55 protein-coding genes (2 of these 55 cut by a window edge) are annotated in these 57671 nt (G+C 69.1%); 22 read left to right on the plus strand and 33 right to left on the minus strand.

Annotated elements, in window-relative coordinates; genetic code table 11:
• The 3 genes from manA to FFS52_RS04980 form a co-directional block, all read right to left on the minus strand.
• Window positions 1-653 carry the 5' portion of a mannose-6-phosphate isomerase, class I gene (manA, locus tag FFS52_RS04970; protein ID WP_137809028.1) on the minus strand. 634 nt of this gene lie to the left of the window's left edge, so only the first 653 of its 1287 coding nucleotides appear in the window; its start codon is at window positions 651-653; its stop codon lies off the left edge, out of view.
• Window positions 650-1807, minus strand: a complete 1158-nt coding sequence (locus FFS52_RS04975; RefSeq protein WP_058252542.1) for a hypothetical protein — start codon at window positions 1805-1807, stop codon at window positions 650-652. Before FFS52_RS04975 ends, manA begins: the two co-directional genes overlap by 4 nt.
• 89 nt (window positions 1808-1896) lie before the next feature.
• A complete protein-coding gene (locus tag FFS52_RS04980) occupies window positions 1897-2406 on the minus strand; it encodes a DUF3499 domain-containing protein (RefSeq protein ID WP_171011554.1) in 510 nt (169 codons plus the stop codon).
• A gap of 142 nt (window positions 2407-2548) precedes the next feature.
• Between FFS52_RS04980 and FFS52_RS04985 the strand changes: the two genes are divergently transcribed.
• Window positions 2549-3070 (plus strand): metallopeptidase family protein, encoded by a 522-nt coding sequence (locus FFS52_RS04985; RefSeq protein ID WP_058252540.1) that lies wholly within the window; start codon window positions 2549-2551, stop codon window positions 3068-3070.
• Between the two features lie 64 nt (window positions 3071-3134).
• On the opposite strand, the gene FFS52_RS23625 is transcribed toward FFS52_RS04985, so the two are convergent.
• Entirely contained in the window at window positions 3135-3392 is a 258-nt protein-coding gene (locus FFS52_RS23625; RefSeq protein ID WP_171011557.1) for a WhiB family transcriptional regulator, read from the minus strand.
• Between the two features lie 689 nt (window positions 3393-4081).
• Between FFS52_RS23625 and cofD the strand changes: the two genes are divergently transcribed.
• The 3 genes from cofD to FFS52_RS05005 are packed head-to-tail and all read left to right on the plus strand — an operon-like array spanning window position 4082 to window position 7064.
• Window positions 4082-5119, plus strand: coding sequence for a 2-phospho-L-lactate transferase (gene cofD, locus FFS52_RS04995; protein WP_137809029.1), 1038 nt, complete (start codon window positions 4082-4084; stop codon window positions 5117-5119).
• Window positions 5116-6465, plus strand: a complete 1350-nt coding sequence (locus tag FFS52_RS05000; RefSeq protein WP_065632649.1) for a coenzyme F420-0:L-glutamate ligase — start codon at window positions 5116-5118, stop codon at window positions 6463-6465. Before cofD ends, FFS52_RS05000 begins: the two co-directional genes overlap by 4 nt.
• A complete protein-coding gene (locus FFS52_RS05005) occupies window positions 6462-7064 on the plus strand; it encodes an NUDIX domain-containing protein (RefSeq protein ID WP_065632648.1) in 603 nt (200 codons plus the stop codon). The genes FFS52_RS05000 and FFS52_RS05005 overlap by 4 nt, the downstream gene beginning before the upstream one ends.
• A gap of 33 nt (window positions 7065-7097) precedes the next feature.
• Here FFS52_RS05005 and glgC read toward each other — a convergent pair whose 3' ends face one another.
• A complete protein-coding gene (gene glgC / locus FFS52_RS05010) occupies window positions 7098-8312 on the minus strand; it encodes a glucose-1-phosphate adenylyltransferase (protein ID WP_065632647.1) in 1215 nt (404 codons plus the stop codon).
• 129 nt (window positions 8313-8441) lie between these two features.
• On the opposite strand from glgC, the gene glgA reads away from it, so the two are divergent.
• Window positions 8442-9608: a glycogen synthase gene (gene glgA / locus FFS52_RS05015; RefSeq protein WP_212743638.1), complete on the plus strand. Its 1167-nt coding sequence runs from the start codon at window positions 8442-8444 to the stop codon at window positions 9606-9608.
• On the opposite strand, the gene FFS52_RS05020 is transcribed toward glgA, so the two are convergent.
• The 10 genes from FFS52_RS05020 to FFS52_RS05065 form a co-directional block, all read right to left on the minus strand.
• Window positions 9587-10558 (minus strand): putative RNA methyltransferase, encoded by a 972-nt coding sequence (locus FFS52_RS05020; RefSeq protein ID WP_137809030.1) that lies wholly within the window; start codon window positions 10556-10558, stop codon window positions 9587-9589. The two genes, glgA and FFS52_RS05020, sit on opposite strands and share 22 nt — an antisense overlap.
• Before the next feature lie 2 nt (window positions 10559-10560).
• Window positions 10561-10728, minus strand: a complete 168-nt coding sequence (locus FFS52_RS05025; RefSeq protein ID WP_004019232.1) for a DUF3117 domain-containing protein — start codon at window positions 10726-10728, stop codon at window positions 10561-10563.
• Between the two features lie 105 nt (window positions 10729-10833).
• Window positions 10834-11232, minus strand: coding sequence for a DivIVA domain-containing protein (locus FFS52_RS05030; RefSeq protein ID WP_137809031.1), 399 nt, complete (start codon window positions 11230-11232; stop codon window positions 10834-10836).
• Between the two features lie 138 nt (window positions 11233-11370).
• Window positions 11371-12399, minus strand: coding sequence for a glucosyl-3-phosphoglycerate synthase (locus tag FFS52_RS05035; protein WP_137809032.1), 1029 nt, complete (start codon window positions 12397-12399; stop codon window positions 11371-11373).
• Window positions 12396-13220 (minus strand): dihydropteroate synthase, encoded by an 825-nt coding sequence (gene folP, locus FFS52_RS05040; protein ID WP_137809065.1) that lies wholly within the window; start codon window positions 13218-13220, stop codon window positions 12396-12398. The genes FFS52_RS05035 and folP overlap by 4 nt, the downstream gene beginning before the upstream one ends.
• A 71-nt stretch (window positions 13221-13291) precedes the next feature.
• Window positions 13292-15097, minus strand: a complete 1806-nt coding sequence (locus FFS52_RS05045) for a long-chain-acyl-CoA synthetase (protein WP_137809033.1) — start codon at window positions 15095-15097, stop codon at window positions 13292-13294.
• A gap of 55 nt (window positions 15098-15152) precedes the next feature.
• Window positions 15153-15710: a TIGR00730 family Rossman fold protein gene (locus tag FFS52_RS05050; protein WP_137809034.1), complete on the minus strand. Its 558-nt coding sequence runs from the start codon at window positions 15708-15710 to the stop codon at window positions 15153-15155.
• A gap of 43 nt (window positions 15711-15753) precedes the next feature.
• Window positions 15754-16533: a TIGR00730 family Rossman fold protein gene (locus FFS52_RS05055; RefSeq protein WP_137809035.1), complete on the minus strand. Its 780-nt coding sequence runs from the start codon at window positions 16531-16533 to the stop codon at window positions 15754-15756.
• Window positions 16534-16579: 46 nt separating this feature from the next.
• Complete coding sequence (gene dapE / locus FFS52_RS05060; protein ID WP_137809036.1) at window positions 16580-17677, minus strand: succinyl-diaminopimelate desuccinylase; 1098 nt, start codon at window positions 17675-17677, stop codon at window positions 16580-16582.
• Between the two features lie 4 nt (window positions 17678-17681).
• Window positions 17682-18197 carry a DM13 domain-containing protein gene (locus FFS52_RS05065; RefSeq protein ID WP_137809066.1) on the minus strand — a complete coding sequence of 172 codons (516 nt, stop codon included), beginning with the start codon at window positions 18195-18197 and terminating at the stop codon, window positions 17682-17684.
• Window positions 18198-18375: 178 nt separating this feature from the next.
• Between FFS52_RS05065 and dapD the strand changes: the two genes are divergently transcribed.
• Window positions 18376-19341, plus strand: a complete 966-nt coding sequence (dapD, locus tag FFS52_RS05070) for a 2,3,4,5-tetrahydropyridine-2,6-dicarboxylate N-succinyltransferase (protein WP_137809037.1) — start codon at window positions 18376-18378, stop codon at window positions 19339-19341.
• 48 nt (window positions 19342-19389) lie between these two features.
• Window positions 19390-19632, plus strand: coding sequence for a DUF3072 domain-containing protein (locus tag FFS52_RS05075; protein WP_137809038.1), 243 nt, complete (start codon window positions 19390-19392; stop codon window positions 19630-19632).
• A gap of 12 nt (window positions 19633-19644) precedes the next feature.
• Here the strand turns inward: FFS52_RS05075 and dapC are convergent, their stop codons facing one another.
• A complete protein-coding gene (gene dapC, locus FFS52_RS05080; RefSeq protein WP_137809039.1) occupies window positions 19645-20787 on the minus strand; it encodes a succinyldiaminopimelate transaminase in 1143 nt (380 codons plus the stop codon).
• A gap of 10 nt (window positions 20788-20797) precedes the next feature.
• Window positions 20798-21127: a ferredoxin gene (fdxA, locus tag FFS52_RS05085; protein WP_058252527.1), complete on the minus strand. Its 330-nt coding sequence runs from the start codon at window positions 21125-21127 to the stop codon at window positions 20798-20800.
• Between the two features lie 441 nt (window positions 21128-21568).
• On the opposite strand from fdxA, the gene FFS52_RS05090 reads away from it, so the two are divergent.
• Both FFS52_RS05090 and FFS52_RS05095 read left to right on the plus strand, forming a co-directional pair.
• Entirely contained in the window at window positions 21569-22222 is a 654-nt protein-coding gene (locus FFS52_RS05090; RefSeq protein WP_137809040.1) for a cysteine dioxygenase family protein, read from the plus strand.
• Window positions 22219-22593, plus strand: a complete 375-nt coding sequence (locus tag FFS52_RS05095) for a rhodanese-like domain-containing protein (protein WP_137809041.1) — start codon at window positions 22219-22221, stop codon at window positions 22591-22593. Before FFS52_RS05090 ends, FFS52_RS05095 begins: the two co-directional genes overlap by 4 nt.
• A gap of 30 nt (window positions 22594-22623) precedes the next feature.
• Here the strand turns inward: FFS52_RS05095 and cofG are convergent, their stop codons facing one another.
• From cofG to typA, 7 genes are all read right to left on the minus strand, one after another.
• Window positions 22624-23871, minus strand: coding sequence for a 7,8-didemethyl-8-hydroxy-5-deazariboflavin synthase CofG (gene cofG / locus FFS52_RS05100; protein WP_137809042.1), 1248 nt, complete (start codon window positions 23869-23871; stop codon window positions 22624-22626).
• On the minus strand, window positions 23868-25373 hold the full coding sequence (locus FFS52_RS05105) for an NAD(P)/FAD-dependent oxidoreductase (protein ID WP_137809067.1): 1506 nt from the start codon (window positions 25371-25373) through the stop codon (window positions 23868-23870). Before FFS52_RS05105 ends, cofG begins: the two co-directional genes overlap by 4 nt.
• A 53-nt stretch (window positions 25374-25426) precedes the next feature.
• Window positions 25427-26566, minus strand: coding sequence for an FO synthase (locus FFS52_RS05110; RefSeq protein ID WP_137809043.1), 1140 nt, complete (start codon window positions 26564-26566; stop codon window positions 25427-25429).
• 59 nt (window positions 26567-26625) lie between these two features.
• Window positions 26626-27015: a facilitated glucose transporter gene (locus FFS52_RS05115; RefSeq protein ID WP_137809044.1), complete on the minus strand. Its 390-nt coding sequence runs from the start codon at window positions 27013-27015 to the stop codon at window positions 26626-26628.
• 12 nt (window positions 27016-27027) lie between these two features.
• Window positions 27028-27912, minus strand: a complete 885-nt coding sequence (mshB, locus tag FFS52_RS05120; protein WP_137809045.1) for an N-acetyl-1-D-myo-inositol-2-amino-2-deoxy-alpha-D-glucopyranoside deacetylase — start codon at window positions 27910-27912, stop codon at window positions 27028-27030.
• Window positions 27909-29882, minus strand: coding sequence for an ABC transporter family substrate-binding protein (locus FFS52_RS05125; protein WP_137809068.1), 1974 nt, complete (start codon window positions 29880-29882; stop codon window positions 27909-27911). The genes mshB and FFS52_RS05125 overlap by 4 nt, the downstream gene beginning before the upstream one ends.
• 69 nt (window positions 29883-29951) lie before the next feature.
• Window positions 29952-31862 carry a translational GTPase TypA gene (gene typA / locus FFS52_RS05130; protein WP_058252521.1) on the minus strand — a complete coding sequence of 637 codons (1911 nt, stop codon included), beginning with the start codon at window positions 31860-31862 and terminating at the stop codon, window positions 29952-29954.
• A 209-nt stretch (window positions 31863-32071) separates the two neighbouring features.
• Between typA and FFS52_RS23630 the strand changes: the two genes are divergently transcribed.
• Window positions 32072-32248: a hypothetical protein gene (locus FFS52_RS23630; protein WP_091344396.1), complete on the plus strand. Its 177-nt coding sequence runs from the start codon at window positions 32072-32074 to the stop codon at window positions 32246-32248.
• 7 nt (window positions 32249-32255) lie between these two features.
• On the opposite strand, the gene FFS52_RS05135 is transcribed toward FFS52_RS23630, so the two are convergent.
• From FFS52_RS05135 to FFS52_RS05150, 4 genes are all read right to left on the minus strand, one after another.
• The gene (locus FFS52_RS05135) at window positions 32256-33104 is read right to left on the minus strand and encodes an EamA family transporter (protein WP_137809069.1); all 849 of its coding nucleotides are present in this window, start codon (window positions 33102-33104) and stop codon (window positions 32256-32258) included.
• A 70-nt stretch (window positions 33105-33174) separates the two neighbouring features.
• Window positions 33175-34218, minus strand: a complete 1044-nt coding sequence (locus FFS52_RS05140) for an ABC transporter ATP-binding protein (RefSeq protein WP_137809046.1) — start codon at window positions 34216-34218, stop codon at window positions 33175-33177.
• A complete protein-coding gene (locus tag FFS52_RS05145) occupies window positions 34215-35870 on the minus strand; it encodes an ABC transporter permease subunit (protein ID WP_137809070.1) in 1656 nt (551 codons plus the stop codon). Before FFS52_RS05145 ends, FFS52_RS05140 begins: the two co-directional genes overlap by 4 nt.
• A 7-nt stretch (window positions 35871-35877) precedes the next feature.
• The gene (locus FFS52_RS05150; RefSeq protein WP_137809047.1) at window positions 35878-36945 is read right to left on the minus strand and encodes a thiamine ABC transporter substrate-binding protein; all 1068 of its coding nucleotides are present in this window, start codon (window positions 36943-36945) and stop codon (window positions 35878-35880) included.
• Between the two features lie 299 nt (window positions 36946-37244).
• Here FFS52_RS05150 and FFS52_RS05155 point away from each other — a divergent pair, with 299 nt between their 5' ends.
• The 5 genes from FFS52_RS05155 (at window position 37245) to FFS52_RS05175 (ending at window position 42107) form a co-directional block, all read left to right on the plus strand.
• Window positions 37245-38075: a hypothetical protein gene (locus FFS52_RS05155; RefSeq protein ID WP_058252518.1), complete on the plus strand. Its 831-nt coding sequence runs from the start codon at window positions 37245-37247 to the stop codon at window positions 38073-38075.
• Between the two features lie 243 nt (window positions 38076-38318).
• Window positions 38319-38975: a GAP family protein gene (locus FFS52_RS05160; RefSeq protein ID WP_068971193.1), complete on the plus strand. Its 657-nt coding sequence runs from the start codon at window positions 38319-38321 to the stop codon at window positions 38973-38975.
• A 234-nt stretch (window positions 38976-39209) separates the two neighbouring features.
• Complete coding sequence (locus FFS52_RS05165; protein ID WP_068971190.1) at window positions 39210-40112, plus strand: hypothetical protein; 903 nt, start codon at window positions 39210-39212, stop codon at window positions 40110-40112.
• A gap of 52 nt (window positions 40113-40164) precedes the next feature.
• Window positions 40165-41448: a lipase family protein gene (locus FFS52_RS05170; RefSeq protein WP_068971191.1), complete on the plus strand. Its 1284-nt coding sequence runs from the start codon at window positions 40165-40167 to the stop codon at window positions 41446-41448.
• Entirely contained in the window at window positions 41445-42107 is a 663-nt protein-coding gene (locus tag FFS52_RS05175; protein ID WP_065632625.1) for a lysoplasmalogenase family protein, read from the plus strand. Before FFS52_RS05170 ends, FFS52_RS05175 begins: the two co-directional genes overlap by 4 nt.
• A 1-nt stretch (window position 42108) precedes the next feature.
• On the opposite strand, the gene FFS52_RS05180 is transcribed toward FFS52_RS05175, so the two are convergent.
• Window positions 42109-42654, minus strand: a complete 546-nt coding sequence (locus tag FFS52_RS05180) for a hypothetical protein (protein WP_083207512.1) — start codon at window positions 42652-42654, stop codon at window positions 42109-42111.
• A gap of 49 nt (window positions 42655-42703) precedes the next feature.
• Here FFS52_RS05180 and FFS52_RS05185 point away from each other — a divergent pair, with 49 nt between their 5' ends.
• The gene (locus tag FFS52_RS05185) at window positions 42704-43291 is read left to right on the plus strand and encodes an HhH-GPD-type base excision DNA repair protein (RefSeq protein WP_065632624.1); all 588 of its coding nucleotides are present in this window, start codon (window positions 42704-42706) and stop codon (window positions 43289-43291) included.
• Between the two features lie 162 nt (window positions 43292-43453).
• Window positions 43454-44314: a hypothetical protein gene (locus FFS52_RS05190; protein WP_223258932.1), complete on the plus strand. Its 861-nt coding sequence runs from the start codon at window positions 43454-43456 to the stop codon at window positions 44312-44314.
• 27 nt (window positions 44315-44341) lie between these two features.
• Here FFS52_RS05190 and FFS52_RS05195 read toward each other — a convergent pair whose 3' ends face one another.
• Window positions 44342-46159 carry an HNH endonuclease signature motif containing protein gene (locus FFS52_RS05195; RefSeq protein ID WP_137809048.1) on the minus strand — a complete coding sequence of 606 codons (1818 nt, stop codon included), beginning with the start codon at window positions 46157-46159 and terminating at the stop codon, window positions 44342-44344.
• A 435-nt stretch (window positions 46160-46594) separates the two neighbouring features.
• On the opposite strand from FFS52_RS05195, the gene FFS52_RS05200 reads away from it, so the two are divergent.
• Together FFS52_RS05200 and FFS52_RS05205 are read left to right on the plus strand one after the other, a co-directional pair.
• Window positions 46595-47889, plus strand: a protein-coding gene (locus tag FFS52_RS05200) for an IS3 family transposase (RefSeq protein ID WP_137809049.1) whose coding sequence is annotated in 2 segments (ribosomal slippage) — window positions 46595-46868 and window positions 46868-47889 — 1296 coding nt in all. Because the reading frame shifts where the segments join, the coding sequence is not laid out codon by codon here.
• Between the two features lie 15 nt (window positions 47890-47904).
• Window positions 47905-48420: a DDE-type integrase/transposase/recombinase gene (locus FFS52_RS05205; protein ID WP_137809050.1), complete on the plus strand. Its 516-nt coding sequence runs from the start codon at window positions 47905-47907 to the stop codon at window positions 48418-48420.
• On the opposite strand, the gene FFS52_RS05210 is transcribed toward FFS52_RS05205, so the two are convergent.
• The 3 genes from FFS52_RS05210 to FFS52_RS05220 form a co-directional block, all read right to left on the minus strand.
• On the minus strand, window positions 48417-49799 hold the full coding sequence (locus tag FFS52_RS05210; RefSeq protein WP_249356495.1) for an IS1380 family transposase: 1383 nt from the start codon (window positions 49797-49799) through the stop codon (window positions 48417-48419). The genes FFS52_RS05205 and FFS52_RS05210 overlap by 4 nt on opposite strands.
• Before the next feature lie 342 nt (window positions 49800-50141).
• Window positions 50142-51437 (minus strand): WS/DGAT domain-containing protein, encoded by a 1296-nt coding sequence (locus FFS52_RS05215; RefSeq protein ID WP_137809051.1) that lies wholly within the window; start codon window positions 51435-51437, stop codon window positions 50142-50144.
• Window positions 51438-51463: 26 nt separating this feature from the next.
• Window positions 51464-52705: an acyl-CoA dehydrogenase family protein gene (locus FFS52_RS05220; RefSeq protein ID WP_068970007.1), complete on the minus strand. Its 1242-nt coding sequence runs from the start codon at window positions 52703-52705 to the stop codon at window positions 51464-51466.
• A 184-nt stretch (window positions 52706-52889) separates the two neighbouring features.
• Here FFS52_RS05220 and FFS52_RS05225 point away from each other — a divergent pair, with 184 nt between their 5' ends.
• From FFS52_RS05225 to FFS52_RS05235, 3 genes are all read left to right on the plus strand, one after another.
• Window positions 52890-55286 (plus strand): acetyl-CoA acetyltransferase, encoded by a 2397-nt coding sequence (locus tag FFS52_RS05225; protein ID WP_137809052.1) that lies wholly within the window; start codon window positions 52890-52892, stop codon window positions 55284-55286.
• Between the two features lie 121 nt (window positions 55287-55407).
• Window positions 55408-56649, plus strand: coding sequence for an AI-2E family transporter (locus tag FFS52_RS05230; RefSeq protein WP_058252505.1), 1242 nt, complete (start codon window positions 55408-55410; stop codon window positions 56647-56649).
• A 90-nt stretch (window positions 56650-56739) separates the two neighbouring features.
• On the plus strand, window positions 56740-57671 hold the 5' portion of the coding sequence (locus FFS52_RS05235; RefSeq protein WP_004022519.1) for an acyl-CoA dehydrogenase family protein. The gene runs 301 nt beyond the window's last position; 932 of the gene's 1233 nt are visible here — the first part of the coding sequence; the start codon lies at window positions 56740-56742; its stop codon lies beyond the right edge, outside the window.

Consider the following 57671-nt stretch of genomic DNA (forward strand, 5'->3'; position numbering starts at 1 on the left):
GTCTCACCCGCGCTCAGCACGGTGACCGCGCCGGCGAGTACCGCCGGGACCAGCTGACGGAGCAGCGACTCGGGCAGCGTCAGCCACGTCGTGAAGAGCGCCCGCAGCCCCTCCGAGTCCGGCTGCCCCGCGAGCATCCCCAGATAGGGGTCGAGCTCACTGACCTGCAGTGCGCGGAGCAACCGAATGGTGTCCTCCGGTCGACGGAAGCCGGCCAGGGCGTCGAACTGGGTCGTCGCGACGATCAGTTCGGGCTTGTGCCATGGATCGCGGTAGTTGCGGTCGCGGGCTTCGAGCGCGACACCGCGGGAGTTCTCGCGTTCGAATCCTGCCCGGGCCTGTTCGGCGGACGGATGTGCCTGCAGGGACAGCGGTTCCTCGGCGGCGAGCACCTTCAGGAGGAACGGCAGACGCTCGCCGAAAGCCGCCGTGCTTGCCGCGCCGAGCGTACCGATCGGATCCGCGTCGATCACGTCGACGAGATCCTGCTCGATCCCGGCGACATCGACGCACCGAGCCGACCCCGCGGGATGGGACCCGAACCACAGCTCCGCCTCCGGGTGCGCCGACGGCACGGACCTACCCTGCATGGACGCGATCGCGGTCCGCGACCCCCAGGCGTATGGCCGCACCACTCCGTCGATGATCCTCATTGCAACGCGTTCCCAACCAGGCGGAGGTACACCGCCGCCATCTCGACCCGTAGTGCCACGATCAGGAAATCCAGTACATCCCCCGGGCCGTCGGCCACCGGATCCTCACCCGGCGCCGGACGCCGGTCCTCCCACTCGCGGCCGTCCGCGCCCCCGGCGGCCGAAGTCTCTTGCGCACGATCGATTCCGACGAGGAGATCGACCTCGCCGAGACCGGTGATCCGCTGACGCGTGAACCATTCCCGCCGCCCCGTCGAGACGACCTGGACACGCGGCGCGGGAGCTGCCGGCGGTCCGTCGAAGTCGGGGTCGTAGAAGATCGAGTCCGCACTCGGTGCGACATCCGAGCGCGACCCGAGCAACTGCACCATTCGCGAGACGTCCGTGAGTTCGGCTGCGGCGCTGACGATCCCGGAGAGTCCGACGAGCCCGGCGACGGCATGCCGGGCGATGGCCGCGCCGGCCGGGCTGTCCGCCGTCCAGACGGTGGGGCGGCCCCGGACGCGCAGCGCCAGCGATTTGGCGCGATTGTGGAAGGCGTCGCGGGCCGGGTGTCCGGTCGAGGCCTCGTCGTCGAGTGCGTCGGCGAGGTCGTCGAGTGCGGGCACGCTCCCGGTGAACCGGACCTGGGTCAGCGCACCGAACACCGCGAGCAGCGCGGCGGCGAACCCCACGAAGCGGAAGCGGGGTTCGATGTCGAACCGCGGCGCAAGGTTGATCCCGTTGCCGCCCAGCGCATCTCGAAGAGGCCCGGCCACGGGGGCGACCACCACGACCTCGGCCCGCCGGCGTAACGCCCGCGCGGCGGCGTCGGCGAGCGCCATGTCCCCGGCATCGTCGCCGGCGACGATCACGACGTCGAGCGGGCCGATCCACCCGGGCAACACCGGACCACTGACCACCGGGACGTCCACCCGGGCCCCGAGCGTGGCCACCGCGAAGTCGGTCGCCCGATGGGAGACGCCGCTGGAACCGTGGACCACGATGACGCTACGGGGACGCAGGTCCGCGAGCGGGGCGAGCACGCCTTCGCGTACCGCTTCGGCGACGGCGCGCACCTGTGCGCCGGCGAGCGCGACCGCTCTCAGCAAACCGTCGACATCGGCCGAGATCAGCTCCTCGGCGTCGTCGAGGTCGGGGGAACCGGTTCGCATGTCACCAGGGTAGCCAGGTCGCGGAGTCGGCGCGCACGTACTCGGCACAGTGGCTGTGTGGTCCACGCCCCCCGCGCGGTGGTGACCGGTCAGTCGACCGGGTCCGGCAGTACCCGCAGGTGTCCGCGGCGCCCCGGGCGCGGCCGGGTCTGGTGTCGCGGGGCCCCGGCCGGCTGCGACGGTGCATCGACCGGGCCGGCGCGGTGCCGACCCGTCCGACGGTCGTCCACGGCATCGCGATGGGCCTCGACGAACGCGGTGTCCTCGAAGGCGTCGAGGGCGTCGATCGGACTGCGGTCGACGTACCGCGGGCGTCCACCGCCGGCGACGGCTCCGGCTTCCCGAACCGCCTCGGCGAGCGCGGTCAGCTCTTGATCCTCGGCCGGCGGCGCGGAGAATCCCCGCTCGCTGCGCAGCATCTCCCAGCCGCGCGGGACGGTGATCCGGCGGGCGTGATCGTCGCACAGGTCCCACGAGTGCGGCTCCTGCGACGTCGCGAGCGGACCGATCACCGCGGTCGACTCGGCGTAGACGAAGGTCAGGGTAGCCACCGCGGATCGGGCGCAGCCGGGTCGGCAGCACAGTCGGGGAAGCTTCACGTGACGAGATTAGCCCTCGTCGCTCGCAACCGCGTCGGCGACACGCTCACCGGGCGGGCGGCCGGCGAAGACCCGGACCGCCGGAGCAGACACGCAGTGACCGGAGGAGACACGGACTCGTCCGACCTCCTACACTCTCGCCATGCGTATCGACCCGAAGCCGACTCCACGTGGCTCCTCCGGCCTGCCGGAGGCGCGCCGCGGTCGTCGGCGGACGGGTCGTCACCGCGATCGTCGCGGACGGGGACTGCGCTCGCCGTTGCTGCCACAGGGCGTGCCCGCCCACAACAGCCGGTCCGATGAATTCGACGCGGTCGCCCTGGAGGCGTTCGCCGAGATCGACGCGCAGTGGCATGACCAGATCGCCGGACTCGACATCGCCGTCGACGAGATCCCCCGGCTCCTGCCCCGCGACCCCGAGACAGTCGAGTGGCCCGACGAGGTGACCGCCGACGGTGCGGTGCCGCTCGCACGGCTGATCCCGGCCGGGATGGATGTGAACGGCGCACCGACGCGGGCGCAGATCATCCTGTTCCGCCGGCCACTGGAGTCCCGGGCCAAGAAGGGCACCGAGTTGCTGGATCTGATCCACGAGGTACTCGTGCAACAGGTGGCGACGCATCTGGGCGTCGACGAAGACACGATCGACCGCGGACCAGAGTGATCCGCGGTCGATGATCGGTGGGGACGACTCCGTCGCGAGCCGTCCGCTCAGATGGTGACGCCGGTCAGATGATGCCGCGCTTGAGACGCCGGCGCTCACGCTCCGACAGGCCGCCCCAGATACCGAAGCGTTCGTCGTTGTGCAGTGCGTACTCGAGGCATTCGGACTTGACCTCGCAGCCCTGGCAGATCCGCTTGGCCTCACGTGTCGACCCACCCTTTTCCGGGAAGAACGCCTCGGGGTCGGTCTGCGCACACAGGGCACGGTCCTGCCACTGCTCTTCGACGGCGTCGAAGAGATCGTCGAAGTCGTTGGGCACCAACGAAAGATGACGACGACCCGGGTCGGCATCGTCGGCGACGGGCCCGTGCGGCGACCCGAAGTCGGTCCCGATGCCGATGGCCGACGCGGCAGCGGTGCCGCCGATCATCGAATCATCAACGGGGCCAAGGGTGTTGAATTCGGCGGTGAATTGCGGGCGGTTCTGTGGTTCAAGCGGATTGCCGATCGGGTTTTCCAAAGCCATCGTCGGCGCCTCCTAGCTCGGGATGTTGGTAGTTTCTGCGTCCTCTGCGAACACGGCCTGTGTGCCGCACCCACCACTGTTGCCACACCACTTGTACTACGGATGTGGAAACACCCACATCAGACGTACACAGCGCCCGAGCGACGGCCCGCGAAGTGCCGGAACCGACCCTCTCCCGAGTTCGAACATACGATCGAATCCGTTGAAGTCCAGCGGTTTTCGATCCGAAGGTTCTCGATCTCAAACTCGGAATGACACTGATGTGATTACACACGCCCAAGGCGGTCCCGGTCAAGTTGAAGTCAAAGATTCTCTGTTTACCACCAGGATCCGACAACCCTGTGACTCGACACGACATTGACCTCAACCCGACGTGAATGTCACACCGAACCCGGCACGGGTCGAAACCATCCGCACCGCACCGACAGCGCCTGACCGCCGACTCACACCGCGCACTACAGTGGCGGTGTGAAGGAGTACCTGCTGTGAAGGTGACCGTACTCGTCGGGGGCGTCGGAGGGGCACGATTCCTCCTCGGTGTGCGCGAATTGTTCGGCCCGACGGCGTTCCCGGCCCCCCAGGACGACGCGTCCGGCGCCCCGGCGAACGAGCACGAGATCACCGCCGTCGTGAACGTGGGCGACGACGCCTGGATGCACGGCGTCCGCATCTGCCCCGACCTCGACACCTGTATGTACACCCTCGGGGGCGGGATCGATCCCGAACGCGGGTGGGGTCGGCGCGACGAATCCTGGCGCGCGAAAGAGGAACTCGCCGCCTACGGGGCCGACCCGGATTGGTTCGGACTCGGCGATCGCGATCTCGCGACCCACCTCATCCGGACCCAGATGCTCGACGCCGGGTACCGGCTGTCCGACGTCACGGCCGCCCTGTGCCGGCGCTGGGTCCCCGGGGTGCGGCTCCTGCCCGTCACCGACGATCGTCACGAAACCCACGTCGTGGTCGCCAAACCCGACGGCGAGGACGGCGAACGGGTCGCGATCCACTTCCAGGAATGGTGGGTACGCCATCGCGCGCAGATCCCCACCTTCGGCTTCGCGCAGGTCGGTTCGGACGACACGGCGCCGGCACCCGGCGTCCTCGACGCGATCGCCGACGCCGATGTCATCCTCCTCGCGCCGTCGAACCCGGTCGTGAGCATCGGCGCCATCGTCAGTGTTCCCGGGATGCGCAGCGCGCTGCGCCAGACCAGGGCCCCGGTGGTCGGGATCTCACCGGTCATCGACAACCGTCCCCTGCGCGGCATGGCCGACGAGTGCCTGTCCGTGATCGAGGTCGAGTCCTCGGCACAGGGGATCGCCGGACACTACGGCGCCCGCAGCGGCAACGGGATTCTCGACGGTTGGCTCATCGCCGAGGGTGACCACGCCGCTGTCGACGGCATCGCCGTCGGCGCCGCACCGCTGCTCATGACCGACCCCGCGGCCACCGCGCAGATGGTGCGTGCGGCCTGCGCGCTCGTCGACGTACCGCTGCCCGAGACCAACAAGGGCGTGCGGTGACCGCTCGCCCCGACCACCGCGCACCGGGACATCTCGAGATCCGGCCGGTGACCGGCCTGCCCGAGTTCACCGCCGACTCCGACGTCGCGGGTGAGATCCTCGGCGCCGCACCCTGGCTCGAGTCCGGCGACGTCCTGGTGGTCACCAGCAAGATCATCTCCAAGGCCGAAGGGCGGATGGTCGACGCGCCCAGCGACCCCGAGGAGCGGGACGCGCTGCGTCGTCGCCTCGTCGACGCCGAATCGGTGCGCGTCCTGGCCCGCAAGAACCGAACCCTCATCACCGAGAACCGCCTCGGCCTGGTGCAGGCAGCGGCCGGGATCGACGGCTCGAATGTGCGCAGCGACCAACTGGCACTCCTGCCGGAGAACCCCGACCGCAGTGCGGCGTCACTGCGGCGTGCCATAGCCGACGCCGCCGGCCTCGACGTCGCGGTGATCATCACCGACACGATGGGTCGGGCCTGGCGGACCGGACAGACCGACGTCGCCATCGGCGCGGCCGGCATCGCCGTGACCCATCCCTACGAGGGCGGCGTCGACGACTACGGGAATCCGTTGATCGTCACCGAGATAGCGGTGGCCGACGAACTCGCCGCTGCGGCGGACCTCGTCAAGGGCAAGCTCGCCGCCGTCCCGGTCGCCGTCGTCCGCGGATTCGCTCCGGCCGACGACGGCACCACCGCCGCCGACCTCATCCGTCCCTACGACGAGGACCTGTTCCGTCTCGGGACCGAAGAGGCGATCGCAGAGGGCCGCCGAGAGGCCATCCGCACCCGGCGTTCGGTGCGCACCTTCGCCGACCGGCCCGTCGACCCCGCGGAGATGCGCGACGCCCTCGCCGAGGCGCTCACCGCCCCGGCACCCCACCACACACATCCGGTCCGCTTCGTGTGGCTGCGTTCCGCCTCGCGACGCCGCGAACTGCTCGACGCGATGACGCGCGACTGGCGCACCGACCTCGAATCGGACTCCAAGACAGCCGAATCCATCGAGAAGCGACTTCGACGCGGGCAGATCCTCTACGACGCCCCGGAACTGGTGATCCCGTTCCTCGTACCCGAGGGCGCCCACGACTACCCCGATGATCGTCGCAACGCCGCCGAGCACACGATGTTCACCGTGGCCGCGGGCGGGGCGGTCGCGACCCTGCTCACCGCGCTGGCGGTCCGCGACATCGGCAGCTGCTGGGTCGGGTCGACCATCTTCGCCGCGCCGACGGTGCGCCGCGTTCTCGATCTGGATCCGAGTTGGGAACCGCTGGGGGCCGTCGCCATCGGACATCCGCTCGAACCGGCCGGGTTGCGCGACCCCGCCCCCACCGCGGAGTGGGTCGTCGAACTGTGACCGCCGAGTCGCTGCACGCCTCCGCCGTCGAGGCCCTGACACGGTGGGAGACACCCGATCCCGCCCAGGACTCCCTGCGTCACGCATATCTCGCGTTCCTCGCCGCGTCCCCGGACGGGTGTCTTCGGGCCTGCGCACCAGGACATCTGACGGGTTCGGCGATCGTCTTCGACGCGACGCGCCGACACGTCCTGCTGACCCTGCACCCCCGCGTCGGGAAGTGGATACAGCTCGGCGGTCACTGCGAACCCTCCGACGATTCCCTCGCCGGCGCGGCGCTACGCGAGGCGCGAGAAGAGTCGGGCATGCCCGAACTCGTGCTCGACACCGCCGACCCCACGCTCGCCGGTGACGGGATGGTCCACCTCCACACCCACCCGATCACCTGCTCCTTGGGAGTCCCCACCCGCCACCTCGACGTCCGCTACCGGGTGGTCGCCGCCCCGACGCCCGACGGTGAACTCCCCCGCGTCGTATGCAGTGACGAGTCCGTGGACCTCCGCTGGTGGCCGGTCGACGCGCTTCCGGACGACGCCGGAGACGACATCGCGACGCTCATCGACGCGGCCCTACGCGACGGGCCAACCCCCGCTCCCTGAGGTGCGAGCGAAGCGAGCCACGAAGGGCGGTCGTCAGACCTGGATGTTCTTGCCGACGGTGACCACACCGCCGGCGCTCACCGAGAACCGTTCGCGGTCGGCCTCGAGATCGACACCGAGCTGCTCGCCGTCACCGATCACGACGTTCTTGTCGAGGATGGCCTTGCGGACCACCGCGCCCTTGCCGACGCGCACGCCGGGCATCAGCACGCTGCCCTCGACCACCGCGCCGTCCTCGACGATGACGTTCGACGACAGCACGGAGTTGCGCACCGTGCCGGCGGAGATGATGCATCCGGAACCGACCACGGAGTCCTCCGCGACCCCGCCCTGGACGAACTTGGCGGGCGGCAGGTTGTGGGTCTCGCCGCGGATGGGCCAGCGGCCGTTGTAGAGGTTGAAGATCGGGTGGACCGACACCAGGTCCATGTGCGCCTCGTAGAACGCATCCAGGGTTCCGACGTCGCGCCAGTAACCGGTGTCGCGTTCGGTGGCACCGGGTACCTGATTGTCCTTGAAGTCGTAGACGAAGGCGGTGTCCCGGCGCACGAAGGCCGGGATGATGTCACCGCCCATGTCGTGGTCGGAGTCCGAGTCGGCGGCGTCGGCGCGCAGCGCGTCGACCAGCGCCTCGGTGGTGAACACATAGTTGCCCATCGACGCGAACGTCACGTCGGGATCGTCCGGCGTGCCGGGCGGATCGGCCGGCTTCTCCAGGAAGCGGGTGATCTTCCCGCTCTCGTCGGAGTCGATGCAGCCGAAGGCCACCGCCTCCGCTCGGGGCACGCGGATCCCGGCCACCGTGACGTCGGCGCCGGATTCGATGTGCGCGGCCACCATCTGCGACGGGTCCATCCGGTACACGTGATCGGCTCCGAAGACGACGATGTACTCGGGTCGTTCGTCGGTGATGAGGTTCATCGACTGGAAGATCGCATCGGCACTGCCGGTGTACCAGCGTGGTCCGAGTCGCTGCTGGGCCGGCACCGGGGTGATGTACTCGCCGTGGAATCCCGACGTCCACCAGGTCTGCGAGATGTGCCGGTCCAGCGAATGCGACTTGTACTGTGTCAGCACGCAAATGCGCTCGTAACCGGCATTGACCAGGTTGGACAGCACGAAGTCGATGAGTCGGTAGGCACCGCCGAAGGGCACCGCAGGTTTGGCGCGGTCCATCGTCAGCGGGTACAGACGCTTGCCTTCGCCGCCTGCGAGGACGATGCCGAGGACGTGCGGCTCAGATCTCACTCCCCCAACTTAACCGCGATCGAAGCCGTCGGCCAGATGACCGGGCGGTCAGTATGCGTGGCGTCGGCCGCGACCGGGGTTTGGCAGCACCGATGGCGATCTGCGCGCGTTGGCACTAGCGTCGAGATCATGCGGGTGGCGATGATGACACGGGAATATCCACCTGAGGTCTACGGCGGCGCCGGGGTCCACGTCACCGAATTGGTCCGGTATCTGCGCGATCTCATCACCGTCGACGTGCACTGCATGGGCGCCGAGCGGGAGACCGCCTCGGTGTACACCCCCGACCCGGGGTTGGCCGGGGCGAATGCGGCGATCACGACGCTGTCGGCCGATCTGCGGATGGTGGTGGGTGCGTCCGGTGCCGACGTCGTGCACTCCCACACCTGGTACACCGGCCTTGCCGGGCACCTGGCGGGACAGCTCTACGACGTGCCGCACGTGCTGACCGCCCACTCGCTCGAACCGTCGCGCCCGTGGAAGGCCGAGCAACTCGGCGGCGGGTACCGGGTGTCGAGCTGGGTGGAACGCAACGCGGTGGAGTACGCCGACGCGGTGATCGCGGTGAGCTCGGGGATGCGCACCGAGATCTGTGACACCTACCCGCGTCTGGACCCTGAGCGTGTCCATGTGGTGCGCAACGGGATCGACACATCTCAATGGTTCCCGGTCGACGATCCGTTCGGACCCGACTCGACGCCGACCGCACTCGGGCTCGACCCGGACCGCCCGATCGTGGCGTTCGTCGGCCGGATCACCCGGCAGAAGGGCGTCGCACATCTGGTGGCCGCGGCGCACCGGTTCGATCCGGACATCCAGCTCGTCCTCTGTGCTGGTGCCCCCGACACGCCGGAGATCGGCGCCGAGATCGAGAGCGCGGTGGGCGAACTCTCCGCCTCGCGTCCCGGCGTCCACTGGGTGCGCGAGATGCTCCCACTCCCCCGGATCCGCGAAGTCTTGACCGCGGCAACGGTCTTCGTGTGCCCATCGGTGTACGAACCGCTGGGCATCGTCAACCTCGAGGCGATGGCCTGCGGTACCGCGGTGGTGGCCTCGGCGGTCGGCGGCATCCCCGAGGTTGTGCGCGACAACGTCACCGGCCGCCTCGTGCGGTACGACCCCGTCGATCCGGCGACCTTCGAACACGATCTCGCCGACACGGTGAACGCGGTGGCCTCGGATGCGGCGGCGGCGTCGGCGATGGGGGTGGCCGGCCGCGAACGCGCCGAGGCCGAGTTCTCCTGGGCGTCGATCGCCGAACAGACGCTGGGTGTCTACGAGTCCGTACGGCGCTGAGCGGGTGAGCGTCCGCGGACGGGCCGACACGTGGTCACCACGACCGACACCGTGACCGGCACCCGACCGTCCCCGGCGAAGGCCGCGGCCCGCGAGCGGATGTCGGCCTCGTTGGAGTGAAATGCCGACGGGCCCATGGCGACCAGATCCCCCACGGTCTGCGCGTCGACGTCGGCGGAGTACCGGACAGGTGACTCGTCGACCAATTCGAAGCCCGCGTCGAGCGAGGCACGGAGGCGCTCGGATTTGGCCTCGTCGACACGCAGCATCGCCATCGGCTCGATGAGTTCGCCGAGGTGGTCGGGCCCCGGACTCACGATGATCAGTGCGCCATCAGGGGCCAGTACGCGGGCGAACTCGCTCGCGTTGCGCGGCGCGAACACCGAGAGCACCACCGCGACAGCGTCATCGACGACGGGCAGGCCGCGCCAGACGTCGGCGACGACGGCAGCGAGGGGCCGGGGTCCCCGCGCCATGGCCCGCGCGCAGTACTTCGAGAGGTCCAGGCCGATTCCGGCGGCCGAGGACCGTCCGTCACCGCCGGGCACCCCGCTCGCCTCGACCGCGGCGCGAAGATAGTGTCCGCCACCGGCCCCCGCGTCGAGGATCACCGGCCGGTCGTGTCCACCCGTGACCTCGGCCGCGCGGCCGGCGACGAAATCGACCACGGGGAGCAGGAAACCGGAGTCGTGCACGCGGGCTCGGGCGGCCACCATGGCTGCGGTGTCGGCGCGCAGCGCGCCGGACCGGCCGTCGAGCAGTGAGACATAGCCCTGGCGGGCGAGGTCGAAAGAATGCGCCTGCGGACAGCGCAGCGACGCGCCGTCGGCCGACAGGCGCCCGGTACACACCGGGCAGCGCAGGATCTCGAGTACCGAAGTGAGGCCATGCGCCCGGTGCGGAGTCGGTGGGTCCGCCCGGGCCTCATGGGAACTGCCCTCGTGGGGCATGTTCAGCCGGTTACCCCGCGGAGTTCCTCGCCCAGCGCGGCTGCTTCGTCGGCGGTCAGCTCGACGACGAGTCGACCTCCACCTTCGATCGGAATCCGGACAACGATTCCACGCCCTTCTTTGGCCGCTTCGAGGGGGCCGTCCCCAGTACGTGGCTTCATTGCCGCCATTCTCAAGCTCCCTTCAAGGTCCCTGCTCCGAACATGATACGTGCCCGGGTCGCACACGATTGTCAGTGCGCGACACGCGCGCCGCGCGGTCTCGACGTACGGCCCCTACTGGGGGGTGCTCGGCGGGCCGGACCGCCCGGCGTCCACGCCGCCGTTCCCGGCGACGTCGACGTCCGGATCGTCCGCCGATCCGACCGCTTCCGCCCCGGGCACCGACTCCCGTTCGCGCAGACGCGTGATCACCGACCGCAGGTCGTCGACCTCACGCGCGAGACGTGCCAGCGCCCAGTCGACTTCGGCCTGCTTGTAACCACGCGGGGTCTGGGCGAAGCGCAACGCACGCACGTCCTCGCCGGTGATGCCCACCGACGGCAACCGGGTGAGCGTGGTGTCGGGCTCGACCGGCGGCAGATCTTCTCCGCGTCCGAACACGAACCAGACGACAGCGAACACGATCGCGACGACGAGTCCCATGATCAGCAGGTACAGCAGCAGCGTCTGCATGCGTTCCATCCTGGCAGAAGCGCCCGGACGACGGCCCGGCACAGCACCGACCCGGCGACGGCCGCCCGCGTCAGGGCGGGCGGCGTCGCCGGGTCGGGGCCGGGTTCATCAGGTCTGGCCCATCAGGTCCGGAGCCGGCTAGGAGGCCATCTCCTCGGCCTTGGGGGCCAGGGCGCGCACGGTGTTCATCGGCGGACGATCCTCGAGATAGACCTCGGTGGTGTGCGGCGTGAAGGAGCCGTCGGGTTCGGCGGTGAACTGGGTGAGCCCGACGCCCGAGTCCTCGATGCCGCAGCGGCGCATCAGGGTTCCGACGATCTGGCGGCTCATGACCCCCAATTCCACCAGCGGGCGGTTGCGATGGGTTCGGACCCCGAGGTTGACCTGACCGATCCCGGCCAGGCCGTACCGGTCATAGGTGTCGATGAGAAGGCCGATCTCGACCCCGTAGCCCGGCGCGAACGGAACCGACGAGAGCAACTCGCGGGTGCCGGCGTACTCGCCGCCGAGTGGCTGGAGGACCGCGGTGAGATCCGGCTTCTGGGATGCCAGGAGGGGGCGTGCCACGAGCTCGGTCACGCGTCCGCCACCGTTCGCGTCGTGCGTACCGCCCGTGCGCAGCGGGCGCCGGTAGTAGCCCTTGACCAGCTGGATCTCGGGGTTCAGCAGGAGCGGACCGAGCATCTTGGGCACGAACATCGGGTCCGGGTCGATGAGATCGGAGTCGACGAATGCGATGATGTCGCCGGTCGCCACGGCGACCGAACGCCACAGCACCTCGCCCTTGCCCTTGACCGGGTCCAGCTCGGGTACTGCCTCCTCGCGGGAGATCACCTGCGCACCGGCGGCGAGCGCGCGCTCGGCGGTGGCATCGGTGGAACCGGAGTCCAGGACGATGATCTCGTCGACCACGGTGCCGTACAGCGGCATGATCGTGGCGATGACGTCGGCGACGGTCTCTTCCTCGTTCAGCGCGGGCAGCACCACCGAGATGGTCCGGCCGTTCTTCGCGTCGACGAGGTCGTCGATCGGCCAGTCCGGCTGCTCCCAGGTGTGGGTTGCCGACCAGCGCTGCTCGGTCCCCGGGGTCTGGGCGACCGTCGGCCACATGGCGGCCTTGTCCCGGCTGACGGTGCTGGGCTTACGTCGCTTCTGCTGCTTGGTCATGCGAGTCCCCTGACTGTTCGGGCGGGTGGTTTCGCTCCCGCGATGGCAGCGACCATGTCGACCACGCGACGAGTGGCAGCGACTTCGTGGACGCGGAAGATCCGGGCGCCTTGGGCGGCGGCCAGACTTGTCGCGGCCAGAGTCCCTTCCAATCGGTGCGTTAGGTCTGTACCCAGAGTCTCCCCTACGAAATCCTTGTTGCTCAGCGCCATCAGGACCGGCCAGCCCGTGTTTACAAGATCTTTCACACCACGTAACAGAGCCAGCCCGTGGTGAGTGTTCTTGCCGAAATCGTGCGTCGGATCGATAACGATCGAGTCTCGACGCACCCCGGCAGCGAGCGCCCGGTCGGCCGCGGAGGTCACCTCCCGGATCACGTCGGCCACCACCGCGTCGACCGAATCCCCGTATGCGACGCGGTGCGGCCGGGTCCGCACCCGCGCGCCACCCGTGTGCGAGCAGACGATCCCGGCCCCGCGTTCGGCGGCGACGTCGACGACGTCGGGGTCGAATCCCGCCCAGGTGTCGTTGATGAGATCCGCGCCGGCGGCGCAGGCCTGGTCGGCGACCTCGCTGCGCCAGGTGTCGACGCTGATCAGCACGTCCGGATGGCGGTCGCGGATCCAGGCGATCATGCCGACGACCCGGGCGGCCTCGGTCGCGGCGTCGACCTCGCGTCCGGGTCCGGCCTTGACCCCACCGACGTCGATGATGTCGGCGCCCTCGGCGACGACCCGGTCGACGTGCGCCTGGGCGGCGGCGTCGTCGAAGCTCGCTCCTCGGTCGTAGAACGAATCAGGGGTGCGGTTGACGATCGCCATCACCAACGCGCGGTCGGTCGGCACCCGCCGCCCGCACAGCGTGTCCGATGCCGACGTCTCCGGGCCGGAACTCACCCCTTGGGCACCTTGGCGGCGGCGACATCGTCGGGGTAGTCGTCGTAGAACTCGGTGTAGCCCTCCTCCTTGCCGAGCAACACGTAGAGCCGTTCGGCCTCGGCGTCGGAGTACCCCTCCTTGCGCAGCTCGACCTTGCGGTTCTTGAAGGTCGAGGTCTGCTCGAAATCGTCGACGATCCGCACGAACAGCGGCACCGCGTACGACGGCAGCGCGTCGTAGAGATGGCGGGCGAATGCGCCCGGGTCGAGGTCGGCGCCCTCGCGCAGCTTGATCGCGATCATCCCGGCGCGACCGTCGGTGCCGGGGACCTCGACGCCGTACGCCACCGACTGCGCGACGGCCTGATAGGAGTCGACCGCCCCCTCGACCTGGGTGGTGGCGACGTTCTCGCCCTTCCAGCGGAAGGTGTCGCCGAGCCGGTCGACGAAGGCGATGTGCGCGAAGCCCTGATCGCGGACGAGGTCACCGGAGTTGAAGTAGGAGTCGCCGTCCTTGAAGGCGTCGCGGATGATCTTCTTCTCGGTCTCCTCGGAGTCGGTGTAGCCGTCGACGGGCACCCGGTCACTGATCTGGGCGAGCAGCAGGCCGGTACCGCCCCGGCCGACCTTCACGAGCCGGCCGTCGTCGCCGCGCTTGGGGTTACCCTCCTCGTCGTATTCCACGATCTTGTACGGGAGCGGGCAGAAGCCGGCGGTCTTGTCGACGCTGAACGCGTTGACGAATGCGAGGTTGAGTTCGCTGGCCCCGTAGAACTCGACGACGCGGTCGACCCCGAAACGCTCGCGGAACTCGTCCCAGATGTCCGGGCGCATACCGTTGCCGACCACGGTGTGCACGGAATGCTGGCGATCCGTGGGCTTCTCGGGCTGCGCGAGGAGGTAGCGGCAGAGCTCGCCGATGTAGCAGAACGCCGTCGCACGGTTGAGGATCACGTCGTCCCAGAACTTCGACGCCGAGAACGAGCGTCCGATGGCGATGCACGCACCCGAGGCGAGGACCGAGGACAGTGACACCGACAGCGCGTTGTTGTGGTAGAGCGGCAGCGGGACGTACATGGTGTCGCTGTGGCGCAACCGCACCGCGAGACCGCCGATGCCGGACAGGCTCGCCAGCCACCGGTTGTGGCTCATCACGCTGGCCTTCGGCATCCCCGTGGTGCCGGAGGTGAAGATGTAGAACGCCTTGGTCGATGCGGGCAGCTGCTCGGTGACCTCGGGATCGGCTTCCGAGAGTCCCTCGGCCGCGGCGTCGAACGCGGCGAAATCGTAGACGTGTTCGGGCAGGACCGATTCCGGGATCGACTCGAAGGCCTCCGCGCACTCGGGATCGTGGATGAGGACCTTGGCCTCGAGGAGGCCGACGCTGTGCTCGAGCACCTCACCGCGCTGGTTGTAGTTCAGCATCCCGGCGATCGCGCCGAGTTTGACGGTGGCGAGCATCAGCAGCAGGTCGGTCGTGCAGTTCTTGGAGAGCAGCGCCACCACGTCGCCCTTGCCGACGCCGTCTGCGGAAAGTGCTGCGGCGTAACGGTTCACGCGGCGGTTGGCCTCGCCGTAGGTGGTCGTGCGGCCCTCGAACCGGACGAACGGCCGGTCGGGGTGCTCGGCCGCGTGCTTCTGGAAGACCGAACCGATGGTCCGCTTGGCCTCCGGTGGGCGTCGGATGAGCCCCGGCGCGTGCTTGATCATCCCGGTCGCATGTGGCGCCATCTTCACCACGCCGCGAAGGATGTCGGGGATACCGACGGTCTTCTTCACACTCTGCTGCCGACTGTCCTGCTGCTCGACCCCTTGGGACATCTGCCCTCCGCTCTCCCGCTGGCGTTTCGAGTGCCCCGCGCACTCAGGCGCTACCTTACCGGCCGGTAGCAAGGCCTTCCCGTGCCGTCGCCAACTCCACCGCGTCGGCGACCGACCGCGTGACGAGCAGCCGGTCGAGCGATCGTCGGGCGACGAACCCGGTTGTCGACAACTCTCGCAGCCAGTCGAGCAACGGCGCGTAGAAATCGACAGGATCGAGCAGGACGACCGGTTTGTCGTGCATCCCGAGGTAGCCCCCGGTCCAGGTCTCGAAGAGCTCCTCGAGCGTCCCGATCCCGCCCGGGAGGGTGATGAACCCGTCGGCACGCTCGTCCATGAGGCGTTTGCGTTCGCGCATGGTCTCGGTGACCACGAGTTCGCCCGATCCGAGGTCGGCGACCTCGTGCTTCATCAGTGCGCGCGGGATGATGCCGACCGTGTGGCCACCGGCCTCGCGAGCGGCGTTGACCAGCGCGCCCATCATGGAGATGTTCCCGCCACCGGAGACGACCACATGCCCCTGTTCGGCGAGCGTCCGACCCACTTCGGCGGCGAGATCGAGGTAGGGCTGGTCGACGGGACCGGAGGCGCAATAGACGCAGACAGCACTCACCGGGCAATCGTGCCATCGTCTGCCGGGAAGGTCATATCGACCCTCAGGGTGTCGCGGCCTCGATCGCGGCGACCACGTCGTCGGGATCGTCGACGACGGTGAGCAGGTCCAGATCCTCGGGCGAGATCATCCCGCGCGCGGCGAGGACGTCGCGCATCCAGTCCAGCAGGCCGCCCCAGAAGTCGCTGCTCACCAGCACGATCGGGAACCGGACCACCTTCTTGGTCTGCACCAGGGTCAGCGCCTCGAAGAGTTCGTCGAGGGTGCCCATCCCGCCAGGGAGACAAACGAACGCCTGCGCGTACTTCACGAACATCGTCTTGCGCACGAAGAAGTATCGAAAGTTCATGCCGAGATCGACCCAAGGGTTGAGACCCTGCTCGAAGGGCAGCTCGATGTTGAGTCCGATCGACTGCGCCCCGGCCTGATGGGCCCCCTGGTTCGCAGCCTCCATCGCACCGGGTCCGCCACCGGTGATGACCGCGTAACCGGCCTCGCCCAGCGCTCGGCCCACGCGGACACCGAGCGCGTATTCCGGCGACTCCGGATGCAGTCGCGCCGAGCCGAAGACGGTCACGGCCTCGGCGACCTCGCTCATCGCATCGAACCCGGCGACGAACTCGGACTGGATGCGCAGGACCCGCCAGGAGTCGCGCATGGTCCGTTCGGAACGACGCGTGGCGTCGCGCGGGTCGACCCATTCCAGCAGGCGGCGGTCCGTGGTCTTGCCGCGCTGGTCTCGCCGGATCCGGATCGGGCCGACGTAGCAGGTGTCGGGGTTCGTTCCGTCTTCGACGGGTTCCGGTTCGGGCGTGGTCGACATGGCGGTCACGCTAGCAGCGCCGTCCGACTCCGCCGGTCCTGCGAGGTCAGGACAGGTAGGTGCGCAGCAGGTCGGTCACCGCGCGGATCTGCTCCACCGGCACCCGTTCGTCGACGCGATGCGCGAGATTGGGATCGCCGGGGCCCAGGTTCACCGCGGGGATTCCCAGCGCCGAGAACCGCGACACATCGGTCCAGCCGTACTTCGCGCGGAAGCGTCCGCCCGCGGCCGCCACGAGCGCCGCGGCCGCCGGGTGCCCCAGCCCCGGCAGGGCGCCGGCCGCGGAATCGGTGACCTCCAGCCCGATCCTGCCGTCGGCCAGGTCGGCGGCGAACACCTCGCGCACGTGGTCGAGCGCCTGGTCGATCGAACGGTCCGGGGCGAAGCGGAAGTTGACATCGACGTGCGCGGCGTCGGGGATCACGTTGCCGGCCACCCCGCCGCCGACCGCGACCGCCGACAGACCCTCGCGGTACTCGCAGCCGTCGATGTCGACCCGACGGGCCTCGTAGCCCGCCAGCGTGGTCAGGACACCGCCGAGCTTGTGAATGGCGTTGTCGCCCATCCACGACCGGGCCGAGTGCGCTCGGGTTCCCGTCGTCGACAACCGGACCCGCAGCGTCCCCTGGCATCCGGCTTCGATGAGCCCCGCGGTCGGCTCGCCGAGGATCGCCACGTCACCGGCGAGCCACTCGGGGAGTTCGCGTTCGATGTCGTTCAGGCCGTTGAACTCCGCGGCAATCTCCTCGCAGTCGTAGAAGATCAGCGTCAGATCCGAGGCCGGCTCCGGCAGCGTCGCCGCGAGGTGGAGGAACACCGCGTCACCGGACTTCATGTCGACGGTGCCGCATCCGTGCAGCACGTCGCCCTCCTCCGAATCCGTCTCGCGGCGGTGCGGGAGGTTGCCGGCGACCGGCACGGTGTCGAGGTGCCCGGCGAGGATGACGCGCTGGGCGTGCCCCCGGTCGGTCCGTGCGAGGACACGGTTGCCATGGCGGAGGATCTCGAATCCGCTCGTCTGCGCGCGCAGGGCGGCCTCGACCGCGTCGGCGATGGCCGACTCGTTGCGCGACTCGCTCTCGATGTCGACGAGCGCGGCGGTCAGTTCGACGGGGTCGGCGGTCAGGTCGAGGTCGGTGCTCACTCCCTCACCGTAGTGAGCCCATCTCCGCGGCGCCGAAGGAGACGCTGAACTTCACGCACCAGAGGAACACCGACGGATAGTCGCCCAGCTCGACGTCGGCGGGGATCTCGTAGACCTGGTTGCCCTTGTTCCCCTTGATCATGCCGAGGTCGACGTGCGGGACGCCCGCGGCCGTACGCCACCCGGCGAACCCCTCGAGCACGTCCCCTTGCGACAGCCACACGTGGACGTCGGGCCCGGTCGTCGTGTCCAGGTCCTCGATCGCCAGCACGCGTGAGCCGTCGGGCTGTTCGATGATCGAGACCGTTCCCGATGTCGAGTGCTCGTGGCTGATCAGGCTGCCGCGCGAGATGACCACCGGCCCGGCGGGCGGCGGCTGCCCCGGCGCCGACGTCGTGGGGGTGACCGCGACCGGGATCGCGTCGTCGACCTCGGTGTCGACGAAGATCAGCCACGGCTGGAAGACGACGGCACCGACCGCCAGCGCCGCCACGAGCACGACGCCGAGCCCGCCCACCACCCACGGCCAGCGGCGTCGGCGGCGCCGGGGCGGTACAGGTGGCGGCGGATGACCGGTCATGCTGGCGACCCTACGAGCGGCGCACAGCGCGTGACCAGGTCTTTGGGCCGAATGGATGACGCCGGGGCACCGGTGGCGGGGCGGGGGCGCCGGGGTCGATCACCTAGACTCACCTGTCGTGACATCTACTGGCGCACACGCAACTGGCATCGCGACCGTGATCGACGGGGGTTCGACTCCCGGCGTCGTCCTCGACGTCTGGTTCCCCGAACCCGAACTCGACGGGGTCGAGACCGCGGAGACCGTGATCCTCGACGACGAGTCGACACCGGCCCACCTTCGTGAGCTGGTGGGCGTTGACGAGGCCCGCGGGGTCAAGACCGTCGCGGTCCGCACCGGGATCGCCGACATCACCGCCGCCCCCATCGACGCCTACGACGTCTACCTCCGACTCCACCTGCTGTCGCATCGCCTCATCACCCCGCACGGCGCCAACCTCGAGGGCATCTTCGGGATGCTCACCAACGTGGTCTGGACCAATCACGGCCCGTGTGCGGTCGACAACTTCGAGTCGGTACGGGCGAAGCTGCGCGCCCGCGGACCGGTCACCGTCTACTCGATCGACAAGTTCCCGCGCATGGTCGACTACGTGGTGCCGGGCGGCGTACGGATCGGCGACGCCGACCGCATCCGCCTAGGTGCACACCTCGCGGCCGGCACCACCGTGATGCACGAGGGCTTCGTCAACTTCAACGCCGGCACCCTCGGGTCGTCGATGGTGGAGGGTCGCATCTCCGCGGGCGTCGTCGTCGGCGACGGCTCCGACATCGGCGGCGGCGCCTCGACGATGGGCACCCTGTCGGGCGGCGGCAAGGAGATCATCGCGCTGGGCAAGCGCTGCCTCCTCGGCGCGAACTCCGGCTGCGGCATCCCGCTGGGTGACGACTGCGTCATCGAGGCCGGCCTCTATGTCACCGCCGGCACCAAGGTCACCGGACCCGACGGCACGCAGATCAAGGCGCGCGACCTGTCCGGCCAGTCCAACCTGCTGTTCCGTCGCAACAGCCTGACCGGCGCGGTCGAGGTCGTGCCGTGGAAGGGCGACGGCATCGCCCTCAACGAGGCGCTGCACAAGAACGGCTGACGCCCTGGCTCACTGGCCGGATCTCCCATCCCGACGTATGGTGAGCACATGAACACATCGAACAATCGTTCGACGAACGATACCGACGACGTCCTCGGCGCGGGCGCCGGAAACTCCACCGAGAAGGACCCGGACGACTGGGTGACCGGCGACGAGCCGATGACCGGCGCGCAGCGGAGCTATCTCGACACCCTCGCACGGGAGGCCGGCGAGACCCTCTCGGCCGACCTCACGAAAGCCGAGGCGTCCGAGGAGATCGACCGCCTGCAACAGAAGAGCGGTCGCGGCTGAGCAGGGCCGGTGTCAGGCCGTCAGACGAGCGACGGCCGCATTGATCCGCTCATCGGTGGCGGTGAGCGCCATACGAACGTGGCGCTCACCCGCCGGACCGTAGAAATCGCCTGGAGCACAGAGGATTCCGCGGTCGGCGAGCCAGGCGACGGTCTCCCGGCACGGTTCGTCCCGGGTGGCCCAGAGGTACAGGCCCGCCTCGGAGTGGTCGACCCGGAAGCCCGCACCCTCGACAGCCGCTTTGAGCAGCCGACGCCGCGCGGCATAGCGCTCGCGCTGCTCATCGACGTGTGCGTCGTCGGCCAGTGCGGCGGTCATCGCTCCCTGGACGGGGAACGGCACGATGAGTCCGGCATGCTTGCGGACTGCGAGCAATTCGGCGATCAGATCGGGGTCGCCGGCGAAGAATCCGGCGCGATACGACGCCAGGTTCGAGATCTTGGACAGTGAGTGGACCGCGAGCAGTCCGGTGTGGTCGCCGTCGCAGACCCTCGGGTCGAGGATCGACAGCGGCTCGCCCTCCCAACTCAGACCGAGATAACACTCGTCGGACACGACGACGGTCCCCCGCTCGCGCGCCCATCCCACGACTTTGCGGAGATGATCGAGGCCGAGGACCTTGCCGGTCGGATTCGACGGCGAGTTGATGAACATCAGCGCCGGGTTCATCGGTCCCAGCGCGACGGTCGAATCCGCCCGCACCGCCCGCGCACCGGCGAGCAGGGCGCTCACCTCATAGGTCGGGTAGGCGACCTCGGGGATGACCACGTCGTCGCCGGGTCCGAGCCCGAAGGTCGAGGCCAGGCCGGCGATCGCCTCCTTGGTACCGATGACCGGCAGGATTCCCGTCTCGTCGAGCGACGTGACCCCGTGGCGTCGGATCAGCGACTCCGCGGCCGCCTCCCGCAACTCGCGGGTCCCGATCGTCGTCGGGTAGCCCGGGAACGCCGAGTTCTCGGCGAGTGCGTCGCGGATGAGTGCGGGCACCGGGTCGACGGGCGTCCCGACCGACAGGTCGACGATGCCGTCGGCGTGGGCCTGAGCCGTCGCCTTCGCATCGGCGATCGTGTCCCACGGGAAGTCGGGCAGACGCCCGCTGACGCGGGTCGAGGAGACGCGCAGGGGCGCAGCCGTACGGGAGACAGGACTGCTCATGCGGAGGCGGTCAGTCCTCTTCGTTCATCGGCGGGAGACCCTTGATGAACGCCGGATCGGCCTCGGTCTTGCCGACCTTGCTGGCGCCGCCCGGGGAGCCGAGGTCGTCGAAGAAGTCGGCGTTCGCGCTGACGTAGGGCTCCCATTCGTCGGGAACATCATCCTCGTAGAAGATCGCCTCGACCGGGCACACCGGCTCACACGCACCACAGTCGACGCACTCATCCGGCTGGATGTAGAGCATGCGTCCACCCTCGTAGATGCAGTCGACGGGGCACTCCTCCACGCAAGCCTTGTCCAACACGTCGACGCAAGGCTCCGCGATGATGTAGGTCACCACTCACTCCTTCGCTAGGGAAGATCCGGGTCGGCGCGACGAGAAACGCAGTTCGGCGTCGAACGGCACTCCGGCGTCGGCGCCGGTGCGGCCCGAGGGCTGGTCGAACCGCACCCCACAGTATCCGCCCCGGGAGACGCTGCGACGAAATCGACCCCCGTCCAGCGGCGCCCGAATCCGGGTTTGAGTAACGAGGATCACATCACCGACCGCGAGATGCCGCTCCGGGTTTCGTTCAGCGTGCCGCCAAACCTCGACGTCGCGACGATCCGCGTGCAGAGTCGGGCGCATGATCGTCGTCGACGAATCCGTCCTCACCGGACACCGACCCGCGGGCGCGTGTGCCCGGGTGCCGCACCGACCCACCGCGCGGTCGATGTCGATGTGCTGTTGCTGAACCGATCGGCCTCACCACATCCTCTTCGACTCTCGCAAGGATTCGCCATGACCTCCACCCTCGCCCGCACCGAACGGGCGCCTCAGTCCGCGTTATCGTCTCTTTCCTCCGCCCGGAATCGTGCTCGGACGTCTTCGCCGCTGCGCGAGCGTCCGGGTACCGCGGCCCCGCGCGCCCTTGGTCACCTGCCGACGCGGCTCCGGCCCGCCGACCTCCTCCGCATCACCGACCAGGGCGTCGCAGACGTCCTCGACGGTCGCCACGACGACCTGCTCCCGGAGGTCTGGGACGAACGGCATCGCTGGGCGACGCGCCTGCACGCCGACGACGACGTCGACGTGTGGCTGATCAGCTGGACGCCGGGCGAGGCCACCGAACTGCACGACCACGCCGGTTCGCTCGGAGCCCTGACGGTGTTGTCGGGCAGCTTGCGCGAGTATCACTGGACGGGAGACGATCTGGCGGTGCGCATCCTCGACGCCGGCGACCAGGCCGCCTTCCCTCTCGGGTGGGTGCACGACGTCGTGCGGAACCCGGTCGTCGCCGCCCCGGAGATCGGTGCGGAGACCAGCCCGCAGGTGACCCCGACGCTCAGCGTGCACGCCTACTCACCGCCGCTGACCGCGATGTCGTACTACGACATCTCCGAGGGCGGCCACCTGCGCCGCAACCGGACCGTCCTCACCGACCAGCCCGAATGAGCGCTCCCCGCACCATCGACGACGTACTCGCCGACGCACGGTCGCGGATCGCGCGGGTCGAGGCCGCGGACGTCCCCGCCGAGCTGGCCGACGGGGCGGTTCTGGTCGACATCCGTCCCGCGGCGCAGCGCGCGGAGGAGGGCGAGGCCCGGGGTGCTCTCGTCATCGAACGGAATGTCCTCGAATGGCGATGCGACCCGGCGAGCGACGCCCGCATCGACCAGGCCGTCGACCATGACGTCCGCTGGATCATCCTGTGCTCCCAGGGTTATACGTCGAGCCTGGCCGCCGCGGCCCTGCAGGATCTCGGATTACACCGCGCCACCGACGTCGTCGGCGGATACGAAGCGCTCGCACCCGTTCTCGGCTGACTGCCACGCACCCGACGACAGGCGCTTCCCTCAGGCAACCGCCGGCCAGGGACGCGGGGCCGGGCGGGTGTCGACGGCGAGGCCGGTCACCGGGTCGGCGAGCGCGGCGACGTGCTGGGTCAGTGCCGGGTCGATCCAGTCGGCACCGTTCAGCACATACGGCGGCTGCGCGGTGATGCGTTCGGTGAGAACGAAATCCGACTCCGCGGTGCGGGCGGCCAGGGCGTCGAGGTGAGGCCACGGGCGTTCCGGGTTGACGTGATCGGGAGTCAGCGGCGACACCCCACCCCAGTCGTCGACGCCGGAGGCGATCAGCGCGGCACATTCGGCGGGCGACACCAGGTTCGGGGGCGCCTGGATCCGCATGTGTGGGCCGAGGACGACCCGGGCGACCGCGACGGCGGCGAGGAACTCGGTCATCTCCGCGTCGGGGGTGGAGCGCATCGCGGTGTCCGGCTTCGCCCGGAAGTTCTGCACGATCACCTCCTGGATGTGCCCGCCTCGGGCGTGCACATCCGCGAGAGCCAGCAGCGATTCGGCCCGCTCGGTGAGTGATTCGCCGATCCCGACCAGAATCCCGGTGGTGAACGGGACACGAGCGGTGCCCGCGTCACGCAGCACCTGCATGCGGACCAGCGGGTCCTTGTCGGGGCTTCCGTAGTGCGCCTGGCCTTTCTCGGTGAACAGGCGACGCGACGTCGTCTCCAGCATCATGCCCATCGACGGTGCGACCGGGCGCAGGCGGAGCAGTTCCTCGAGGCTCATGACCCCGGGGTTGAGGTGCGGCAGCAGACCTGTCTCCGACAACACGGCGACCGCGGCGGCACGAACGTAGTCCAGCGTCGAGGAGTAACCCCGTTCGGCCAGCCATTCGCCGGCCTGCGGCCACCTGTCCTCGGGCCGGTCACCCAGCGTGAAAAGCGCCTCCTTGCAGCCGAGTTCGGCGCCGCGGCGGGCGAGGTCGACGACCTCGTCGAGTTCCAGATAGAGCCCCTCCCCCGCGCGGGCGAGTTTTCCGGGGACCGTGACGAAGGTGCAGTAGTGGCACCGGTCGCGGCACAGGCGCGTGAGCGGGATGAACACCTTGCGGGAGTAGGTGATCTGCCGGGACCGGCCGACCGCGGCCAGCCCCTCGTCTCGGAGCGCCCCGGCGATCGATTGCAGTTCGACCAGGTCGCCTCCCGCGCAGGACAGGAGCGTCACGGCCTCGTCGAGACCGATCGGCGCCCGCTCGCGGGCGGCTTCCAGGGCCGCGCGGACGGTCAGCTGCTCGGTCATTCGTCACCCTCCTCAGGTGTTCCGGTGCCGGGGTCGTCGGGACGGGGTTCGTACGGTTCGGGGTCGAAGGTGCCGTTGCGTTCGCGGAACGACGCCGCGGTGCCCGGCCACAGCAGGGTCAGGCGACCGCTGTCGGGGTCGACATACCAACTCTCACAACCGGTCAGCCACACCGTCGACTCGCTGCGAGCGTCGATCTCCCGCGTGTATTCGTCTTCGGCGGCAGGCGAGACCGCCAGCGTCGTGATCCCGTTGCCGGCCATGTACTCCAGCGCGCCCAGGACGTAGTCGAGTTGCGTCTCGATCATGTAGATCGCCGAGTTGTGGCCGAGCGCCGCGTTGGGCCCGTCGAGGACGAACATGTTCGGGAATCCGCTGACCACGGTCGAGGCATAGGACGTCATGCCCGCAGACCAGTGGTCGGACAGCCGCCGACCGGCACGACCGGTGATGCGCGATGCGGCGGGCGGGCGCGCGGATTCGAAACCGGTTGCCATCACCAGGACGTCGAGATCGTAGGTGTGACCACTGTGCGCGGTGGCCTTGGTCTCGGCGACCGACGTCAGTGCACTCGACTCGAACACCACATTGGACCGCTGCAGCGCCGGATAGAAGTCGTCGCTGAGCAGGATTCTCTTGCAACCGATCTCGTAGTCGGGGGTCAGTTGTTCACGGAGGTCGGCATCGGCCACCTGCCCGTGGAGGTGATCCCGTGCGCGGGAACGGATCTCGTCGATGTCCGGATGCAACCCGAGCCGCTGCCGGAACGCCGCATCGGCTTCGGTGAGCAGTCGGTCGCGCACCTCCGCCGCGACGACGGGGTCGAGCATGGCGGCCCGCTCGTCGTCGGTGTAGAGCCGGTCCGCGCGCGGCACGACATACGGTGGCGTGCGGCAGAACACGACGAGATCGTCCGCGGCGTCGGCGAGGTGCGGGATGAGCTGCACCGCCGACGCGCCGGTTCCGACGACCCCGACCCGCGCGCCCGCAACGTTGACGTCGTCGTGCCAGGCGGCCGTGTGGACGACCTGTCCCGGGAAGGTGTCGAGTCCGTCGATGTCGGGGATGCGCGCCTCCGACAACCGTCCGACCGCCAGCACCAGCGAGCGAGCGCGGAAGGTGACGGCCCGGCCGTCCGGCGCCGCCGCCGTGATCACCCAGTGCGCCCCCTGCTCGTCCCAGACCGCTTCGCGTAGTTCGCGATTGAGCTCGATGCGGTCGGCGAGTCGTTCGTCGACGACGATCTGTTCGAGATAGCTGCGGATCTCGGCGCCACGAGGGAACCGCGCCGACCAGTCGGCCGGCGGCCGGAACGAGAACGAGTACAGATGGGCGGGGATGTCGCAGGCGATGCCGGGATAGGTGTTGTCGCGCCACGTGCCCCCCACGCCGTCGGCGCGTTCGAGCACGACGAAGGACTCCCGCCCGCGGCGCGCGAGCTGCGTCGCCATCCCGAGCCCGGCGAAGCCCGCGCCGATGATGGCGACATCCACGTCGTCCATCGTCAGCGCGCGCTGCTGCGCTCCGGCCGCCCGCCCGGAAGACATGCTCCCGCTCACGCGGACACCTGGGGCAGCGGGAGTTGCCGGTCGGGCTCCGGCACCCCGTAGCGAGTGGTGCGCTGGCGCGGCCTGCGTCCGGCTCGCGCCGCGATGTCGACGACGGCCGCGGCGTCGAGGACACGACCTGACTCCGGTCCCGCGCCCGGCATCAGGGTGCCGTCGAGCAACAACCCACCCAGATCATCTGCCCCACCCCGCAACACCAGATCGACGGTGGCCGCGGGCAATTTGGTCCACGCCACCTGCAGATGGTCGAGGAGGCCTGCGGTCATGAGGCGGGCGACGGCGTGCAACGCGCGGGTCTCCCGCTCCGACGCGGTCCGCGAGGCGGTGTCCGCCAGGTGGGGCGGCACGTTCTCGGGAAGCAGTGGCATCAGGATCAGTTCGCTGAAACCGCCCGTGCGACGCTGGATCTCGAGTAGCAGTCGAAGATGGGCGATCTGGTGTGCGGGCGTCTCGACGTGCCCGTAGAGCATCGTCGCGGTGGAGAAGAGACCCACGCGGTGGGCGGTCTCGATGACGTCGACCCAGCTGCCGACCGGCGGCGCCGTGCCGGTGGGTGACAGTGTCGCCCGGACAGTGTCGTCGAGGATCTGGGCAGCGGTCCCCGGCACCGACCCCAGGCCCGCCGACCGCAGCCGCTCGAGGTGTTCGACGATCGTGATCCCGGCGCGCTCGGCGCCGTCGACGATCTCCGGGGCCCGATAGGCGTGCAGGTGGAGCCCGTCGGCGGCACTCGTGATGTCCTCCACGAGTCGGACGTACTCGTCGGCCGGCAGTTCGACGGGCAGGGGTCCCTGCATGCAGATCTCGGTCGCGCCGAGTGCGACCGCCTCGGCGACCAGTTCGTCGAGACCCGGGTCGTCGGGTCCGAGTCGGCTGACCACCCCGGTGTCGAAGTTGCGATTGACCACGAAGGTCAGCACATCCGGATCGGTGACGCGACGACGCACGGAGTCGGCGAGGTCGCACAATTCGTCGAGCTGCGCACCCGAGGCACCCAGCAGGGCGACCCAGCCGTCATCGTCGAGGGCGTCGGCCCCGAGAGTCGGGTCGTCACGGACACGGCTCAGTGCGGCCGTGACGCGCTCGATCGGGGCCATGATGTCTTCGGCCCACGCGCGCAGAAGCATGTCTCTCACTCTAACGCCGCCCGTCACGACACAACGCGGAGCGCCCCTGCGGCCGGTGGTCAGTCGGGTTCGGGCAGCCGCCCCGTCCAGCCCAGCGCGGCGCACGGCCCGACACCGAGGACGACGAGCAGCAGGGTCTGTACGAGGTAACCACTGCTGATCGAGAGCACGACGTCCCCGCCCGGGCCGGGGAGCCCGCCGGCGATCACGACGACGAGCCCCCACGCGGCAAGTGGCCCGTACCGCCACGGGGTCGCGGTGAGGCCGGCCGCGAGCCAGAGTAGGGCCGCATTGACCACGCCGGCGGCAAGTGCCGCGACGGGCAGCGCGACGCCGCCGAAGCGCTGATAGGTGAACGCAACACTCACGAGCCCGATCGCGAACCCGTCGACGACGAGGAATCCCAGGAGCAGTCGGTCGAGGACGGAGCCCAATACGGGCCGAACCATGCGGGCCACGGCTCAGTCGACCCCGGCGAACAGGTCCGACTCACGCTTCCCGTCCGGGGACCCGTGACGCTCCGGCTCGACCAGAATGTAATGCTCCGCACCGGCGATCGGCTGCACGATGTTGTTCGACAGTGCGTACTCCGTCCCGGACGCCGCGACGGTCACCTGTGTGGCGTGGGCGGCCAGGGCGGCCACCTTTCGTGGGAGGTACGCGCTGATGTCGATCTCGGTGGTGATGTCGGCGTCGGGATAGCTCGGCAGCTCACCGTCGCGGGGCATCCGCCAGCCGTCGGGTACCGCGGCGACACCGGCGAGCCCGGAGTCCAGTGCGCTGCGTTCGGTCACCGATTCGTAGATCTTGTCCGGGCCCGGACCGACTTCCCGGGCGCGGGCGACCGCGGCCGTCGTGACCTCGTGCACCAGTTTGTGATCGGGATGGCCGTACGTACCCGAGGCGTCGTAACTGACGACCACCTGGGGTGCGAAGTCGGTGAGCACGTCGACCAACGCCTCGACGGGCTCGTCGAACGGTGCCCGCACGAGTGCGCGCGGGTGGTTCGCGGACGGGGCGCCGGCCATCCCGGAGTCCCGCCATCGGCCCGCACCGCCGAGGAATCGCGGCCGCAACGCGGGTCGGCCGGCGGGACTGAGCTCGGCCAGTGCCCGCGTGAGTTCGAGTACCCGGAACCCGCCGAGCTGGTCGGCGCCGCCGTCGGCGACCAGCTGGGCCCACTCGTCGCCGATCACCTCGCCCTCCTCCCCGAGCGTGAAGGTCAGCACCCGCACGTCGACGCCCTCGGCGAGGTACCGGGCGATGGTGCCGCCGGTCATGATCGTCTCGTCGTCGGGATGAGCGTGGACGAGCAGCAGCCGGCGATCCGCCGGGACACCGGTCACGTCAGCTCCCAATTGACCGCGGTCCCGAAGATCGAGACCTGGATGGGTCCGGTGAGCGGGACGTCGCGCACCGCGGACGTGGTGCCCACGACCATCGAGTCCTGGTACAGCGGCCGGTAGATCGCCTGCGCGGCGAGGAGCGGCTCGGCCTCGTTCAGCGTCGGGATCGGGTCGTCCTCGGAGAGTGCGGTGCGCGCGAGCTCGATGAGCCGCGGGTCACACAACCCGGACACGTTGCTGGCATAGCTGTCCCCGGGATCGCCACCGCTCGGCGCGATGCTGGTGGGCGTCGGCGGCGTCGCGGGCGACGGTTCGGTACCGGGCTTGGGCTGGTTGCAGTCGACCTGCGACGCGAGCGACGACGCCGGCGGCACGCCGAGCCCCGACCACCCGACGACCAGGTCGACGCGCTGGTTGGTGAGCGCCGACCCGTACAGCTCGCTGTTGGGCAGCGTCACGACCTGAGCGCGCACCCCTGCACCTCGGAGCTGGTCGACGATGCTCGACGCGGCCGACGTGGTCCGCGGATCGCCGGCGACCGCACCGACACGGACGATGAGGTCCTGCCCGTCGCGCTGGAACGGCAGGATTCCCTCGGGTAGTTCAGGTACCTCGACCAGACCCTCGTTCGGGGTCTCGCTCACCCCGGGCGTCGCCGACCCGCCGGCGGACGGCGCCTCGGACGCGGGCGTGGACCCGGACGGGGACGACGGCGACACCGAGGAGGGCTCCGACGACGACGCCGACGGCACCGGGGATGCCGAGCCGACGGGCTCGGGCGCGGCGCGGCGGTAACCGGCGGCGCCGAGCAGGGCGTCGACCTCGGCCGCCCCGAGGCGCGGGCGGTCGACCGGTGAATAGCCCGGATCCGACGGCGCGAAGACGGTGTTCGCGAACGGTTCGACGACCCAGTCGCCGGCACCGGCGAAGGTGGTCAGTCGCGGATCGACCAACCCGAGGATCGCGCGCCGGACCTCCACCGAGCTCATCGCGTCGGTGCGGGCGTTCACGCTGACACCGAGTGACCGCGACGTCAGGCTGCGGGCGGTCTCGAGACCGGGCAGCGCGGTCAGTTCCGCGTCGGTGGCCGGCGAGGCGCCGAGGGCCACGATGGCCGAGTCGCCGGATCGTACGGAGTCGAGCATCTGGGCCGATGTGCCGGCGCGGCGGAGGACGATCTGATCCAACCGGGGCGGGGTGACCCAATACCGGTCGTTGCGGGCGAGGCGGACCTCGTCGCGGGTCTTGTCGATCCCCACGATCGCGTAGGGCCCGGCCGAAACCGGCTTGCCGGTGTCCATCCCGGTCTGGAAGCCGGCCGGCGCACCCTTGAGCACGTGACTGGGCAGCAATCCGGTGAACAGCTCTCGCCACGCGGGGTACGGCGACTCGAACCGCACCTCGACGACCTTGCCGCCCTCCCGGGACTGCACCGAGTCGATGAGCCGGTAGCCGGCCGGTGCCACGACGTTGGGCTGCCGGGACATCTGCTGCCACAGGAAGTTGAAGTCGTCGCCCGTCACCGGCAGGCCGTCGGACCACTGGGCGTCGGTGTGGATGCGGTAGGTCACGGTGAACGGCGCCCGCGACGTCACCTCAGCGGAGGTGACGAACGAGCGCTGCAGTTCCCACACCGTCCCGCCCGGGGTCTGGACCGGCGCGAACGCGCTGGGCAGCGTCATCGCCGCGACCGCCGTGGTCACCGGATTCTGGTCGGCGGCGATGTGCGGGTTGAAGCCCGATCCGACCGAGTCGGTGGCGATGTAGATCGTCTTCTCCACCGGGTACTCGGTCGGGGTCGGCGGTGGCCCGGTGTCGCGGACCGGGGGCGGCGGATCCGACATGCAGGCGGTCAGCACCACGAGCAGGGCGACGCTGCACGAGAGCATGCCGAGCAACCGCCCACGGACCCGGTTCGCGGCCTCGCGGCCCGGTCGTGGTCTCGCGCGATTCACCTCGGATACCCCCATGACGAAGAAGCTTCTCGGTCCGTCGGACGCGCCCGCCACCGTGATGCGGCGCCGGAGCGCCATCGACACTCAGCTGACGGCGGCATCCCGGGACTTGGCCCGCGAGCGCTCACGGGCGCGCGTCGTCGAGTCGAGGTGCACCTTACGCACTCGCACGACCTCAGGGGTGACCTCGACACACTCGTCCGCGGCGCAGAATTCCATGGCGCCCTCGAGGTCGAGTTGCATCGGCTTGGCGAGGGTCTCCATCACGTCGGCCGAGGACTGACGCATGTTGGTCAGCTTCTTCTCGCGGGTGACGTTGATGTCGAGATCCTCCTGGCGCGGGTTGATCCCCACGACGTGGCCCTCGTACGAGTCGTCGCCCGGGTTGACGAAGAACGTGCCGCGGTCGGCGAGCTGGATCATCGCGAACGGGGTGACCGTTCCCGACCGGTCGCTGACGAGCGAACCCGTGTGGCGCGCCCGGATCTCGCCCGCCCAGGCGTCGTAACCCTGGAACACCGCGTTGGCGATGCCGGTGCCGCGGGTCTCGGTGAGAAAGTCGGTACGGAACCCGATGAGGCCGCGCGAGGGCACGATGAACTCCATCCGGACCCAGCCGGTGCCGTGGTTGTTCATCTGCTCCATGCGGCCCTTGCGGGCGGCGAGCAACTGGGTGACCGCGCCGAGGTACTCCTCGGGCACGTCGACGGTCAGATGCTCGAACGGCTCCTGGACCTTGCCGTCCACCTTGCGGGTGACGACCTGCGGCTTGCCGACGGTCAGCTCGAAGCCCTCACGACGCATCTGCTCGACGAGGATGGCCAGGGCGAGCTCGCCACGTCCCTGCACCTCCCAGGCGTCGGGCCGGCCGATGTCGAGCACGCGCAGCGACACGTTGCCGATCAGCTCGGTGTCCAGACGCTGCTTGACCATGCGGGCGGTCAGTTTGTGGCCCGACACCCGGCCCGCCAGCGGCGACGAGTTGGTGCCGATGGTGACCGAGATCGCCGGCTCGTCGACGGTGATGCGCGGCAGCGGCTGCGGGTTCTCCAGGTCGGCGAGGGTGTCGCCGATCATGATCTCCGGCATACCGGCGACGGCCACGATGTCACCGGCCGATGCGGACTCGGCGGGCGCCCGGTCGACTCCGACGGTGGCGAGGAGCTCGGTGATCTTGGCGCGCTCGACGACGGCTTCACCGTCGACCTCGCGGCACCAGGACACCTGCTGGCCCTTGCGGAGGGTTCCGTTGTGGATGCGGACGAGCGCGAGACGGCCGAGGAAGGCCGACGCGTCGAGGTTGGTGACGTGTGCCTGCAGCGGCGCGTCCGGGTCACCCTTGGGCGCCGGGACGTGTTCGAGCAGGACGTCGAAGAAGGAGTCGAGGTTCTCCCCCGCCGGGATCTCGCCGTCGGCCGGCTGCTCGGTGCTGCAGACACCGGCGCGGCCCGAGGCGTAGAGCACGGGAAGCTCGAGGACGAGTTCGGCGGCCTTCGCGGCCTCCTCGTCCAGGTCGGAGGCGAGGTCGAGGAGCAGATCCTGCGTCTCGTCGACGACCTCCTGGATGCGGGCATCCGGACGATCGGTCTTGTTGACGACGACGATCACCGGCAGCTCGGCGGCCAGCGCCTTGCGGAGCACGAAGCGCGTCTGCGGCAGCGGGCCCTCGGAGGCGTCGACGAGCAGGACCACGCCGTCGACCATCGACAGGCCGCGCTCGACCTCGCCGCCGAAGTCGGCGTGGCCGGGGGTGTCGATGACGTTGATGACGACCTCGGTGCCGTCCGGCTGGCGCCGGTGGACCGCGGTGTTCTTGGCGAGGATGGTGATGCCCTTTTCACGTTCGAGGTCACCGGAGTCCATCACCCGGTCGACGACCTCGGCGCGCTCGCCGAAGACGCCGGACTGGCGCAGCATGGCGTCGACGAGTGTGGTCTTTCCGTGGTCGACGTGCGCGACGATCGCGACGTTGCGGAAGGTGGGGACAGCGCTCACTGGCTCTCTTTCGTGTGGTTGGGGACCGGCAGCGGCGGCCGGCGTCCGGGTCACTGCCGAACGTCTGGAACGTTCGCAGCCGAACGGCTCTGACCGGCGCGGGGAGCAGATCACCTAGGGATTCAACGTCACAGACTATCGGCTCGGGCGGTGAGACCGCGATCACAGCACCCACAAGAGTCGTAGTTAGGGTCTGCTAACCTCGCCGTATGGGCAAGGTCGACCCGACCAAGGTGGGCTCTCTGAAGCCCAAGAAGAAGTGTTGCAAGAGTTCGACGCGCTGTGTTCGCTGTCCGGTGGTCATCCACCGTATGCGCAAGCTCGACACCTCCGACATGTCGAAGAAAGAGCTGCACAAAGCACTGAAGAAGGCGCGCGCCGCCTGATTCCCGGTCACCCCGGCGGAATCTCCGCCTCGCGATCGTCGGACCGGTTGTCGTCGTCGACCGATCGCACGGCCACCGCCACCGCGACGAGCGCGATCCCGACCGCTTCGAGGGGCCGCGGCACCTGCGCCAGCGCGAGCAACCCGATCACCGACGCCGTCACCGGCAGCAGCGCGAGCAGGATCGCGAACCTCGCCTGGCCGACCCGCCGCAGCACGATCTGGTCGAGTGCGTAGGGCACCGCGGTCGAGGCGATGCCGAGCAGCAACCCTTGGGCCAGGACCACCGGCAACGCGGCCCCCGCGCGTACCGCGTCGGCCACCCACCACGCGAGCGGCGCGGTGAGCAACGCGGCCACCGCGAAGCCGGTTGCCAGGTCCTCGACGCCCGTGCCTCGCGCCGCGACCCGTTTGCCCAGGACGATGTACCCCGCCCAGCAGGCGGCCGCGGTCAGCGCCAGGACGACGCCGATCGCCGTTCCCGACCATCGGACGTCGGCGATCAGGACCACGCCGACCGCCGCCAGGACCAGTGCGGCGACGTCGCGACGCGTCGCAGAACCCAACGCGGCCACCACGATCGGGCCCAGGAACTCCAGGGCGACGGTCGTGCCCAGGGGCAGGTGCGCGAGCGCCTCGTAGAAGGCGATGTTCATCCCGGCGGTGATCAGCCCGAAGCATCCGGCGAGGCGCAATCGCTCCCAGCGCCAGGCGCCGCGGGGTGGACGCACCCACAGGAGCAACACCAGCGCGGCCCCGGCGATCCGCAACCACGCGACGGCGGCCGGGGAGATGACGTCGAACAGGCCGACGGCGACGGCCGCGCCGAGATACATCGATGTCGCTCCGACGACCATCAGTCCCGGCGGGACCAGCACGTCTCGTCGTGTCACCGGCACGACAACCTCCTCGCCGGCCCACGCGGTGTCACGACCCGATCACCGCGACCCGTTCCGGCACCAGACGCACCCGCATCCGGTCACCGATCGCGACGAAGGCATCGGTGACCGCATCGATCTCGCCGACCGGGGTGTCGATGCGCACGCGCGGGCCGGCCGGGAGTTCGGCGACGAGCACGACGGTCGCTGTCGCTGCCGTGTCCTCGTCCGCCCCCGGCGACGCCGGGCCGATCGAGACCGACTCGGGCCGCAGACCGAGCCTGCGACTGCCGTCGGGGAGGTCGAGTGGCATCTCGCCGAGCACGGTGTCGGCAACACCCGACCGGACCTGCGCATCGACGACGGTCGTGGCGCCGAGGAAACGCGCGGTCCACTCGTCGACCGGGTGTCGCCACAGCGCCGCCGGAACGTCGGTCTGGATCATCACCCCGTCCCGCATGACCGCGATCTCGTCGGCCATGGTGGCCGCCTCGGCGTGGTCGTGGGTCACCACCATCGTCGGCACGCCGGCCGCTCGCACGATCTCCGAGATCTCCACGGCCAATTCGTCTCTCAACCGCCGGTCGAGCGCGGCGAGCGGCTCGTCGAGCAACAGCAGACGCGGACGCGGGGCCATGGCACGCGCGAGCGCGACCCGTTGGGCCTGGCCGCCCGACAGGGTTTCCACGAGACGCTTGTCGTAGCCGGTGAGTCCGACGACGTCGAGCATCTCGGCGACGCGATCGGCGATGGCGCGACGCGACCAGCGCCGCACCTTCAGCCCGTACGCGACGTTCGACGCGACACTGCGCCCGCCGAAAAGTTGCCCGTCCTGGAAGACGACCCCGAAGTCCCGCCGATGGACCTCGACGCCGGCGAGGTCGACTCCGCCGAACCGCACCGTTCCACCGACCGGCGACTCGAGTCCGGCGATCGTCCGGATCAGGGTCGACTTGCCGCACCCCGACGGGCCCAGGATCGCGGTTACCAGTGACCCTTCTCCCCCGAGCCGCCACGACAGACCGTCGATGACGGTCTCGCCGCCGTACGCGACCGTGAGGTCGGAGATCTCCAATGAACTCTGCGTGGTCACAGCAGCGGCACCTCCGAGCGGGGGCGGAACGCCTCGACCACGACGACTGCGACGACCGTCGCGATGACGAGGACCACCGAGGCGGCCATGGCGGTGGCCAAGTTCTCGGCGCCTGGGCGGTTCAGGGCGGACCCGATGAGTACCGGAAGGGTGGTCGCGTCCGCGCGGGCGAGGAAGCTCGTCGCGCCGAACTCGCCCAGGGCCATGACGAAGGCGAACCCACCGGCAGCCCCCATCGACCTTCCGACGATCGGCAGGTCGACGGTCGCGAACACGCGAAACGGCGTGGCGCCCAACGTCGCCGCGGCATGCCGCAACCGGACCGGCACCGACTCGAGTGCGGGCATCATGATGCGGATGACCACCGGAATCGCGATGAGGGCCTGGACCAGTGGGATGACCGCGGGCGATGCGGCGATCTCGTACGGCAACGACGCCAACACGATGAGGTAGCCGAATCCGAGTGTGACAGCACTGATCCCGAGCGGGATGAGCGAGACGGCCGAGCCGATCGCCCCGACGACTCCGTGCGCGCGATGCAGCGCGACGGCGGCGAGCGTCCCGACCACCAGGGCGATGGCGGTCGCCGCGGTGGCGGTCACCAGCGAATAGCGCAGGCTCTCCAGGGGTGTCACCCCGTTGACGGGTTCGGCCAGTGCGCGGTAGCCGGCGAGGGTCCAGTCGCCGCGGGCGACCGGTCGGACCGACCGCACCATCAGCACCAGGACCGGTCCGACGAGGAGGACTGCTGTCCACGCCCCCACCACCCAGACCACCGGCCGCGTCCAGCGGCCGCCGGCGACCCTGCGATTCCGTTCGGCCCGCCGGGCGCCGCCACCCGATCCGCGGCTCGCCGGATCGGCGAACACCCGCGTCAGCAGCAGCGCCGCCATGACCACCACGATCTGCAGCATCGACAGCGCGACCGCCTCGGGAATCCGGAAGTATCCGATGGCCTGCGTGTAGATCTCGGTCTCCAGGGTCCGCAGCTCCCCGGCGCCGAGAATGATCACGACGCCGAAACTGGTGGAACAGAACAGGAAGATCAGCGCGGCCGCCGACGCCGTGGCGGGCACCAGGCGCGGCACGACCACGGTCATGGTCGCCCGAATCCGGCCCGCCCCGAGCGACCGTGCCGCCTCGAGCAGCCGCGGGTCGAGGTTGCGCCAGGCCGCGCCGACGACGCGGACGACGACGGCGATGTTGATGAACATGTGCGCCGCGAGCACGGCCGGCAGCCCGGATTCGATGTGCAGGAACGCCAATGGGCCGGACAGCAGAGAACGGAAGGCGACACCGACGACGACCGTCGGCAGCACGAATGGCACGGTCACCACGACGGCGAGCACGACCGCGGTGGTCCCGCGGACCCGGGCGAACAACCACGCGATGGGTGCGGCGGCGACGAGCGCCAGGACCGTCGAGGCGGCCGCCTGGCCCAGGGTGACGCCCAGAAGCCCCAGGGCGTCGGTGCGGTCGAGCAGTTCGATCAGGCCCACCCCGGAGTCACGGGCGATCGTGACGGCGCGCCGGACGAGCGCGATCACCGGCCAGGCGAACAGCACCACGACGAACAGCGCCGGGACCACCCACAGCGCAACCGGTCCGGCGGCCCGGGCCACCCGGGTCACCACTGTCCCGGCCGGGGTCACCGAGTCGTCACCGGCCGACCGCGGCACGCCACTGGTCGAGCCACATCTCGCGGTTCTCCGCGATCGTGGCGGGCGGCAACGACGACATCCAGGTGGGCACCTCCGCGCGCGCCGGCCATCCCTCGGGCAGCGGGGTGTCGCGCTGCACCGGGTAGACGTACATCGAGTTCGGGAGTTCTTTCTGCACAGTGGGACTCAGCATGAAATCGACGAGCCTGCGGGCGCCGGTCGAGTTCCGGGTGCCCTTCAGGATGCCGATGTACTCCACCTGCGGGAAGCAGCTGTCGAGCAGCGCGCTCGTCCCGGGCGTCGCCGCCGGCGACGAGGCGTAGGACAGCACGATGGGTTTGTCGCCACGGCCCTCTCCGGCGGTGAAAAGCTGGTTGTAGGCGACCTCCCAGCCCGAGACGATGGTCGCGCCGCCGCCGACGACCTGCCTCCAGTAGTCCTGCCAGCCGTTTCCGAGCGCACCGACGGTGGTGAGCAGGAACGCCGTGCCCGGCGAGGAGGTCGCCGGGTCGGTCACCGCGGTGAGCGAGGCGAATTCCGGGCGGGTCAGGTCGCGGAAGCTCGCCGGCGGGGTCAGAGACCTGGATTCGAACCAGCCGTCGTCGATGTTGAGGCACACATCCCCGCGGTCGACGGCCGTGAGCTGCCCCTCCGCGCCGGGCACCGCGAAATCGGCGGCACCGTCGGCCGCGGCGGGTGACTCATAGGACTCCAGGGCGCCGGCGTCGATCGGACGCGAGGCGAAGGTGTTGTCGATGCCGAAGACCGCGTCTCCCTTGGGCGCACCCGGCGTCAGTGACACCGTCGACGCCAATTGCCCGGCGTCCCCGGACTTCACGATCTTCAGGGTCAGCCCGGTCTCCTGACGGAACTCGTCGATGACCGACTCCGGCAGTTCGAAGGAATCGTGGGTGAGCAGCGTGACCTCGCCGCCCGACGACGAGTCGTCGGCGCAGGCACTGGCCGTCGTCGCTGCCAGTACGACCGCGACGGCACCGACCACCAGGCGCGTCAGTCGCGACCTCCCGCGTGGGCGACCCGACGCGTCAGCGCGCAGCTCTGTCACTTCAGACTCCTGTTCGACCGTCCCCGATCCCCGATTCTCCTCATCCAACCAGGTTGCCGCCTGTCCGTTCGATTCAACCGCCCCGACGTCACTTCGATAACAATTGCATCAATTACCACAACAACCCCACCCGTAACAGACCGGCGGTCTGGACAGTGGAACCCGCGGGGGGCTTAGAATGACCCGCGACGACCCGGGTGAGAGGATGGACTGTCCGCTACCCGACACCCGGGCGGATGACACGACCCGCGAGGCGCTGATCGACTGATCGTCGGCGCCACGACCGTTAGGACACACCAGTGCGTTTCTCCCGGCCACTGAGGTTGCGATCCGGCCATGCCCCGCGTCGACTCCGGACCCGTCGACTCCTCGTCGCCGTGTCGGCGCTCGCGGCGGCGACCTCACTCGCGATGCCGATGGCCGCGCAGGCCGCCCCGGCCCCGAAGGTCGACCAGCGCGTGCTGGACTCGCTCGGCGCGTTCGCTCCCGCGATCATCGGCTCCGTGGCGACGCCCGGACCCGACGGCAAGGTCTCGGTCGACCTGCTCCGCCAGGCCCAGTCGTTCGCCGACACCCCCGGTATGCCGGCTGAGGTCAGCAAGATCTGGCGCTCGATCGCCGACTTCCTCGGCGAACCCGGCCGCAAGCAGGCCGCGCGTCAGCTCGCCGCCGAGCCCAAGCCCGGCGATCCCGAGATCCCGCAGGGCCCGAATGCCCCGAAGATCCAGGAATTCCTCTACCCGACCTTCGGCCTCGGCTGCATCCCCGGCGGCGGTTCGCTCGGTCGCGCCCTGGTCACCGCCGGACCGCAGGAGGCACCTGCCCCCGGCCCCAAGCGCGGCGAGAGCGGTTACGTCTACACCTCGCTCGGCACGGGTCCGGCGATCGACAACAAGGCCGCGCCGCTCACGGTCAGCTGGTTCAACGTCGACACCGGTCGCACGGGTACCACGACGCTCAAGCGCAACCCGAAGATCAACGTAAAGGAAGGCCCCGGCACTTTCACCGGTATCTCGCGAACCGGCAAGGGCCGCGTCATCTCGGCGATCCACGGCAACGTCACCACGAAGACGAAGGGCAAGGTCGTCTCCTGCACCATCGTCCCGGTGATCGGGCTCGCGATCATCTGATCTCTTTCTCCTCTCACGACGAAGGCACCCCGGCTCGCAGACGGGGTGCCTTCGTCGTGAGAGGACCTGCGCTCAGGGCGCCACTATCGGAAGGCGCGGCAGATCACGTGAACATCGGCCGAACAGAACGCGAAATGGCATGCAAGACATATCAAGACCGTCCGTCACGCAAACAGTCCGACATTCGCCACTCTCATGGCGTACAAACGTCATCTGTCGGCACCATGTCGTGAGGAGTTCTCGATGGGACCCGTGCTCGGTGAGTTACTACCCCTTGCGGTGGGTGTCGCGGTGTCGCCGATCCCGATCATCGCGGCGATCCTCATGCTCCTGGGACGCCATGCGCGCACGACGAGTATCGGTTTCGCGATCGGCTGGCTTGTCGGCATCGTCGTCGCGGTGGCCGTCTTCGTGGCCCTCGGAAGCGCCGTCGACCTCGACGGATCGTCGTCGAGCACCGGTTGGATGAAGATCGCGCTCGGTGTCGTTCTGCTCGTCGTCGGGTTGCGTCAGTGGCGTTCCCGGCACGCGGAGTCCGCGACGCCGAAGTGGATGTCGGCCATCGACGAGATGCGTCCGGTGACCGCCACGGGTATCGCGTTCGCGCTGGCGGCGATCAATCCGAAGAATCTCGTTCTCTGCGCGGCGGCGGGTGTCTCGATCGCCTCGGGCGCGCTGTCGATGCCGCAGGACGTGATCGCGGTGGCGATCTTCGCACTCCTGGCCTCGACCTCGGTCGTGGTCCCGGTCGTGGGCTACCAGCTCGCCGCGGCCCGCCTGCGCGAACCACTCGACCGCCTCAAGTCGTGGCTGCAGGCGAACAACGCGACGGTGATGGCGGTGCTGATCCTGGTCATCGGAGTCGTGTTGATCGGCAAGGGAATCGGCGGCGCGAGCTGAGCGTGCCGGCGGTGGTCGGCCTCTGTGCGGCGGTCCGAGGCCGTGCTCAAGGGCACTGAACCCGCAGTTCGCCGCGGTTTCGGTCTCTCGCGGATCGCGCCCATGTCACAGGTCGGACTCGCGACTTGCCGGGTTCCGAGTCTTCGTGGTCTCTTGTAACTCGAGTCCCATCTGTCACACCCGCCACACGTGGCGGGTGCTCGGCCGTCACAGCCGGTTGCCCCAAGGAGAGCCATGTCCCTCACGTCTCGGTTCACGCGTTCCGACGCTCCGCGTCGCGTCACTCGCAGCCGCGCGATCCAGCGCTGCGGCGCCTGTCTCATGGGTGTGGCGATCGCGGCGGCCACCCTCACCGCCACCTCGGCACCGGCGGCGGCCGAGCCACTCATCCCCGCCAACCTGCTCGGCGCGCTGTCGATCCCGTTCGACGCCGAGCTGGCCGGGGCGGTCCGGCTGCTCAAGGCCGCGGGTGTCGACCAGATCGCCGTGCAGGCCGCCCAGACGATCATGGGGAGCGCCGGACAACTCTCGGTCGAGGACATCGCCGGGCGTGCGGGAGCTCTCCCGCTCCCCGCGGCCGCCGAAGGCGCACCCGCGTCGGCCGCCACTCCGGTCGCGGCCCCGACCGACCCCATCGCCCTGTTGCGCACGCTCGGCATCCAGACGCTCACCCCGTCGGTGTCGCCGTTCTGTACCGCCCCCACCGCCGACAACCCGCTCGGACTCGTCACCGCCGGAGCAGGCGCCGTGGCGGGTCCTTGGCCCATGAAGACCGACCCCCTGACCCAGCTCAAGCCGCTGCTCGACATGATCCCCGGCGTGAAGCTGCCCGAGAAGCTCAACCTCGTCGAGAAGGGCGAGACCGCATACGCTTTCGTGCCCGCCTCGCCGACGGCCGGTAGCGGCGGCACAATGCAGGTCGCCTGGTTCAACACCAGCACGCTCCAGGGCGGCTTCGCCGATCTCGACCCGATCACCGACCGCACCGCGCTGACGGCGCTGCCCCTGCTGTCCGGGGTCCGGCTGGCACCGGTGAAGACCGGCAGCGGCACCATCCTGTCGGCAGTCTTCGGCAACGCCAGCAACGGTACCCAGAACTGCTGGTTCCTACCTGCCGTCGGCATCGTCAATGCTTGACGCACAACGCTTTTCGCATCCGGTCACGCCTCACAGAACGAACTGACGACACATGAACCCCCACGGCAACACTTCGAAACCACGGAGTGCCCACCTCGCACGCGCCCTCGCGGCCGCAGTCGCGCTAACGATCGTCGTGGCCCCGGCCGCCGTCGGCATGACGGCGACGGCCGCGGCCGAACCTACTCCGGGAACATCGACGCCAGGCGTGGCCGAGCCGTCGGCAGAACCGTCGTCGACGGACAACAGCGCGCCCGCCGACGACAATGCGGGCACCGTCGACACGCGAGGTCCGGGACAGACGCCGGGCGCCGTCTACGCCAATCGCGAACTCCCCCGGGCACGTACGGTAGCGGGCGCCGGGTCCGGAAACGACTTCACGTACTGGAGCACCGGCGCCGACGGCAAGGCCCATCTGTCCTCGGGCGTGTTGATGGTGCCGGGCGGGCGGGCGCCGGCCGGCGGTTGGCCGATCGTCGCCTGGGCCCACGGTTCGCGCGGCATCGCCGACCGGTGCGCACCGTCGTCGCGGCCCACCGCCGAGGACACCGACGAGCTCAAGCGATGGCTCGGTCGTGGATATGCCGTCGTCAGTACCGATTACGCGGGCGTCGGGACCCCCGGCACGCCGCAGTACTACGATCTCGAGGCCACTGCCCGCAACATCGTCGACGCGGTGCGCGCCTCTCGGGACATCGCCGACAACCTGTCGCGCTCGTGGGCAGTGGTCGGCGAGGGCCAGGGAGCCGCGGCCGCGATCACGCTGGCCCGACTGGCCCCGACCATCCAGGGCGGCAAGCTCGACTTCAAGGGTGCCGCGGCGAGTTCGATTCCCGCCCAGTTCGGTTCGCTCGTGGCCAATCTCGGGCCGTCGTCCGCGGCGATGCCGTCCGGGCTGGCCGCCGACGCGCTGTACACGCTGAGCGCGATCCGCAACGCGCAGTCCGACCTCGATCTCGACGCCTACCTCACCGACACCGGCAAGAAATGGCTGACCAAGGCCGCCGCGTCGTGTGTCACCGAGTTCGCGCGTGAGGTGGACGGTCTCGCCATCGGCTCGCTGTTCACCAAACCGCTGTCAGGGAACACCGAACTCACCGCCCTGCTGACCAAGGCGACCGAGCTGCCCACTCGCGGCTTCGAGCGTCCGGTCCTGATGACGCAGACCCTGCAGGACACCTCCGTCGTCGTACCGCTCACCCTCAAGTACCTCAACGACGCCCGGGTCGGCGACAGAAAGGTGTCGGCGCGTACCTATCTGACGCTCGACGGTGCCCAGTCGAAGCGGTTCTCCGACAACGACATCCGCGCGTTCGTCGCCCGCGTCCTGCGGTGAACCGAACGTTCCGGATCGCCTATGCGGCCACTGCCGCGGCAGCGACGATCGCCGGGTCGGCCGGTGATCGACGCAGCGCCGCGATCACCAAACCGCTGCCGATCGCGCTTCTCGCGGCGCGGGTGGCCGCCGGAGCACGACGCCGCCCGGTCGCCGACACCGTCGCCCTGGCGTCCGTCGTCGGGTTCTCCGCGCTCGGCGACCGGTTCATGTTGCAGGAGGAATTCGAACACGACGACCCGGCCACGAAGGATCGTTTTCTCCGCAGGGGTGCAACGTCTTTCGCGGGCGCACAGTTGAGCTACGCGGTCGCGATGTGGCGTGCCGGCGCACGACCGACGGTTCGGTCCGTCGCGCCGCGGGTGGGCGTTCTCGCCGAGTCGGCGACGGTGCTGAGCCGACACCGCCCTGCCCTGCTGCCGGTTCTGGGGACGTACGGCAACACGCTCGCGACGATGTCGGCGCTGGCGGCGGACGTGCCGACGCCGCAACCGCGCTTGCGGGCGGGCGGGTGGTTCTTCCTGCTCTCCGACCTCGCGATCATCAATCGACGACACCTGGTCACCGACCCTCGACTCCGGGTGGCCGGCGAGGCCTGGGTGCTCGCAAGCTATTTCACCGCGCAGTACCTGCTGATCGGCGGACTCGCCGACCGGTGAGTCAGGCGACCGCGCGGCCCGAGCAGGTCGAGTACTTCGGATTGGTCATCGGTAAGAAGGCCAGCGCACCGATCTTCTGGCGGATCGTGAAGGCGACGGGACCGCTGCCCGGATGGATGTCGACCTGCCATTTGATGGTGTACCCGCGGCCCGGAACAGTGGTGACGCCGGTACGTCCGGTCCGCAGGTTCCGCCACGACACCGACACCTCGTAGGTGTATTCGAGGGCCACTGCTCGGGCACGGTCGGTGCCGATGAGCGCGATGACGGGTCCGGGTAGTCCGTCCGCGGGGTGCCGGATCTGGTTGAACACGTCCACGCGGACCTTGACCGTGCCTGCCGGCCACGGGTTGACGCTGTCGCACCGCAGGGTGGTGACGTAGTTCGCCCCGTCGTCTGCCGGTGCGGCCCCGGCGGCTCCAGTACCGAACAGCGACACGGCCAGCGCCAGCACGGCGCCGGCCACCGTCGCGACCGTTCCCACTCCGACGCGTCCCCGCCGACGTCTGCCGTTCTCGAAGCCGACCGTGTTCTCCCCGCTCATCATGGGGGCAGTCTAGAGCCGCACGCGGGTGCCGTCTGCCAGAATCGACCCCATGCCGAAGATCCAGATCGCGCAGGAACCCGCGGCCGACGAACTCCTGTCGAACGATTCGTTCGCCCTCCTCACGGGAATGCTCCTCGACCAGCAGTTCCCGATGGAACGGGCCTTCGCCGGGCCGGCCAAGATCCGTGACCGGTTCGGCACGATGGATCCGGTCGAGATCGCCGACGCCGACCCCGAGGCGTTCGCCGACCTGTGTGCCACTCCCCCGGCCATCCACCGCTACGGTCGGTCGATGGCCGGCCGGGTCCAGGCGCTCGCGAAAGTCGTCGCCGAGGAGTACGGCGGCGACGCCGCACGCATCTGGACCGAGGCCGCCGACGGCGCGGACCTGATGAAGCGATTGCGCGCCCTGCCCGGGTTCGGCGACCAGAAGGCAAAGATCTTCGTCGCGCTCGTCGCCAAGCAGCTCGACGTCAAGCCGTCGGGCTGGACCAAGGTCGCCGGCGACTACAGCAAGAAGGGGTTCCGGTCGGTGGCCGACGTGACCGGCCCGGATTCGCTGCAGAAGGTCCGCGACTTCAAGAAGGCGGCGAAGGCCGCCAAGGCGGCAGAGGCACCGGCGACCGGTGCGCGGTAGCGACACCGCCCTTCGAAATCACCGAACCCTCGCCCCGAACGCCGGTCGGTTGGCCTAGGGTCGGAAAGCATGGAGTCCCTTCCGGATCGGCCGCCACCCGACCGTCGCCGCGTCGACCGTAGACCGGTGGCCACGGCGGACGCGGGCCGTGCGCTCGTCGAGATGCCGTTCCGACTCGGTTTCGCGGTCACCGGGGTGGTGCTCAGTGCAGCCGAGTCCGCAGTCGCCATCGCCCGTATCACGGCTGGGAGCGTGCAGAACGAGATCGCACTGGCAGTGGGCGTCGACGCCGACGAGCTCGGATCACTCCGGACGCCGCTCGCTCTCCTCAACCAGCTGTCCGAACTACTCGGCCCCGAGCGGCCGTTCGGCAGGATCCTGGCCAACGGCGGTCCGCTGGAGCGACTGCTCGATCCCGGGGGTGTCGTCGACCGGCTCACCGCCCCGAACGGTCCGCTCGACAAGCTCACCGCCGAGGGCGGACTCCTCGACCAGGTCGCCGAGGAACGAGGCATCCTGGTGCGCCTCACCGCGAAGGGTGGACCGCTGGACCGGTTGACCCGGCCGGGTGGCGTGGTCGACCAGTTCACCGAGAACGAGGGCATCCTCGAGCGCCTCACCTCCGAGGGCGGCATCGTCGACAAGTTGACCGCGCCCGACGGTGTGCTCGAGAAGGTGACCGCCGCGGGAGGCATCCTGGACCGGCTCGCCGAGGACGACGGCCTGCTCGATCAGCTCCTGGGCGAGAACGGCGCGGTCGAGCGTGCGATCGCACCGGGCGGGCCGCTGGACCGGATCTCCGAGCTCACCGAGGTCATCGGGCAGCTCGGACCCAACCTGCTCGCCATGCAGGAAACGGTCCACGAGCTCGCCGAGACCGTCGACCTGCTCAACCAGACGGTCGCACCGCTCGGCGGTCTCGCCGAACGACTTCCCAAACGCCTCACCCGTCCGCCGAAGGGGTCGGGCGGCAATGGACACGAAGACGCTCCGGCGGACACGAACGGGTACCCGCGGAGTTAGCCGCCACAGGCCACGCCGAGCGCCGGGTCAGAATGGCGGGGGCTCGTCGTCGTGGGTTGTCGCTTGATGGTGGGCTGCCTCGTTCCGGGCGCGGCGGTTAGCTTCGCGCTGTTTGTTGTTGCGGGCACGTTCTTCTCGCCGCTTCGCGTGTTTGGCGGCGGTGCGTTCGGTGATCGTGCGCGGTGGTCGGCCTTGCTGTTGTCTGCCTTGCCGTTCGGGCACGATGATCCGCGGTGTCGGTGGGGCTTTCGCGGCTTGTTCGAACCGGATGCGACGCAGGTTGGGGAAGAGGTCTTCGAGGGTTTCGGCCTCGCCGGGGATCACAAAGCCCTCGGGCGTGACGTATTCGGTGACCAGGCGGCCCTCGTCGTCGCGGTACTGCACATCGGTCCAGTCACCGTGGGTCTTGTGCAGATGACCGGGACGGCATTTGGCGTTGAGGTTCTCACTCGAGGTCGCACCCCCGCGTGCCGGCCGGGCGTGGTCGTACTCGGCGACGTGATCGACATCGGCGGTGAATGCCGAACGCGTGCAACCCGGCTCGGTGCAGTAGCCGTCGCGCACCCGCACGAACTCCGCGCACGCACTTGTCGGACGATACGGGTCACCAGGCAGGGCAGCCGGGTAGACCACCACGACCTCCGACGACACCGGCTCCGCCGACGATGAGGCCGAAGTCGGGGGCGTCGACGCGTCACCCGCGCCGCCGGCGTCGGTGTTGGTGTTGGTGTCGGCGTCATCTGTAGCCTGCTGTGGCGCGGCGATGTTCGCCGTACGCGTGGTGTCGTCGTCGTATCCGCCCTCGCCGGTCGCGGCTGGGCCGCCGGCGACGACCTGCGACGGTGGTGTGCGGACCGGGGTGACCGGCCTGATCGTCGCGTCGGGCCGGGCGGCAAGGTCGCGCACATGCTCGTCGGAGATGACTCCGTGCCCGTCGACCCAGCCGGGTCCGGACCCCCCGGCCAGGGTGTCGGCGTCGGTGACCACGTGAATCACGATCTCGGTACTCGCCGCCGCACCGGCAGGATCGACTGGTGTTGTGGTGCAGTCGGACTGACCGCACGCACACGTGAACGCTGTTCGGGTGAGCAACGCGTACATGGCGTCGGACTTACGTTCCCCGAGGGTGCGGCCATCCCGGTCGCAGACGGATGCGGCCAACTCCCGTACCGAGGCGTTGGAAGCTCGGATGTTCTCGGCGGCCATGACCGCGGTGATCTCACCGGTGCCGTCACCGTGGTTCTCGGTCCACACCCCGCGTTTGTCGAGCGCTTCGCGGCGCCGTTCCCGGACGGCGTCGGCGTCGTGGCCGAAGACCAGGCGGTCGATCATGTCGCGCAAACCGGACGTCGACCACGACCCGGACCGGGAGCGCAGCAGGTCGGCGATCGATTCGTCGAGCACCTCGATGATCCGGCGGCTGGCGGGGTCGTCGGGGTCGAGAAGGTGATCATCGGACACCAAGTGCGTGCGTCCGATGATCTCCCGGATCTGGTGCGGCCCGATGACACCGTCGCGCAACGTCTCCAACACCCGCGGCAACCGGTCACGCAGACACAGCGCCTCGTCGACCAGCATCCCCGCCCGGTAGCGGGTGATCCCGGCCTCGCGCGAGACCCGGGCGACGATGTCACCGAAACCGTCGGAGACGTAACTGTTGCCGACAGTGGTCAACAGCCGATCGCAGAGCACCAGGATCGTCTGGTAGCGGCACCACGCCAGATATGACTCGCCCGCGCGGATCGACCCCAGGCGCTGCATATGGGTGGCGGTGTCGGCTTCGGCCGGGCGGGCAGGATCGACCCCGGCGAGGAACTCGCCCGGCAGATCCGTCCATGCCCCCACAGTGACTCCCCCAAAGTCGTTGCCGCCCGGCCTGGTTGACCGGTCCAACTGATACATCCAAGGTAGACCCGACCACCGACAAGAATTCGCACCCGACGATCAGCCCTCGACATCTGGCTATGGTCGGCGGCGCAGATCACGTCGAATTCGCTGGGAGCGGGGACATTGGTCGCCAGGCCCTTCGTGACGCGGCCCGGCCGCCGTCGTGGATCACGAAAGAACCGTTGTGCGCGGCGCGAGCCCTTCTACTGCTCCCTGAGCCTGGATCTTTCATGTGGGGTTGTGTTTGGTGGGGTTGTGGTGTGGGCGTGCGGGTTTTCCGGCGTTGTGTCGCCGGTTCTTCGTTGTCCTGGGTTGTCGGGTGGGGGCTGCGGTGACCGGGTGAATCACCCCTGGTTTGATGCCGCTTCCTTCTGAGTCAGGAAGGATGAGCTCATGCCTAAAAAGATCGATCCAGAGGTCCGTTCGAGGGCTCTGCGGTTGCTGGAGGCCCACGGCGGCGAGTACACGTCGTTGACTGCCGCTGCCGAAGCGATCGCTAAGCAGGTCGGTGTCGGCGGAGAGACGGTACGCGGGTGGGCAGTGCAGGCACAGGTCGATGCCGGCGCCCGCTCCGGGACCACCTCGAAGGAGTCCGCCGAGATCAAGCGTCTCAAGGCGGAGAACAAGCAGTTGCGAGAAGACGTTGCCATTCTGAAGGCGGCGACAACTTTCTTCGCGGGGGAACTCGACCCCCGCAACCGATGATCGTGGCGTTCATAGATCAGATGCGCAGCAACGGTTTTGCGGTCGAGTCGATCTGCCGGGTCCTGCGTGAGCAGGGCTGCATGGTTGCCGCACGAACCTACCGGGCATGGCGAACACGAATGCCTGCTGCTCGTACCGTCTCCGACGCTCACGTCGTCGATGCGGTGCGCAATGTCGTCTGGCGCACCGATGACGACGGCCGACGGAAGATGACTCCCGAGGGCCTCTACGGGCGGGTGAAGATGCGCGCCCATCTGCACCGCACAACACTGCCTGGGGTGTCCTACGGCGCTGTTGATCGAGCAATGAAAATGCTAGGCCACAACGGAATTCGAAGATCCAAAGGGGTCCGCACGACCGTCCGCTCCGCTGACGGTGTACGCGCGGAGGATCTGCTGAACCGACAGTTCAGTGCCGCCGAACCCAACCGGGTCTGGGTGACCGATTTCACCTACTGCCGGACATGGGCCGGGTGGGTGTACGTGGTGTTCATCATCGACGTGTTCTCCCGTCGAATCGTGGCGTGGCACGCATCGACATCGAAGACAGTCGAGCTGGTGACGGTCCCGCTTCGGATGGCGCTGTGGCAGCGCAAGCGGGAAGGGCATCCGGTGAAAGCTGCTGAGCTGATTCACCATTCAGATGCGGGAAGTCAGTACACATCGGTTACACTGACTGAACGTCTGCGACTCGAAGACATCGCGGCGTCGATCGGAACGGTCGGGGACGCCTACGACAACGCGCTGGCCGAGTCGGTGAACGGCTTGTACAAGACCGAATTCATCCGGACCACGATCTTCCACTCCGGTCCGTACAAGACAGTCTCCGACGTCGAGTTCGCGACCGCTGGTTGGGTCGACTGGTACAACAACAGCAGACTGCACTCGAGTATCGGCCAGATCCCCCCGACCGAGCTCGAAACGCTTCACTACGCTGGCCTCGGCCCCGAGGACCAGCCCAATTGGAGGCGGCACAGAACCTAGGGTGATTCAGGCTGGGTGTACGCGGCGTTCGTCCTGGACGTGTTCTCGCGGATGGTCGTCGGCTGGCAGGTCTCGACCACCATGCACACCGACCTCGCCCTCGACGCCCTGAACATGGGATTGTGGGCACGGTCGCGTGCCGGCCACGACGTGGCCGGGCTGATCCACCACTCCGACCGCGGAGTGCAATACCGAGCCATCCGCTACACCGAACGACTGGCCGAAGCCGAAGCGGTGACATCTGTTGGCTCCAAAGGGGATTCATACGACAACGCGATGGCTGAGGCGTTCAACTCGCTGTTCAAAGCCGAATGCATCCGTAACCCCGTGATGCGCCCGCGAGGCGGCTGGGCAGGTGTGGGCGAGGTCGAGATCGCCGTCGCTGAGTACGTCGAATGGTTCAACCACCGCCGCCTGCACGGCGAGATCGGACACGTCCCACCCGTCGAGTACGAGAGCGCCTACTGGTCGACCCACACCGTCACCAGCTACCGTGAGAACCCGGTCCCCGCAAACGCTGGAACCAACTAACCGAGCCTCCAGCAAACCCGGGGCGATTCAAGGTGGGGCCAGTTGCGGGGAAGTCGTAGGAGGTGGCGGCGTCCGGTTCGGATGATGCGGCCGGCCACGGCGAGGATGCGTAGGCGTAGTTGTTTGGGTTCCCATCGGCGGATCGGTGAGTGGGGGTCCCAGCACAGGGTTTGGGTCCACACGAGTAGTTCTGTTGCCAGACAAGCTATTTCCAGCCAGATCTGGTTCTTGGCGAACGCCTGGAACGGGAGGTTGGCCAGTCCGGTGTCTTTGAGGTTGCGGATGCGGTCCTCGGCGCGGGCGCGTTGACGGTGGCGCAGTTCGAGTGTGGGTAGTGTCCAGCCGGTGCCGCGGGTGTTGGTGGCGAACACGGTGTAGCGGCGGCCCTCGATGTCGGTGAGGCGGAGTTGGGCGCCGGAGTGGGGGTATTCGCGGCGGGCGATGACACGCATCCCGGCCGGCCACGGTGCGTCACTGTCGGCGAGGGCGGGGATCGCGGTGGTGAGTTCGGCGACGTGGGCGTCAAGCCGGGGTTGACCGTTGGCGTCGACCGCGGGTTGCCAGGCCTGTTCGGGAAGGCGGGCGAGCGCGGTTTTGATGGTGTCGGAGACGATGTAGCCGATCGAGTACTGCAGCCCGGCGTCGGTGATGTGGGCCAGGAACTTTTTAGAACATCCCGCGGCGTCGGTGCGCACGAGTACCTGGCCGCGTTCACCGGCCGGCAACTGAGCCAGCGCGGCGGTCAGCGTGGAGATGTGCAGGTCAGCGCCTTGTGGTGAGGCGCCGCCGCGGCGGAGGTCGCAGATGAGTGGTTCCCCGGTGCCGTACTGGCCGTGATCGACCAACGCGCACATCGGGGCGTGGCCGTACTGGCGTTTGTAGTTGATTTCGGCGTGTTCTTTGTCCGAGTGCGCGGTCACGGTGGTGGCGTCGAGATCGATGATGACTTGGCCGCCGTCGACGCTGCCCGGTTGTCCTTCGAGTGGTCGGCGTCGCGCCCACACGTTGTTTCGGCAGTGTGCGCGGGCCTGGCGGATGGCGGCCACCACTGCGGTGGAGTCGTCGGCGAGGGTGCTGATCAGGCGAGATACCGTCGGATCCGAGGCGACGAGACCGAACAGGGCCGGTTGGGCGCGCACGACCGCCAGATCCGACACGCAATCGCCGCCCACAGCGACCGCGGTCGCGAGGTCCATCAGCATTTTGGCCGGATCATGCACGGTGCGTGTGGTGGTCCACGGCTGCAGTGCCGTGGTCAGGGCGGTATCGAGACCGGCGATGCGCATGGTTTCGCGGAGCAGGACTGCGCCGGTGGAGCTGGTCAGTGACTCGCTGCGGTCGGTATCGACAACCAGATGTGGGTAGCGGTTATGCTTCACTTGCGAAGTGCCTCTCTGCGCCCGGATCATTGTGTTGTGGTGATTCAATAATCCACTGGCAGACAGGCACTTTCGCGTATTCACACGCCCCAAACCTCACAAACCCCTGAAATATCCAGGCTGAGGAGCGAGCTTGCGGAGGCCGTCACGAAGGGTCTTGGTGAGATGACGTCGCCACCCTTCGAGGCTCGTCGCTAACGCTCCTCGCACCTCAGGGAGCAAAGGGAGGGCATCGCAGACCAGCGGTTTCGTGGTTCTTTGGGATGAGGGAGCAGAGGGGGCGGCTGCGCTTCTCGCAACTCAGCTCAGGGAGTGGAGCGGAGGGGCCGCCGCGGCGCGCAGTCAGCCACCCAGCGCTCGCGCGAGCAGTTCCACGTACCGGTCCACATCGTTCATGACATTCGGGCTCGTGGTCACCGAGATCGCGACCCGGTCGCCGATCCCGTGTACGCCGTGAGTCAATCCCTGAGCCGGCGACAGCGCGGGAAACCCTGTGGTGAAAAGGATCTCACCGCCGTCGAGGTCGAGATCGGCGGCTCCGCGGTTCACCGACGAGACCACGGTGACGCCGGCGACCGTCGCCGGCGGGGTGTCGAGATCGAAGGATCGGATCCCCCATCGGGTCAGGATCGCCGGTGTCGACTCCGACGCCCGACGCTGCGCGACCCGCAGCGGTTCCGCCTCGGCGGCGCGTGCGGCGGCGATCTCGGCGCCGATGAGTCGTGCGCGCTCGCCCAGATCGTCGATGTCGATGTGCAAGTCAATCCCCGCATTGCGAAAGTGATTGCGCGCTCGACGTTCTCCGCCGCGCCCGACCGTCAGCTCCGCGCCGGATCGTCGATCCCGGTCACCCAGATACTCCGGGAGCGCCACCGAGACCGCGGTGAGAACCGCGACCGTGACCGGCACTCCGGGTCTGCCGAGTTGATCACGCGCGACGACCAGCACACGCAGGGTCCGCCGCGGTCCGGGCGGGACGTTCAACCGAGTCGGCGCATATCCCGCCGTGCCCGGCACGGATGCCGCGGCGAGCCGCGCCGCGCGAACCCCTCGCCACGCTGTCGTGACGAACTCGCCGGGAAATCGAAGCACTCCGCCGAGCGCCGTACCGGCGTCGACCATCAGCTCGCGGAAGGGTGAACGCACCTCGGGCAGCGGTCGTCGTGGAGTTGCGGGAGCCGTGAACCAGTCGCGCGCGATCCGCGACATCCGACGCCCGTCACCCAGGGCGTGACAGACCTGGAGCACGACGACGACCACCGGACCCGTCGCCGCCGGGACGTCGGCGACCGGGCCGAAGAGGTGCGCCCGCCACGGCTCCCGCGTGGGATCGAGCGGTTGGGCGATGAGCCCGGCGATCTCCGTCAGGCACGACGACCACGTGCGGTTCGACGCGTCCACGCGGACCTGGTCGTCGGCGGGCCGGACGGATTCCCAGTACGGGCGGTCGGCGGTGTCAGGAACATCTCGTATCCGGAGGCACAGATCGTCGACGTGCGCCGCCCGGAAGCGGAGTCGCGCCGCGCAGTCCTCGATCGAACTGCGCGGCGCGGCAAAGCAATACACCAGGAACTCGTCGTTCGGGATGCGCTGCGACATCCAGTACGACACCGCGTCCGCCGCGGCCATCCGGTGCATGGCCGCCAGCGTAGCGGCACGGCGTGCTACTTCTGTCCGGCGCTCCAGGCGTACGGCAGGTCGGTGCCGTTGAGCACGTGGTCGCCGACGGCCTGCAGCTTGAAGATGAGCGGGTTGTGCACCGAGATCACCCGGGCGTTGCGCCAGTGGCGATCCAGGCGCAGACGCTCGGAGGTGATCGACGCGCCGCCGACCTCGAACAGTTGAGTGGTCGCGTCGAGCACGGCGGGGATGACGGCGGCCTGGGCACGGGCGACGTCGAACTCGACGCGGTCGAGGAGTTCGGCGTCCTCCCAGCCGGCGAGCGCGAGCTCGTCGAGCTCGTCGGCGATGTCGAGGACCAGCGTGCGCGCGGTGTAGGCAGCCGCCGACAACCGGCCGATCACCTGCTGCACCAACGGATCATGGCGCGGCAGGTCGGCGGTCGAGTGCGTGAAGGTGCGCGTGCGGTTGCGCACCCACTCCACGACGTCGTCGGTGGCGCGTGCCGCGATACCCGCGAGCACCGAGAGCTGCACGAGTTGCAGATACGACGTCGCGTAGGTGCGCCCCTCCCCGCCGTAACCCGGGCCGAGGACACGATCGGCCGGCACCTCGACGTCGGCGAATTCGGTGGTGCCGCTGGCGGTCAGGCGCTGACCGAAGCCGTCCCAGTCGTCGTGCTGGGTGACGCCGTCGGCGTCGGCGTCGACGAGTACCGAGACCCGCTCACCGTCTTGGTCGGCGGCGACGAGGATGTGGTCGGAGTAGAGGCTGCCGGTGCTGTAGTACTTGGTGCCGTCGAGCCGGAACCCGCTGCCGTCGGTACTCGCCGGATCCGGGGTGAGGCGCGTCTGGTACCGGTCGATGGCGCCGACGCCGGGTTCGGTGATCGCGTTGCCGACCAGCGTCCCCTCGCCGACCTTGCGCAACCACTGCTGCGCAGCCTCGTCCGGGAGGGCGGCGAGCTGGTCCTCGACGAACGACCAGTGCACCCGCAGGGCCTGCGGGAGATTGGACTCCGCGGCGGCCAGCTCGATGAGCAACCGGAACAGCTGACGGATCGACGCGCCATGACCGCCGAATTCCACCGGCACGCGCAACGCGCCGAACTTCGCCTTCCGTAGCCACGCGACCTCGTCGTATGCAAGCCTACGGTCGTCCTCGCGCTGCACGGCGCCTTCGGCGATCCGGGCGAAGATCGGTGCGAACACCTCGTCGAGACGCTCGTCCGTCGTTCCGGTGGCGGGCCGGTTGGTTTGCTCGGTGGACGGCACAGTGGACGTCATCGGGGGTCCTTTCGATCGCAGACTGGTCGGCGACAGTCTGGTCGGCTCGGCACCGGCCGACCACGGTTGCAACCGCGCTGACCGCAACGCTGACGTTCCGGGCGCGTGCACCGCACACTGACGCTCCGACGCTCGTCGGCCACCTCCGATGAGACCCCGGTCACGCCATGTGTCAATGTTTGGTATGCCAACAACGCTCGTTGATATCGATCCGACCACCCCCGTCGTCGTCGGCGTGGGCCAGGCATCGGAACGCCTGACCGATCCCGGATACGAGGCGCTCGGCGAGGCCGACCTCGCCGCCCGGGCGGTGACCGCCGCATTCGCCGACGCCGGAAGCGACGTCGCCGGGTCGATCGACACGATCGCCGCGATCCGCTCGTTCGAGATCTCGAGCCCGTTGTCGTCGTCACCGCTGGGCCGACCGGACAACATGCCGCGCGCGGTCGGCAACCGGATCGGGGTGGACCCACGCCGCGCCGTGCAGGCCGTGACCGGCGGCCAGACCCCGCAGACGATGCTCACCGAACTCGCGGCGGCCATCGCCGCCGGCGACTCCGAGGGGGCCGTGGTGTTCGGCGCCGAGGTGATGTCGACGGTCCGCCACCTCATGTCCCAGCCGGAGAATCAGCGCCCGAACTTCGCCGAGGAGGTCGGCGGTCAGCTCGAGGACCGCGGCTTCGGGCTCAAGGGCATCATCTCGGTCGCCGAGATGCGGCACGGCCTCGCGTCGGTGTTGCCGCAGTACGCCCTGCTGGAGAACGCCCGCCGCCACGCCTCCGGCCTGGGCCGCGACCCCTACATCGCCACGATGGGTGAGTTGTTCGCGCCGTTCACCGAGGTCGCCGCCGCCAGCCCGCACTCGGCCGCCCCGACGGCGCGCACCGCCGACGAACTCGTCACCGTCACCCCCGAGAACCGGATCGTGTCCGATCCGTTCACCCGGTACATCGTGGCGCGCGATCAGGTCAACCAGGCCGCAGCCGTGGTCGTGATGTCGGTGCGGGCCGCGCAGGCCGCCGGCATCGACCCCGCGAAATGGGTGTTCCTGCACGGTCATTCGTCGACGGTGGAACGCCCGGTCCTGGCTCGCCCCGAATTGTCCTCCGCTCCTGCGGCTCCCGCGGCGGTGCGGCATGCGCTGCAGGTCGCCGGGATCGGGCTCGACGACATCTCCGTGGTCGACATCTACAGCTGCTTCCCGATCGCGGTGTTCAACGTCCTCGACGGGATCGGCATGTCGCCCGACGATCCGCGCGGGCTGACCGTGACGGGTGGCCTGCCGTTCTTCGGCGGGCCGGGCAACAACTACTCGCTCCACGCGATCGCCGAAGTCGTCACCCGCGTCCGGCGATCGCCGGGTGACTACGGTCTCGTCGTCGCCAACGGCGGTGTGCTGAGCAAGCATGCCGCGGGTGTCTATTCGACGACGCCGGCACCGTGGCGTCCGGACACCAGCGGTCCGGTCCAGGCCGAGCTCGACGCGGTACCGACCGTTCCCACGATCGCCGACGCCGACGGCGCCGCGGTCGTCGAGACCTACACGGTCATCCCGCAGAAGAACGGCCGCCGCACCGGTGTGGTGATCGGCCGGCTGGTCGATCCGACCGTTCCGGAGGGACTCGGCGCCCGCTTCGTGGCCAATCTCGATTCCGACGACGACGAACTCTTCGACCTCCTCCTCACCGCCGAGGACCCCGTCGGCACGCCGATCGTCGTGCGGTCTTTCGACAAAGGCAATCGGGTGGCCCTGACCTCCGCGGCCATGAACTCCCGGCATCCGGTCGTCGCGCCGGCGTTCCGCGACTCCTACGAGCACGTCGAGATCCGTCGCGACGGTCGGCTGCTCGAGGTGACCATCAACCGGCCCGACGCGCGCAACGCGTTGAACCCCGCCGCGAACGCCGAACTCGACTCGATCTTCGAGGCCTACTTCGCCGATCCCGACCTGTGGGTGGCGATCCTGACGGGCAAGGGCGACAAGGCCTTCTCGGCGGGCAACGACCTCGCCGCGACCGCCGGCCCGGCCGCCCTGTCGGTGCCGAAGAACGGGTTCGCCGGACTCACCTCGCGGCGCAGCCTGCCCAAGCCGGTGATCGCGGCGGTCAACGGGTTCGCGCTCGGCGGCGGCTGCGAGATCGCGATGGCCTGTCACATCGTGGTGGCCGACGAGGACGCGTCGTTCGGACTGCCCGAGGTGAAGGTGGGTTTGGCGGCCGCCGCGGGCGGCCTGGTCCGCCTGCCGCGGATGATCCCGCCCGCGCTCGCACGCGACATGATCCTGACCGGGCGTCGGATCTCGGCCGCCGAGGCCGCGGCCGCCGGACTGGTGAGCCGGATCGCCCCGGCCGGAAAGGTTCTCGAGACCGCACGCGGCGTGGCCGAGGAGATCCTGGCCGCCTCTCCGACGTCGGTACGGGCGTCGATCGCCACCATGGAGCAGTCCGACGCCATCACCGACACCGTCGACGCCGTCCACGCCAGCACCTCGGTTCTCGACTCGCTCGTGATCAGCGGCGACACCCTCGAAGGGATCATGGCGTTCGTGATGAAGCGGCAGCCGAACTGGAAGGGCCACTAGTCACCGAAAACGCGCGGATGGTCGCCGGATGCTGAACACTTGACGGCGGCCACTCCGCGCGCTCGAGTGTGGGGTGGCCGCTGTTTCGACGTTCCTGTCGTGTCCAGAAAGGCGGCACACCATGTCCGGTAGCAGTGAGGCACGCGGAACCAAGTCCTCCAAACGCACACCCCCACCACCGTCGTACCGGGTCGATCCCCCCGACTGGACACTGCCGCGGGGCACCATCGTGCTCCTCACGATCGCCGGCCTCGTCGTCGCCATCGGCGGCATCAAATCGGTGGCGTCGCTGGTCGGTCCGGTCTTTCTCGCGCTGATGCTCACCGTCGCCGTCCAGCCGGTCCCGAACTGGTTGCGCAAGAAGGGCTTCCCGCGGTGGGCCGCCTTCGTGACGACGGTGCTCCTCGTCTACGGAATCCTCATCGGGCTGTTCGCGGCGCTGGTGTTCTCCGTCGCGCGCCTGGCATCGATCCTGCCGCAGTACGACGACAAGTTCGACGACCTCGTCACCGGCTTCCAGAACTTCCTCACCAGCCACGGCGTCAGCCACGACAAGGTGCAGGACATGATCTCCCATGTCGACACCAGCAAGGTCGTAGGTGCCGTGACCGACGTGCTGAGCAGCACGTTCAGCGTGGCCTCGGCGCTCGTGCTCGTCCTCGCCCTGCTACTGTTCATGGCCGCGGACTCGGTCGGCTTCGACGACCGGATGAACATCCTGGACCGGATGCGCCCCGACATCGCATCGGCCTTCCGTTCGTTCTCGCAGGGGACGCGCAGCTATCTGTGGGTGTCGACGGTCTTCGGCCTGATCGTCGCCGTGCTCGACAGCGTGGCCCTCGCGTTGCTGTCCATCCCGCTCCCCATCCTCTGGGGCCTGCTGTCGTTCATCACCAACTACATCCCGAACGTCGGCTTCATCATCGGTCTGGTCCCACCCGCGCTGCTCGGACTGCTCGTCGGGGGGCCCACGAAGATGATCGTCGTCATCGTCGTCTACAGCGCGATCAACGTCATCATCCAGTCGGTCATCCAACCGAAATTCGTCGGCGACGCGGTCGGATTGTCGACCACCCTGACCTTCCTGTCCCTGCTCTTCTGGGCCTGGGCGATCGGGCCGCTGGGCGCGATCCTCGCGGTGCCGCTGACCCTGCTCGCCAAGGCCTTGCTCATCGACATCGACCCCGCCACCCGCTGGGCAGACGTGCTGCTGTCGTCGGGCGGGCAGCCGAAGAGCCCGGACCCGACCGAGGCGGGGACATCCGACGACGACACGAGAGAACCCGCGAAGACCACGGGCACGAAGGGTGAGGATCCGCCACCCGGATCGGCCCCGGGCGTCACACTGGAACCGGAAACGTGAGGCGGGCTACGCACCGCGCCGATCATTGGGTAGATTCCCTTTCGACCCCAATCTGACCACAACCGTTTACAGATAGGTTGCGCACCGCTCATGGACATGAACTGGTCTCCGGACGACGCTGCGTTTCGCGACGAGGTCCGCGCGTTCCTCGACGAGAAACTGACCCCCGACCTACGCGCGGCGGGCACGCTGCGCACCAGCGTCTACTCCGACCACGAGGCCTCGATGGAGTGGCAGGCGATCCTGCACGAGCGTGGCTGGGCCGCTCCCGCGTGGCCGGTGCAGTACGGCGGATGCGACTGGTCGCAATCCCAGCACTACATCTTCAGCCGTGAGTCGATCCTCGCCGGCGCGCCGTCGCTGTCGCCGATGGGCATCCGCATGGTGTCGCACGCGATCATGGCGTTCGGCACCGACGAGCAGAAGAACTTCTTCCTGCCGGGCATCCTCGACGGCAGCGTCTTCTTCTGCCAGGGCTACTCCGAGCCGGAGTCCGGCTCCGACCTCGCGTCGCTGTCGATGGCCGCGGTCGACGACGGCGACGACCTCGTCGTCACCGGTTCCAAGATCTGGACCACCCACGCCTCCGAGGCGAACTGGATCTTCTGCCTCGTGCGGACCTCGCGCCAGGAACGCAAGCAGCAGGGCATCACGTTCGTGCTCATCGACATGAACTCGCCGGGCATCGAGGTGCAGAACCTCGTGTTCGCGTCCGGCGAGCAGGTGCAGGCGCAGGTCTTCTTCGACGGCGTGCGCGTGCCCAAGAAGAACGTCCTCGGCAAGATCGACGACGGGTGGACCGTCGCGAAGTACCTGCTCGTCTTCGAGCGTGGCGGCGGCGCGGCCGCCCCGGCGCTGCAGGTCATGGCCGAGCAGCTCGGCCGGGACGCGGCGTCGGTGACGGCGCCGAACGGCGGCCCGCTGTCGGAGGATCCGGCCTTCGCGGCCAAGCTCACCGACCTGCAGGTGCGCGCGAAGATCCTCGAGGTCCTCGAGTACCGCGCGCTCGCCGCGATGAGTTC

The organism is Gordonia sp. ALPHA1B1, assembly GCF_005502615.1.
Lineage (GTDB): Bacteria > Actinomycetota > Actinomycetes > Mycobacteriales > Mycobacteriaceae > Gordonia > Gordonia hongkongensis.

Coding starts and splice junctions, on each gene's coding strand:
- FFS52_RS04975 (WP_058252542.1), bottom strand. CDS start 1,807: ATGCGAACCGGTTCCCCCGACCTCGACGACGCCGAGGAGCTGATCTCG.
- FFS52_RS04985 (WP_058252540.1), top strand. CDS start 2,549: ATGCGTATCGACCCGAAGCCGACTCCACGTGGCTCCTCCGGCCTGCCG.
- glgA (WP_212743638.1), top strand. CDS start 8,442: ATGCGGGTGGCGATGATGACACGGGAATATCCACCTGAGGTCTACGGC.
- FFS52_RS05020 (WP_137809030.1), bottom strand. CDS start 10,558: ATGCCCCACGAGGGCAGTTCCCATGAGGCCCGGGCGGACCCACCGACT.
- FFS52_RS05025 (WP_004019232.1), bottom strand. CDS start 10,728: ATGGCGGCAATGAAGCCACGTACTGGGGACGGCCCCCTCGAAGCGGCC.
- FFS52_RS05030 (WP_137809031.1), bottom strand. CDS start 11,232: ATGCAGACGCTGCTGCTGTACCTGCTGATCATGGGACTCGTCGTCGCG.
- FFS52_RS05035 (WP_137809032.1), bottom strand. CDS start 12,399: ATGACCAAGCAGCAGAAGCGACGTAAGCCCAGCACCGTCAGCCGGGAC.
- folP (WP_137809065.1), bottom strand. CDS start 13,220: ATGGCGATCGTCAACCGCACCCCTGATTCGTTCTACGACCGAGGAGCG.
- FFS52_RS05045 (WP_137809033.1), bottom strand. CDS start 15,097: ATGTCCCAAGGGGTCGAGCAGCAGGACAGTCGGCAGCAGAGTGTGAAG.
- FFS52_RS05055 (WP_137809035.1), bottom strand. CDS start 16,533: ATGTCGACCACGCCCGAACCGGAACCCGTCGAAGACGGAACGAACCCC.
- FFS52_RS05075 (WP_137809038.1), top strand. CDS start 19,390: ATGAACACATCGAACAATCGTTCGACGAACGATACCGACGACGTCCTC.
- dapC (WP_137809039.1), bottom strand. CDS start 20,787: ATGAGCAGTCCTGTCTCCCGTACGGCTGCGCCCCTGCGCGTCTCCTCG.
- FFS52_RS05090 (WP_137809040.1), top strand. CDS start 21,569: ATGACCTCCACCCTCGCCCGCACCGAACGGGCGCCTCAGTCCGCGTTA.
- FFS52_RS05095 (WP_137809041.1), top strand. CDS start 22,219: ATGAGCGCTCCCCGCACCATCGACGACGTACTCGCCGACGCACGGTCG.
- cofG (WP_137809042.1), bottom strand. CDS start 23,871: ATGACCGAGCAGCTGACCGTCCGCGCGGCCCTGGAAGCCGCCCGCGAG.
- FFS52_RS05105 (WP_137809067.1), bottom strand. CDS start 25,373: ATGGACGACGTGGATGTCGCCATCATCGGCGCGGGCTTCGCCGGGCTC.
- FFS52_RS05110 (WP_137809043.1), bottom strand. CDS start 26,566: ATGCTTCTGCGCGCGTGGGCCGAAGACATCATGGCCCCGATCGAGCGC.
- FFS52_RS05115 (WP_137809044.1), bottom strand. CDS start 27,015: ATGGTTCGGCCCGTATTGGGCTCCGTCCTCGACCGACTGCTCCTGGGA.
- FFS52_RS05125 (WP_137809068.1), bottom strand. CDS start 29,882: ATGGGGGTATCCGAGGTGAATCGCGCGAGACCACGACCGGGCCGCGAG.
- FFS52_RS23630 (WP_091344396.1), top strand. CDS start 32,072: ATGGGCAAGGTCGACCCGACCAAGGTGGGCTCTCTGAAGCCCAAGAAG.
- FFS52_RS05135 (WP_137809069.1), bottom strand. CDS start 33,104: ATGGTCGTCGGAGCGACATCGATGTATCTCGGCGCGGCCGTCGCCGTC.
- FFS52_RS05160 (WP_068971193.1), top strand. CDS start 38,319: ATGGGACCCGTGCTCGGTGAGTTACTACCCCTTGCGGTGGGTGTCGCG.
- FFS52_RS05165 (WP_068971190.1), top strand. CDS start 39,210: ATGTCCCTCACGTCTCGGTTCACGCGTTCCGACGCTCCGCGTCGCGTC.
- FFS52_RS05170 (WP_068971191.1), top strand. CDS start 40,165: ATGAACCCCCACGGCAACACTTCGAAACCACGGAGTGCCCACCTCGCA.
- FFS52_RS05180 (WP_083207512.1), bottom strand. CDS start 42,654: ATGATGAGCGGGGAGAACACGGTCGGCTTCGAGAACGGCAGACGTCGG.
- FFS52_RS05185 (WP_065632624.1), top strand. CDS start 42,704: ATGCCGAAGATCCAGATCGCGCAGGAACCCGCGGCCGACGAACTCCTG.
- FFS52_RS05190 (WP_223258932.1), top strand. CDS start 43,454: ATGCCGTTCCGACTCGGTTTCGCGGTCACCGGGGTGGTGCTCAGTGCA.
- FFS52_RS05215 (WP_137809051.1), bottom strand. CDS start 51,437: ATGCACCGGATGGCCGCGGCGGACGCGGTGTCGTACTGGATGTCGCAG.
- FFS52_RS05220 (WP_068970007.1), bottom strand. CDS start 52,705: ATGACGTCCACTGTGCCGTCCACCGAGCAAACCAACCGGCCCGCCACC.
- FFS52_RS05225 (WP_137809052.1), top strand. CDS start 52,890: ATGCCAACAACGCTCGTTGATATCGATCCGACCACCCCCGTCGTCGTC.
- FFS52_RS05230 (WP_058252505.1), top strand. CDS start 55,408: ATGTCCGGTAGCAGTGAGGCACGCGGAACCAAGTCCTCCAAACGCACA.